At 50.0% G+C, this 55,315-nt stretch carries 43 protein-coding genes; 21 read left to right on the forward strand and 22 right to left on the reverse strand.

Annotation, left to right across the window (positions count from 1 at the left end):
• The 3 genes from CKO12_RS09310 to CKO12_RS09325 all read right to left on the reverse strand — a co-directional run.
• A partial coding sequence (locus CKO12_RS09310) for a helix-turn-helix domain-containing protein (protein WP_200154470.1) occupies positions 1-323 on the reverse strand: 323 nt, incomplete at its 3' end.
• A 529-nt stretch (positions 324-852) separates the two neighbouring features.
• A complete protein-coding gene (locus CKO12_RS09320; protein ID WP_200154472.1) occupies positions 853-1,164 on the reverse strand; it encodes a type II toxin-antitoxin system HicB family antitoxin in 312 nt (103 codons plus the stop codon).
• A gap of 62 nt (positions 1,165-1,226) precedes the next feature.
• On the reverse strand, positions 1,227-4,640 hold the full coding sequence (locus tag CKO12_RS09325; protein ID WP_200154473.1) for an Eco57I restriction-modification methylase domain-containing protein: 3,414 nt from the start codon (positions 4,638-4,640) through the stop codon (positions 1,227-1,229).
• 161 nt (positions 4,641-4,801) lie between these two features.
• Between CKO12_RS09325 and CKO12_RS09330 the strand changes: the two genes are divergently transcribed.
• The 3 genes from CKO12_RS09330 to CKO12_RS09340 are packed head-to-tail and all read left to right on the forward strand — an operon-like array spanning position 4,802 to position 9,938.
• Positions 4,802-5,299: a low molecular weight protein-tyrosine-phosphatase gene (locus CKO12_RS09330; protein ID WP_200154474.1), complete on the forward strand. Its 498-nt coding sequence runs from the start codon at positions 4,802-4,804 to the stop codon at positions 5,297-5,299.
• Positions 5,300-5,358: 59 nt separating this feature from the next.
• The gene (locus tag CKO12_RS09335) at positions 5,359-7,989 is read left to right on the forward strand and encodes an EAL domain-containing protein (protein WP_200154475.1); all 2,631 of its coding nucleotides are present in this window, start codon (positions 5,359-5,361) and stop codon (positions 7,987-7,989) included.
• Positions 7,986-9,938 (forward strand): PAS domain-containing hybrid sensor histidine kinase/response regulator, encoded by a 1,953-nt coding sequence (locus CKO12_RS09340; RefSeq protein WP_200154476.1) that lies wholly within the window; start codon positions 7,986-7,988, stop codon positions 9,936-9,938. The genes CKO12_RS09335 and CKO12_RS09340 overlap by 4 nt, the downstream gene beginning before the upstream one ends.
• An 18-nt stretch (positions 9,939-9,956) precedes the next feature.
• Here CKO12_RS09340 and CKO12_RS09345 read toward each other — a convergent pair whose 3' ends face one another.
• From CKO12_RS09345 to crtY, 10 genes are all read right to left on the reverse strand, one after another.
• Positions 9,957-10,832: an ATP-binding protein gene (locus tag CKO12_RS09345; RefSeq protein ID WP_200154477.1), complete on the reverse strand. Its 876-nt coding sequence runs from the start codon at positions 10,830-10,832 to the stop codon at positions 9,957-9,959.
• Complete coding sequence (locus tag CKO12_RS09350) at positions 10,829-11,719, reverse strand: ATP-binding protein (protein WP_200154478.1); 891 nt, start codon at positions 11,717-11,719, stop codon at positions 10,829-10,831. The genes CKO12_RS09345 and CKO12_RS09350 overlap by 4 nt, the downstream gene beginning before the upstream one ends.
• Positions 11,720-11,723: 4 nt before the next feature.
• Positions 11,724-12,047 (reverse strand): NifB/NifX family molybdenum-iron cluster-binding protein, encoded by a 324-nt coding sequence (locus CKO12_RS09355; RefSeq protein ID WP_200154479.1) that lies wholly within the window; start codon positions 12,045-12,047, stop codon positions 11,724-11,726.
• A 193-nt stretch (positions 12,048-12,240) separates the two neighbouring features.
• Entirely contained in the window at positions 12,241-12,621 is a 381-nt protein-coding gene (locus tag CKO12_RS09360) for a NifB/NifX family molybdenum-iron cluster-binding protein (protein WP_200154480.1), read from the reverse strand.
• 561 nt (positions 12,622-13,182) lie between these two features.
• Positions 13,183-15,231, reverse strand: coding sequence for a sodium-translocating pyrophosphatase (locus tag CKO12_RS09365; protein ID WP_200154481.1), 2,049 nt, complete (start codon positions 15,229-15,231; stop codon positions 13,183-13,185).
• Between the two features lie 192 nt (positions 15,232-15,423).
• Positions 15,424-15,738 carry a hypothetical protein gene (locus tag CKO12_RS09370; protein WP_200154482.1) on the reverse strand — a complete coding sequence of 105 codons (315 nt, stop codon included), beginning with the start codon at positions 15,736-15,738 and terminating at the stop codon, positions 15,424-15,426.
• A 173-nt stretch (positions 15,739-15,911) separates the two neighbouring features.
• Complete coding sequence (locus CKO12_RS09375) at positions 15,912-18,092, reverse strand: multiheme c-type cytochrome (RefSeq protein ID WP_200154483.1); 2,181 nt, start codon at positions 18,090-18,092, stop codon at positions 15,912-15,914.
• Positions 18,089-18,718, reverse strand: coding sequence for a cytochrome b/b6 domain-containing protein (locus tag CKO12_RS09380; protein WP_200154484.1), 630 nt, complete (start codon positions 18,716-18,718; stop codon positions 18,089-18,091). Before CKO12_RS09380 ends, CKO12_RS09375 begins: the two co-directional genes overlap by 4 nt.
• Positions 18,715-19,608, reverse strand: a complete 894-nt coding sequence (locus CKO12_RS09385) for a nitrate reductase (RefSeq protein ID WP_242466288.1) — start codon at positions 19,606-19,608, stop codon at positions 18,715-18,717. Before CKO12_RS09385 ends, CKO12_RS09380 begins: the two co-directional genes overlap by 4 nt.
• 112 nt (positions 19,609-19,720) lie before the next feature.
• Positions 19,721-20,887, reverse strand: coding sequence for a lycopene beta-cyclase CrtY (gene crtY, locus CKO12_RS09390; RefSeq protein ID WP_200154485.1), 1,167 nt, complete (start codon positions 20,885-20,887; stop codon positions 19,721-19,723).
• A 208-nt stretch (positions 20,888-21,095) separates the two neighbouring features.
• On the opposite strand from crtY, the gene CKO12_RS09395 reads away from it, so the two are divergent.
• From CKO12_RS09395 to mobA, 3 genes are all read left to right on the forward strand, one after another.
• Positions 21,096-22,982: an FAD-dependent oxidoreductase gene (locus tag CKO12_RS09395; RefSeq protein ID WP_200154486.1), complete on the forward strand. Its 1,887-nt coding sequence runs from the start codon at positions 21,096-21,098 to the stop codon at positions 22,980-22,982.
• A gap of 221 nt (positions 22,983-23,203) precedes the next feature.
• Positions 23,204-23,941 carry a carbonic anhydrase gene (locus CKO12_RS09400; RefSeq protein ID WP_200154487.1) on the forward strand — a complete coding sequence of 246 codons (738 nt, stop codon included), beginning with the start codon at positions 23,204-23,206 and terminating at the stop codon, positions 23,939-23,941.
• Position 23,942: 1 nt separating this feature from the next.
• Positions 23,943-24,581 carry a molybdenum cofactor guanylyltransferase MobA gene (gene mobA, locus CKO12_RS09405; RefSeq protein ID WP_242466289.1) on the forward strand — a complete coding sequence of 213 codons (639 nt, stop codon included), beginning with the start codon at positions 23,943-23,945 and terminating at the stop codon, positions 24,579-24,581.
• Between the two features lie 89 nt (positions 24,582-24,670).
• On the opposite strand, the gene CKO12_RS09410 is transcribed toward mobA, so the two are convergent.
• The 6 genes from CKO12_RS09410 to CKO12_RS09435 form a co-directional block, all read right to left on the reverse strand.
• Positions 24,671-25,363, reverse strand: coding sequence for a succinate dehydrogenase iron-sulfur subunit (locus CKO12_RS09410; protein ID WP_200154488.1), 693 nt, complete (start codon positions 25,361-25,363; stop codon positions 24,671-24,673).
• A 124-nt stretch (positions 25,364-25,487) separates the two neighbouring features.
• On the reverse strand, positions 25,488-26,069 hold the full coding sequence (locus CKO12_RS09415) for a superoxide dismutase (protein WP_200154489.1): 582 nt from the start codon (positions 26,067-26,069) through the stop codon (positions 25,488-25,490).
• Positions 26,070-26,375: 306 nt separating this feature from the next.
• Positions 26,376-27,068, reverse strand: coding sequence for a PIN domain-containing protein (locus CKO12_RS09420; protein WP_200154490.1), 693 nt, complete (start codon positions 27,066-27,068; stop codon positions 26,376-26,378).
• Positions 27,069-27,086: 18 nt separating this feature from the next.
• Positions 27,087-28,973 (reverse strand): DNA topoisomerase IV subunit B, encoded by a 1,887-nt coding sequence (parE, locus tag CKO12_RS09425; RefSeq protein WP_200154491.1) that lies wholly within the window; start codon positions 28,971-28,973, stop codon positions 27,087-27,089.
• Positions 28,970-29,806, reverse strand: a complete 837-nt coding sequence (gene aroE / locus CKO12_RS09430) for a shikimate dehydrogenase (RefSeq protein ID WP_200154492.1) — start codon at positions 29,804-29,806, stop codon at positions 28,970-28,972. The genes parE and aroE overlap by 4 nt, the downstream gene beginning before the upstream one ends.
• A gap of 9 nt (positions 29,807-29,815) precedes the next feature.
• Entirely contained in the window at positions 29,816-33,157 is a 3,342-nt protein-coding gene (locus CKO12_RS09435) for an EAL domain-containing protein (RefSeq protein WP_200154493.1), read from the reverse strand.
• A gap of 225 nt (positions 33,158-33,382) precedes the next feature.
• Between CKO12_RS09435 and CKO12_RS09440 the strand changes: the two genes are divergently transcribed.
• Together CKO12_RS09440 and hyfB are read left to right on the forward strand one after the other, a co-directional pair.
• Positions 33,383-34,144, forward strand: coding sequence for a spermidine synthase (locus CKO12_RS09440; RefSeq protein WP_200154494.1), 762 nt, complete (start codon positions 33,383-33,385; stop codon positions 34,142-34,144).
• Between the two features lie 214 nt (positions 34,145-34,358).
• Positions 34,359-36,368 (forward strand): hydrogenase 4 subunit B, encoded by a 2,010-nt coding sequence (gene hyfB, locus CKO12_RS09445; RefSeq protein WP_200154495.1) that lies wholly within the window; start codon positions 34,359-34,361, stop codon positions 36,366-36,368.
• Between the two features lie 88 nt (positions 36,369-36,456).
• On the opposite strand, the gene CKO12_RS09450 is transcribed toward hyfB, so the two are convergent.
• Positions 36,457-37,197, reverse strand: coding sequence for a lysophospholipid acyltransferase family protein (locus CKO12_RS09450; protein ID WP_200154496.1), 741 nt, complete (start codon positions 37,195-37,197; stop codon positions 36,457-36,459).
• A 10-nt stretch (positions 37,198-37,207) separates the two neighbouring features.
• Positions 37,208-37,777: a D-glycero-beta-D-manno-heptose 1,7-bisphosphate 7-phosphatase gene (gene gmhB / locus CKO12_RS09455; RefSeq protein WP_200154497.1), complete on the reverse strand. Its 570-nt coding sequence runs from the start codon at positions 37,775-37,777 to the stop codon at positions 37,208-37,210.
• A gap of 396 nt (positions 37,778-38,173) precedes the next feature.
• On the opposite strand from gmhB, the gene CKO12_RS09460 reads away from it, so the two are divergent.
• From CKO12_RS09460 to CKO12_RS09485, 6 genes are read left to right on the forward strand one after another with little or no spacing between them, the layout of a single operon-like run.
• Complete coding sequence (locus tag CKO12_RS09460) at positions 38,174-39,850, forward strand: Cas10/Cmr2 second palm domain-containing protein (RefSeq protein WP_200154498.1); 1,677 nt, start codon at positions 38,174-38,176, stop codon at positions 39,848-39,850.
• A complete protein-coding gene (locus CKO12_RS09465) occupies positions 39,843-40,466 on the forward strand; it encodes an RAMP superfamily CRISPR-associated protein (protein ID WP_200154499.1) in 624 nt (207 codons plus the stop codon). Before CKO12_RS09460 ends, CKO12_RS09465 begins: the two co-directional genes overlap by 8 nt.
• Complete coding sequence (locus CKO12_RS09470; RefSeq protein ID WP_200154500.1) at positions 40,454-41,986, forward strand: hypothetical protein; 1,533 nt, start codon at positions 40,454-40,456, stop codon at positions 41,984-41,986. Before CKO12_RS09465 ends, CKO12_RS09470 begins: the two co-directional genes overlap by 13 nt.
• Positions 41,986-43,512, forward strand: coding sequence for an RAMP superfamily CRISPR-associated protein (locus CKO12_RS09475; protein WP_207146323.1), 1,527 nt, complete (start codon positions 41,986-41,988; stop codon positions 43,510-43,512). The genes CKO12_RS09470 and CKO12_RS09475 overlap by 1 nt, the downstream gene beginning before the upstream one ends.
• Before the next feature lie 2 nt (positions 43,513-43,514).
• Positions 43,515-44,057: a hypothetical protein gene (locus CKO12_RS09480; RefSeq protein ID WP_200154502.1), complete on the forward strand. Its 543-nt coding sequence runs from the start codon at positions 43,515-43,517 to the stop codon at positions 44,055-44,057.
• Between the two features lie 5 nt (positions 44,058-44,062).
• Positions 44,063-46,360, forward strand: coding sequence for a TIGR03986 family type III CRISPR-associated RAMP protein (locus CKO12_RS09485; protein ID WP_200154503.1), 2,298 nt, complete (start codon positions 44,063-44,065; stop codon positions 46,358-46,360).
• Positions 46,361-46,436: 76 nt separating this feature from the next.
• Here the strand turns inward: CKO12_RS09485 and CKO12_RS15160 are convergent, their stop codons facing one another.
• Complete coding sequence (locus CKO12_RS15160; RefSeq protein ID WP_274599913.1) at positions 46,437-46,559, reverse strand: hypothetical protein; 123 nt, start codon at positions 46,557-46,559, stop codon at positions 46,437-46,439.
• On the opposite strand from CKO12_RS15160, the gene CKO12_RS09490 reads away from it, so the two are divergent.
• The 7 genes from CKO12_RS09490 (at position 46,558) to CKO12_RS09520 (ending at position 55,237) form a co-directional block, all read left to right on the forward strand.
• Positions 46,558-47,853, forward strand: a complete 1,296-nt coding sequence (locus CKO12_RS09490) for a hypothetical protein (protein WP_200154504.1) — start codon at positions 46,558-46,560, stop codon at positions 47,851-47,853. The genes CKO12_RS15160 and CKO12_RS09490 overlap by 2 nt on opposite strands.
• Positions 47,854-47,948: 95 nt before the next feature.
• Positions 47,949-48,275: a CRISPR-associated protein Csx16 gene (csx16, locus tag CKO12_RS09495; RefSeq protein ID WP_200154505.1), complete on the forward strand. Its 327-nt coding sequence runs from the start codon at positions 47,949-47,951 to the stop codon at positions 48,273-48,275.
• Positions 48,276-48,406: 131 nt separating this feature from the next.
• Complete coding sequence (locus tag CKO12_RS09500) at positions 48,407-48,709, forward strand: GTPase (RefSeq protein ID WP_200154506.1); 303 nt, start codon at positions 48,407-48,409, stop codon at positions 48,707-48,709.
• Positions 48,710-48,989: 280 nt separating this feature from the next.
• Complete coding sequence (locus CKO12_RS09505; protein WP_200154507.1) at positions 48,990-50,102, forward strand: hypothetical protein; 1,113 nt, start codon at positions 48,990-48,992, stop codon at positions 50,100-50,102.
• A gap of 5 nt (positions 50,103-50,107) precedes the next feature.
• On the forward strand, positions 50,108-51,283 hold the full coding sequence (locus CKO12_RS09510; RefSeq protein WP_200154508.1) for a hypothetical protein: 1,176 nt from the start codon (positions 50,108-50,110) through the stop codon (positions 51,281-51,283).
• A 1-nt stretch (position 51,284) separates the two neighbouring features.
• The gene (locus CKO12_RS09515; protein WP_200154509.1) at positions 51,285-53,048 is read left to right on the forward strand and encodes an Hsp70 family protein; all 1,764 of its coding nucleotides are present in this window, start codon (positions 51,285-51,287) and stop codon (positions 53,046-53,048) included.
• 704 nt (positions 53,049-53,752) lie between these two features.
• Positions 53,753-55,237, forward strand: coding sequence for a dynamin family protein (locus CKO12_RS09520; RefSeq protein ID WP_200154510.1), 1,485 nt, complete (start codon positions 53,753-53,755; stop codon positions 55,235-55,237).
• The last annotated feature ends 78 nt before the right edge of the window (positions 55,238-55,315 follow it).

The raw sequence follows: 55,315 nt of genomic DNA on the forward strand, positions 1-55,315 counted from the left end.
TTTAGGATAGGCATATGTGTTTTAACAGCATCGTGAGCGTGCCCCGCACTGAGATCAAAAAGGAATCCAATAACATCAAATGTAGGGTATGTTTTCAAATAAAAAAGAAGAAAAAATAACTGTTTTTTATGGGTATCAAGCGCACCACGAAAACCACCTTTTGGCAAACATTTAATTTCTTTATTTTTCAAGCGTTCTTCTTGTATAGCATGATAAGAAGCAATAAAAACTGGCACAAGCTCGTCGAACTTTTTTCGACTCATTCCAATCATCGCTTTTGTTGTACGATCGATGTTTAGGTTCTTGAATTTTTCAAAAATCATAGCTCACCTCAAAATAGCTTATGTAATTTATCGAGTGTAATACTACCTATAAAGCAAGGCTTTGCAATACTCGTTGGTGATGGCACTGTAAGTAGGAGGCGTTATCGACAATAATGCTTATAAAACAATCTGTTACAACGATGGGTACAAATCTAACGTTGTGCGCAACTCCACTGCAATCAATTCTTCCAATGGTTTCAAAGTGGTATGCAGATGATGTGGACAATGAGACGCATCGTCAGTGGTCTGGCGGTGACGCCATTTGCGCACAGTGGCTCGATTCAGATGATATTCCCGTGCGAGTTCACGCTCAGATTTGGTGGAGTGTTGCAATTCACGCCGGATCGCGGGAGTAGTGCGTGCATTTTTGTGTAAATTCAAGTTCATAGCATCAGTCCTCCTCTGTGTGCCTAGCTATGTGTGGATGTAGAGCGCGTTGGTGAATGTCCGTGATGACGACCTGCAAAGCCTCTCGTGCTAAAAACAGCGGGTAGCTGCGTCGCGGAATATAATCATACGGTTTCTGACATTACAGTAAATCATTGGGTAAACTGATATTGATTTCTTCCTGCTTTTCAAACCGCGAAACATCCACTGTTACTATTGCCCAAATCCATCCTGCAAAATCAGGATTTGCGAGATGTTCGGCAATTGGTTTCGACAATGGAATCTCGCCGCCGTCTTCAATAATACCTTCCAGATGTAAATCTATTGCTTCTAATACAAAATCCAATGCTTCATCAATCGTATCACCTGCCGAAAAGCAACCGGGCAAATCTGGCACAACGACTCCGAAAGCAGTTGTTGTCGTACTCGGTTCAATTGCAATCACGAATCTCATCGCTTTTTCCTCTGACTTATTCGGGCATGTTGTGATGATTGCTTTTTATAGTGTTCGACTATTTATTTCTCGCCTTCAATCAATTGTACCACCGGTAAATTCTGCACTGCAACCAACAGCTTGGCAATGGCACGATCGGCAGCAAAGATGCGTTCTGCATATTTAAGAATAGCGGCATTATCCATTGCCGCAAGTTGCGTGATCTGCGCCTTTTCACAGGCAGCAAAGATATGAATGTTGGCGTTATGCAAATCAGCAGCAAAATAGAGTTCATAAACGAGCGCGTTAATCAGTTGCTCAAAGCGTAACTCACCAGCATTCAAAATTGCAGTGACAAGTATTTCTAAAACTAACTTTTGCTGATCTAGCGCCGCCGGAATAGGAAACTGGCTGATATACATTGGTTTGAATTCAAAAAATCCGTTCGCTTTACTCGCACATCGTCGCTGACTCCACCACCATGACAGCCGAGAATTTAACACCGCCAGTAAATAACGCCAATCGCTTGCAACAATAATGCTGGTTTTATCATTGCTGTAAAAACCATTAAGATCGGCTGCATAATTCACGGTATTTGTAATTGCAGGCACGATGATTTTTGGTTGCGCAAATTCTTCCCAATATGCAGTACTGGTTTGCAGTTCAAACCATTCATAACGACCAGCCGCCCGGCCCGCCCAATCACCTTGCCAATTATCTGGTTTTGGCATTAACTGCGTCTTAAATTGTTCCAGATGTGCGGCAATTGCTGGATAGTGTTCTATTGGAAACGGTCGCCGCGTAAAAATCAGCCATAAATCCTGCGGCATCACTTGCCAGCGTTTTACATCGCGCCCGCGCAAAAACGGTTTAATCACTTCTGCCGAATTGGGATCAGCCGCAATCAAACGCACCCGCGTTGCGCCATCAATCACAAATGCCGCATTCAATCCGGTTTTAATACCATAATAAAAACGCCCGCGCACAGATTGACCGAGCGGCATTCCGGCTTGCTGGATTCGCGCCAATAATTGTCGTTGCAACGGCGGTTCTAATTGCCAGCCTTCCTCTTTCAATTCAGCTTGCGCGACCTCAAAACTCTCAGCCGCAAACACTGCCGGGAATGTTTCAATTGGCGCTTGCTGCGCCCAATTCAACACCCGTATTTGTTCATCGGCAGCGGGTTTTATCACTTCTGCCGGACGGCGCGTTGCAATCACGATGGTTGGATACGCGATGGCGGTAAACACCGCTTCATCACCAAAATCAAGCACTTGTTGCAAGCGCGTGTGTTGATTGAGCCACCGGCGCAATTTTGTTCCATATTTGGCGCGATACCATTTATTGGAAGTGATAAACGACAACACGCCATCTGGTTTTAATAACTTCACTGCGCGTTCAAAGAAATAAACATATAAATCCGCCGTGCCGGTAAAACAATCATAATTTTTCTGAAATGATTCTTTCAGATGTTTAATGGCTTCTTGGCGCACATACGGCGGATTGCCAATCACAATATCAAAGCCGCCGTTCATCTGGCGCAGCCATTGCGTGGCCGTTGCCAGCGGTATTAAACTATCGGCGGCGATCAGTTTCGTTTCTAAATTTGGCAGCGCAGTGATGCCAAAATTATCGGCTGTCAAATCAACCTGCTGGCTCACAAGCAACGCCATAAAAAAGCGCAGTTTGGTGATTTGCACTGCAATTGGTTGTAAATCAATCCCGTGAATGCAATGATTGATAAGATAGAGTTTACGGGTGTAATCCGTCCGCCACTGCGCGTTATTCGGATCAAGTTTGCGCAACACCTGCACCAATTTATTTAAGACACCCATTGGAAATGCGCCCGCACCGCAAGCGGGATCAAGAATCCGCAGCGCCGTAATTGCCGCAATGAGCGCCGCTGTGGTTTCCGCTGTAAAAGGATTGCGATCACTGCTATAAGCCAACAGCTCGCGCAATTGCTGTTTGAATGCAGTTTGATCATCAACTGCGACCGCTTGCGCAAAATAAAGCAGCAACGCTTCATCCACCATATAATCAACCACCTCACGCGGCGTATAAAAAGAACCGGATTGTTTCCGCGCTGTGGTTTGGGTTTCCGCATTATAACTGGCTAATAAGTTTTCAAACACCTTGCCGAGCATTTCTGGATCAAGCGCAACTTCTTCCTCCAGCGGCATATTTTCTTCCACCGTGAAGTGATAACGCGCAAAGATGTCAAATAAACCGTTCACGTTATAGCGTTTATTTTTAGTGCCGAGATCGGCATTCAAATCGACATCTGCCGCGCCGTTAAAAAATACGCGATTCGGAAAAATTGCTTGCAACGCAAAACCATTTTCTAAATCTGGTGTCGTCAATTCTGTATCCAAACACTCAAATAAATCGCCATTCAAATAAGGAATACGCGCAAATAAATCTAACGCCGCTGGTGCGTCGCAAAATAAGTGTTTATAACGATAACCGTTCATGCCGCTGCCGGTTGTCGCCCATTTGCGCAATGCGCCGCGCTCAATAGTTAAAGTCGCAAAAAAGAGATTTTGTAGAATTGCACAATAATAATTGCCAGCATCACCAGCAGCGGCGGGATCAGTTTTTAAGCGCGTTTTTAGCGCCGCCGGATCAAATAACTCCGCTGGAATTAACTTCTTTTCTTTAATAAACCACACAAAAATCAGGCGCGTTAATAACTGAATCACCGCAATTGCGTTGCGTTGCGCAACTTCGGCACCGCCGCCGCGTGGAAATCGCACTTGCTTGATTGTCCAAAAATACCACCACGATAATTCCGTATAAAAGCGTTGATTGAACTTTTGCAGTGATAGTGCGGCAATCCATGCCTCATAAAGAGCGCGGAAATGTGCCGGACGCTGTTTGCGTTCACCAATTAAGGCGCTAAACCTTAATGCTGATAAACTATCCAGATGAGCGCGATGTGGTGTTAGGCAGCAAATATCTTTAATTAAAGTGATGCGGCCATGAATCACATCACGCTTGGAATCGCGCCGATCAATCACCGCCAAAGATAGCAATTGACCATGACGAAAAAGGACAATTGCGGGCATCGGAAAGCGGCGATTGAGTTCCCGCGTGATAAATGCAAATTGCGTCCGCGACCACGTTTCCCCGCTTAAATCAACTGCTAAAAAAACAAAGGATTCACTTTCATTGGGCAAAAGCTGCTGCGCGTTATTAAACACGTTTGCTGATGTAGCCAACAGCGGAATCTCATCATCGGTTAATTGAAATAAAAACGCGCAGGATAACCACTGCGCGGCAGCCAGTTGCGCACGATTCAATGGCGGATACTCTGGACGCTGCCGTTCGATATGATTGAGAAATTCTTCGGCGCTATTGCCAAACTCAGCAGTTTTATTGCTAAAATAACCCAAGGTGTTGAATAATGCAGTTGCTGCGGTTTGCAGCGGTTGTTGCGTAAATGCCAATAGCGCACCATGAAGTGCTTGGCGATATTTAGGATGCGGTGTTGACATAAATACGATTTGATTTGTAGTTGCGTGCGTTTATAGCGAAAGATGTAAAACTCAAGCTGAGTTTAGATAGCGCGGTTTGCTTTTCAGATGATTAAATTCTGTCAGAAGGAATTGATTTGCGGCACAATAACCCAGCTTTCTTTTCACAACAGGTCGCTCCAATGACAAAACCAACTTTCCGCTTGAATGTGCTGTTTGTGTGCATGGGCAACATCTGCCGCTCGCCGACCGCTGAGGGCGTGTTTCGTAAATTGCTGGATGATGCTGATTTGGCGCACGTCGTCGGCGTCGATTCCGCCGGCACCCACGCTTATCATCTGGGCGAATCGCCGGATCATCGCGCTTGTGAAGCGGCAGCGCGGCATGGCGTCAATCTCAAGCCGTTGCGAGCGCGGCGGGTGAGCGCCGACGATTTCGCGCAATTCGACTATATTTTGGCGATGGATGAGGACAACTATCAGGCGCTGCGCGACCTGTGCCCGAGCGGTCACGAGACCAAGCTACAGTTATTCATGGATTTCGCTCCGACCAGCGGGATGCGCGAGGTGCCTGATCCGTATTACGGCGGCCCGCGTGGTTTTGAGCGAGTATTGGAATTGATTGAAACTGCCGCGCAGGGCTTGTTGGTTGAAATAACGCGCCAATTGCACCCACGTTGATTTGTGTTGCGGTTGCCAACCCGCTCGCCGCTATGCCCAACCCGTAAGGAAACCCTGTTATGTCCGCAACGCTGTTAATCGTTGACGATGTCCCTGAAAATCTTGCCATTTTAGGCGAACTACTGCGCGGGGTCGGTTACCGGGTGCGGGCAGCAAATTCTGGCGCAGTGGCGCTCAAATACGCTCTGCTGGAACCGCAGCCTGATTTGATTCTGTTGGATTTGATGATGCCGGAAATGGACGGGCGCGAAGTGCTCACCCGTCTCCGCGCTGATCCGCGCACCGCCGATATTCCCGTCATCTTTGTGACTGCGATGGACAGCGCCGAGGCAGAAACGCTGTGTTTGGAGCAGGGCGCGGCGGATTTCATCGCCAAACCGCTGATCGCTTCCATTGTGCTGGCGCGGGTGCATAACCAATTGGAATTGCAGCGGGTGCGCAATTGGTTGCTTGACCAAAACGCTTTTTTGGAAAGCGAAATCGCGCAGCGCGTCGCCGAGGTGCAGGAAGTGCAGGATGCCAGCGCCCGGGCGCAAGCCCACCTCACGCACCGCATGGAGATGATTTTGAACTCCACCGGCGAGGGCATTCAGGGCTTAGACCTGCATGGTGATATTGATTTTGTGAATCCAGCCGCTGCCGCGATGCTGGGGTATCAGCCCGAAGAGCTGATCGGGCAAAAGTTCCATGAGCGCGTGCATCACCCGCAGGATGTCCAGCAGATGTGCAATGGCGATGAGTGTCATCTCGCCGCTGCCGTGCGCACCGGCACCGTGTTGGAAAATTACGCCGATCATTTTTATCGCCGCGACGGCATCTGCATTCCGGTTGAATATTCCTGTATGCCGTTGTTTGAAAACGGAGTTTTACAGGGCGCAGTGATCGCGTGGCGCGATATTAGCGAGCGCAACAGTTATCTGGAGCAGATTGAGCGCCAATCGAATTTTGACGAGCTGACCGGCTTGCCCAATCGCAATCTGCTGTATGACCGGCTCACGCAGGCTTTGGAACGCAGCCGCGCTGACCACAGCGCCCTGACGGTGTTGACGCTGAGTTTGGATCGTTTCAAAAGCATTAACGCGCATTTGGGACGCGGCGCGGGCGATCAAGCGTTACGCGCCGTTGCCAATCGGTTAATCAGCTTGTTGGCGGTGACGGACACCTTGGCGCGAGTGGAAGGTGACGAGTTCATCTTGGTTGCCAAGAGCGATGAACGCGACGTGGTGGGACGTTATGCCCAGCCGATTCTGGAAACAGTACAGGTGCCGCTGTGGATTGATGCCCATGAAATCGTGCTGTCGGTCAGCATCGGCATCGCCACCTTTCCCCGCGATGGTGACAACCGCGAAACGCTGTTGCGCAACGCCACTGCGGCGATGACCAAAATCAAAGTGAGCGGCGGGCAAGGGTTCCGCTTTTATGCGCCGGAGATGAATGCGCTGGCGCTGGAACGCTTGGATTTAGAAGCTGAATTGCGCGACGCCATTAAACACAACGGCTTGGCGCTGCATTACCAGCCGCAAATTGATTTGCGCAACGGACAAATCATCGGCGCAGAAGCGCTGGCGCGGTGGCCGCATCCGCGTCGGGGCTGGATTTCGCCGGGAGAATTCATCCCGCTGGCGGAAGAATGCGGGCTGATTTGGGCGCTGGGCGAATGGGTGCTGCGTGAGGCGTGTCGGCAAAATCAGGCGTGGCAGGACGCCGGTTTGCCGCCAGTAACGGTCGCGGTGAATTTATCGGCGCTGCAATTTGTCGCCGGCGATGTGGTGGAAATGACCGCCATGATATTGCGCGAGACGCGGCTGGCACCGGAATACCTTGAGTTGGAACTGACTGAAAGCGCGGCGATGACCGATATGCAGACGTTTATTGAGGCGACCAAACGGCTCAAAGGCTTGTCGGTGTCGCTGTCAATTGATGATTTTGGCACTGGCTTTTCTTCGCTGAGTTATCTGCGCCAGTTTCAAATTGATCGTTTGAAAATTGACCAATCGTTCGTCCGCGACATCGTGCAAGACCCCAGCAGCGCCGCGATCATCACCGCGATTATCAATTTGGCGCACGGGCTGAATCTGGCCGCGATTGCGGAAGGCGTGGAAACCGAGGCGCAGTTGCAGTTTTTACGCGCTCACGATTGCGACGAAATGCAGGGCTATTATTTCAGCCGTCCGTTGGCAGCTTCTGATTTTGAAGTGTTATTGCGCAGCGAGCGGCTGCTGGTGTTCCCGAATGAGGCGCTCACGCCGCAGCGCACCTTGTTATTGGTGGACGATGATCCACATATCCGCTTCGTGCTGGAGCGGTTATTCACACACGAAGGTTATCGGGTGCTGCCGGCCACGAGCGGGGTGGGAGCATTGGAACTGCTGGCGCTGCACGAGGTGGATGTGGTGGTTTCAGACGGTGACATGCCGGAGATGGATGGCGCGGAATTGTTGCGCCGCATCAGCGCGATGTATCCGCACACGCTGCGGATTTTGCTATCCGGGGCGCTTGATCCGCAGTTCATCGCCCGTTCTGTTAATCAGGGTGACATTTTCAAATTTCTGCCCAAACCGTGGAAAACCGCTGAACTGCGGGAAGCGGTGCGGGAGGCATTTCGGATCATCGAAGCTCGCGCCGGGCGACCGTTGGCGAGCAGCGGTGGCAAATCAAGTTTCAATCCCGGCTATCAACAAGCGCCATGACCACCACTCCGCCCGCCACCTCTTGCGCCAGCAGCGACTGGCAAACCGCGCAGAAGATGGCGGCGCTGGCGGCAGTCATTCGCCACAGCGATTCAATCATCGTGGTGAAAGACTTAAATCTGCGCGTGATCGCTACCAATCCGGCGTATGCCAAGGCGGCTGGTTATGCCACCGAGATCGAGATGATCGGCAAAACCGACGCCGAGATTTTTGGTGTCGCCGCCGACAGCGAGCCGGTGCGCACCTACATGTTGGATGATTTACGCGCCCAACAATTGCCGCCCGGTGCTGCGATCATCCGCGAAGAACCGGTGCTCGCTGCCGATGGACGGACGCTGTATTACCTCACCAAAAAATATCCCATCTATGACGAAACCGGACACTTGATCGGCTCCGGCAATATCTCGGTAGACATCACCGCCCGCCGTCATGCTGAGGAACAGTTACGTGCCAGCAATCAGGCGTTGGCAACAGCGATGGCGGAGGCGCAGGAATTGGCGGCGCAGGCAGAAGCGGCCAATCGCGCCAAAAGTGCCTTTCTCGCCAATATGAGCCATGAAATTCGCACGCCGATGAACGCGATCATCGGGCTGGCGCAGTTGCTGCGGCGGGAATTGGCGGAGGGTCCACAGGCACGGCGGCTGACCAAAATTGAAACTGCCGCGCATCATCTGCTGGCGCTGATCAATGGCGTGTTGGATTTATCCAAAATTGAAGCGGGGCGAATGCAGTTAGAGGAAACCAACTTCGCGCTGGCAGATGTGCTGGATTCGGTGCGATCGCTGATTGACGTGGGAGCCAGCGCCAAGGGGCTGATTATCGCCATTGAATGCGCCGGGGTGCCAAATTGGCTGCGCGGCGATCCGACGCGCTTGCGGCAAGCGTTGCTCAATTACGCTGGCAATGCGCTGAAATTCGGCGAGCGCGGCACGATTCTGTTGTCGGCGACGTTGCTGGAAGAACGTGATGAACAATTGCTGGTGCGTTTTGCGGTGCGCGATAACGGAATTGGAATTGCGCCGGAGGTGATGCCCAAATTGTTCAATGCGTTTGCGCAGGCCGATGACAGCACCACCCGTCGGTTTGGCGGCACCGGTTTGGGCTTGGCGATCACGCGCCACTTGGCGCAGTTGATGGGCGGTGAGACTGGCGTGGAGAGTGTGCTGGGGCAAGGCAGCACGTTTTGGCTGACGGCGTGGCTCAAGCCCGGCACGGGCGTGATGCCGATGCGGGTGCCGCACGCCGCAACTGAGGTGGAGACGGAATTGCAGCAGCGCCAGCACGGTCGCCGGGTGTTGGTGGCAGAAGATGATCCGATCAACCGTGAGGTGGCAGTGGAGCTGTTGCGGCGGGTGGGGATTACGGTTGAAACGGTCAATGATGGATTGGCAGCGGTGGAGCGGGCGCATGAGACGCGCCCTGATTTATTGCTGATGGATATGCGGATGCCGCGTTTGGACGGTTTGACGGCGACGCGGCGGATTCGCAACTTGGAGGGCTGGCGCGAGCGTCCGATTGTGGCGTTGACGGCGAATGCGTTTGAAGAAGATCGGCTGGCGTGTTTGGCGGCGGGGATGAATGACTTTCTCACCAAACCCATTGATCCGAATCAGTTATATGCGACGCTGCTCAAATGGCTGCCGCTGGAGCCGGCGGTGACTCCGGCAGCGGGTGATGCGCCGCGACCGCCGCCAGCGCCTATTTTCAACACGGTGGCCGCTGCGCGACGGCGGACGGCGGCGGTTGATCCGGTGCGAATGGCGGCAGTGCTGGCGCGACTGCGGATGCTGTTGGAGGAGGGCGACATGGCGGCTAACGAGTTGATTCTTAAAGAATCGGCGCTATTACACGCTGCGCTCGGTGATGCCACTGGAACCTTGTTGCGGTTGATTGAGCGGTTTGATTATGCCGGGGCGCTGACGGTGTTGAGCACGCAGGCTGATAACTGACCACCACCCGCGCCATTGTTACGCTGCCGTGAGTCGCGCCAGCACGTTGTCCCATAACTGCCGCACGGCGACGGTGACGGCACCGCAATCCACCGCAATGATGCTGCGCCGGGCGACCAATGCTCGCGTGACGGCGGGATCAAAGGGAATTTCTCCAACGACTTCAATCTCATGCGCGGCGCACCAAGCGCGTAATTGGGCGCAATTGGCGCGGTTGAGATCGTATTTATTGATGCAGACCATTAACGGAATCCGAAAATGTGCGCACAGTGCGGCCACGCGCTGCATATCGTGAATGCCAGATAACGTCGGTTCCGTCACCACCAACACTTGATCGACGCCCGTGAGTGCCGCTGTGACCGGACAGCCGATGCCGGGCGGACCATCATTGATAAGCAAAGTCGCACCGGTTTGTTCTGCTAACCGCCGCGCTTCCCGCCGCACCAAAGTCACTAATTTGCCGCTGTTGTCTTCGCCAATACCCAGCCGCGCATGGACTAACGGGCCGTGCGGCGTATCAGAAATCAGCCACTCACCGCTGACGGTGTCTTCCATGACGATTGCTGACGTGGGGCACACCAGCGCACAGAGTCCGCAGTGTTCACACGCCAGTCCGTCCACCACAAAGGTGGTGCCGTGCTGACTGATGGCATCAAAGCGGCAATAGCTGGCGCAGTCGCCGCAGCCGGTACAGCGTTCTGGATCAATGCGCGGAGTACGCATGGCGCTGAAATCGTGGCGGGAGCGCAACACTGGCTCCAGCACCAAATGCAGATCGGCGGCATCCACATCGCAATCCGCCAGCACGCGATTGGTGGCGAGGGCAGCAAAGGCGGCGCTGACGGTGGTTTTGCCGGTGCCGCCTTTACCGCTGATGATGGTTAATTCTTTCATGGCCTGTTCTCAGCGGCTGCAATCTGCGCGTGAATGGCGTGAAAAAGCGCCTGAAATTGTGCCCGCGCTGCCGGTTGCGCAACCACCCACGGGATGCCATTGGAATAGGCTTCGGCGAGTTCGCGCTGGAAGGGAATGTCTAACAGGATCGGAATGTCGTGCTCGCGGCAATAATCCGTCACTCCGGCATCGCCCAGATCGCTGCGATTCAACACCACGCCGCAGGGCACTCCCAGCACTCGCGTCACGCCAACTGCCAGCTCTAAATCATTGAGACCAAAGGGCGTCGGCTCAGTGACGAGCAGGCAAAAATCCGCGCCGCGCACCGTTTCCACCATCGGACACGCAGTGCCGGGCGGCGCATCCAACAGCACGGTGAACGGCGGTTGCGCCTGTTGGCGCACCATTTTGATGACGGGCACGGCCGTACTTTCGCCGATATTCAGCAGTCCTTGCGCCACCGGTAGCTGTCCGCCGGTAGTGATAGCGGCAGTGCCGCTGCTGACGGTGCCGATGCTGCGCGTGGTTTCGCTGATAGCACCCGCCACCGGACAGACATAAGTACACACGCCGCAGCTATGACATAAATCTGGAAATACCAAGACACGGCGTGGCGTTACGGCTAACGCATTGAATTCACACGCATCAGCGCACAACCCGCAACGGGTACACACCGCATCATCAAGCTGCGGCAGCGCGACGCGCACATCGTGGTGGGTGTGAATGGCGGGGTGCAAAAAGAGATGCCCGTTGGGCGCTTCCACATCGCAATCCAAATACTGCACGTTGGGCACCGACAGCGCCAAATTGATAGCAACGGTGGTTTTGCCGGTACCACCTTTGCCGCTGGCGATAGCGATGGTGCGCGGTGATAGCGGCGCGGTCATGCGTTTAACCATTGATTTCAGAGATAAATTTTGCCACTGCCTCGCGCACGGTGCCGGTGGTATCGGTGACGATGCACACGTCGGTCTGCTCCAACACGGCGGCTGCTTTCGGACCGCAATGTCCGGTCAATAACGCGGTGGCACCTTGCGTCAAAACCCACTGCGCGGCTTGGGTACCCGCGCCGCCGCTGGCATCCTGAAACGGATTCGGAGTAGCGATCAACGTATTGGCGTCGGTATCGACCAGCGCAAAAAAGGCACAGCGCCCGAATTTAGGATCAACAGCGGCATCAAAATCAGAACCAGTTGAGGTGACAACGATATTCATAAGCAACGTCCGAGGGTGAATGAGTGTGTACGTTAGCAGTTGAAAAAGTGGGCAGTTGGCGCGTGACAATAAGTTGCAATTTGTTTAATCAGTGCGCAGTGAAAGTAATCACAGTATTGAATTGATTGAACTGATTGAACTGATTGAACTGACAACTTTTTTTAACCGCCAACGCGAATAAAACCGCTACTATTTAATGATGATGATCGTGCTCGTGATCATGCTGACATTCCGTGACCCCTGACAGTTGCCCGCCGAGATACGCCGCCAAAGCCGCCGCAACGGTCGGATAAGCGCCGCTGGCGACGGTCACGCCAAGCTGTTCAAACCATTCAATTGCCTTACCACCCATGCCGCCCGCCAACACCACGTCAGCTCCTAACGACTTGATATATTGAGGAATCTGCCCGGGCTGATGGTGTTCCGCATACGGATTAGCCTGCACCCGCGCTGCCGTGATCTGATGCGCGGCATCAACCTCAGCAATCACAAAATACGGGCAATGCCCAAAATGCAGCGCCATCTCACCATCTAAACCAAGGGCATCATTGGCAGTAATTACAATCGTGGTCATCTTGTGAATCCTAAATTAAGTTAAAAGTGGATGTATGACGCTGCGTTCGGCAGATACCAGTATCACACTGAATGCAGGCGATTAGAACGCAAAGATGCGTATCGTTTCATTGTGAAATATCAATGAAAGCTAATTTTTTTATGCCTTGCGGAATCGCATTTACGGTGTTACACAACACTTGCGATCTTTAATTATGGGCGTGCGACGTGTAACCGCACATTTTTTATTATTTAACGCAAGGCAAGAGGCTCGTGATGAACAGAAAACACGAAATGGGCGCAGGTGGTCACTGTATTTGTCCAAAATGCTCAACGCGCATTGAACATAGTAAGGGCGTACCCTGCCAAGAACAACGTTGCCCAAGCTGTGGCGCTAAATTATTACGCGAAGGCTCAGAACATCACGCGCTCTGGCAAGCAAAAAACCAGCATTAACGCTATTTCACACTGCTGACTCATGCGCACAGAGTGATTTGCAGCAACGTGCAACCAGTGTAAATTGCGCACAATAAAAAACGCCCTCTTTGATTTCTCAACGAGGGCGTTTTATGTTTAATCGCAATTACAACAGCGGCACCAATAACAAAGCGACGATGTTGATAATTTTAATTAACGGGTTAATTGCTGGACCAGCAGTGTCTTTATAGGGATCACCAATGGTGTCGCCAGTGACTGCTGCATGATGCGCATCAGAACCTTTGCCACCAAAATTCCCTTCTTCAACATACTTTTTAGCATTATCCCACGCGCCGCCGCCAGTACACATTGAAATTGCAACGAATAAACCGGTGACGATGGTACCAATTAACAAACCACCTAAAGCGCGGATTCCAGCGCCATCACCCATCAGGATATTCATTCCAAACGCAACGACTACCGGCACCAGAATTGGTAGCAATGAAGGCACCACCATTTCTTTAATTGCAGCGCGAGTCAATAAATCAACTGCGCGTGAATAATCCGGTTTCGCTGTGCCTTCCATAATGCCGGGAATTTCTGCGAATTGACGCCGCACTTCAACCACCACCGAGCTGGCAGCGCGTCCGACTGCTTCCATCGCCATTGCGCCGAATAAATACGGAATCATGCCGCCAATAAACAAGCCAATAATCACCGCCGGGTCTGACAGTGAAAACTCAATCATCTCGCGGTTGGTTGCCAGCAAATGCGTCTCTAAATTATGGGTATAATCCGCAAACAAGACTAATGCTGCTAATCCTGCCGAACCAATTGCATAGCCTTTAGTCACTGCTTTTGTCGTATTCCCAACTGCATCCAGTGCATCAGTAATATGACGCACTTCTTTAGGTAATCCCGACATTTCCGCAATACCACCAGCGTTATCAGTAATTGGGCCATACGCATCGAGCGCCACAATCATGCCTGCCATTGATAACATTGCCGTCGCTGCAATCGCAATGCCGTATAAATCAGCCGCGATATAAGACGCCCAAATTGCTATACACACCGCCAATACCGGCAGCGCCGTCGATTTCATTGATACTGCCAATCCTGCAATGACATTGGTAGCATGACCGGTTTGCGAGGCTTCGGCAACATAACGCACCGGCGCGTATTCAGTCGCAGTGTAATACTCGGTAATTAACACCAATGCCGCTGTCAGCGCCAATCCAATTAAGGTACAAAATAACATGGCAAAGAAATCATCCATAAACATGCCAGTGACAATTGCAAATGCAATTAAAGCCAAGCCACCAGCAACTGCCATGCCGCGATACAATGCGCCCATGATTTTGCCGCCTTCCGAGGTCTTTACAAACATGGTGCCTACAATAGAAGCAACAATTGATACCGCGCCGAGCACTAATGGATAGAGGATGTAATTCATCGCCAATCCGCCATCCGCGCCTTTGAACATCAGCCCGCCGAGCACCATCGTTGCCACAATCGTTACCGCGTAAGTTTCAAACAAATCCGCCGCCATACCCGCACAATCGCCGACGTTGTCGCCCACATTGTCCGCAATGACCGCCGGATTGCGCGGATCATCTTCGGGAATTCCGACCTCAACCTTGCCCACCAAATCCGCGCCCACATCCGCGCCTTTAGTGAAAATACCGCCGCCCAACCGCGCGAAAATTGAAATCAACGAGCCGCCAAATGCCAAGCCGACCAGCGCGTGCAGCGCCTCTTTATCTGCTCCCAAAAAGGCGAAATAACCGGCCACGCCGAGCAAACCCAGCCCCACCACTAACATTCCCGTCACCGCGCCGCCGCGAAATGCCACATCCAGCGCCGCTTCAATACTGATCGTTGCCGCCTGCGCCGTGCGCACATTGGAGCGCACCGACACATTCATCCCGATATAACCGGCGAGACCGGACAAAATTGCTCCCACCGCAAAACCGCCAGCCGTCGCCAATCCCAACGTCGGCCACAATACGAGAAATAAAGCTCCACCAACAATTGCAATTGTGGTGTATTGACGATTGAGATACGCCTGTGCGCCAGCTTGAATAGCTGCCGCAATTTCCTGCATTCGTTCCGAACCAGCAGATTGCATCGTGATCCAAACCACGACCGCCAAACCGTATAAAACAGCGAGACCGCCGGCACCGATTGCAAGCCAAAGTGCAACATCTGTTGACATAGAAAATCTCCATAACGAGTGTACGTTGAGATTAAGCGCGTGCGAATGAAATCGCCATCAAACTTTAACACAAAGTCAATCCTGCGCTATCTATTGCGCCCAATAACGTGCAAGAATAAAACACGCGGGCAAAAAAACGATGTTACTGATAAAAAATTGCCGCGCTTCCTTGCGCGTAAGATCAAGCAACTCCTAATGATGATAGTTTTCTGGCGAACCTTCGTGGGCAATCGGCGTTCCAAGTTCATCAAAACGGAACAGATTGAAAGCGCGATGACCGTTGTGATCGAGAATCCGTAATTTGTCAGATTCCGTAAAGCCATTGAGCACCTTTCTAAAATGCCCGCCATAACGTTCCTCAGCCAATGCCATTGGAATCTCGTATGCCGTAAACTTGGGAATTCCTTTATTCGCCAACCGTTCCAGCAAATCAGGATTCTCGAGCGCGTCATACGAAGTTAAAATGACAATTGGCCCACTGCCAGTCATCAACATTGCACATTTCATGCGTCACATCCTCACCAATAAAAAATAATGCTCAGTTCACAACACACCATTTTCCAATAACCAACATGGTATCTGCGGCAACGCGCAGGTTAGAGCACACCGGCGCATTGAATGTTACCACTAATTGCGCACAATTGAACATTCACAACTTCACACACTGACCAAAATTATTTTTATTGCCCATCAGTCTGCTCCGCCGGGTTTAGCAATGGCACAATGTCTTCAAGTCGCTCCAACTCTGCCACCCGCTCTGGCGAATAACCCAGTTGCGCGAAATTCATAATGCCATTCGGAGCATGACACGCAATACAAGCGTGACCTTGCCGCTGAATACCATGATTGACCATTAACGTGCCCATTTGCCGCATCCAATGCGTTTCCACGTTCACTAATTGGTTGTTCACCAGCGGATAAATCGTTTTCCAACCGTCCATAATGCCGAAATACGCCATAAATTCATCCATCATGTAATGCTTAAACGGTTCCTGATACATGCGTTGAATAATCGGATCAGCAATTGCCACCTTCACCGCCGCTGCACTATCGCCCGTTTCATAATACCGCGCATAATCAAAAGGCAAAATCATCGCTCCAAATGCCCCTTGATTTGACATATCTTCATACATCATCGCATTAAATAACTTAAACGGATAAATGCGGCTCTCGCCTTGATTCATCGCCGCACTCAAATTAGTGGCAATCATCACTTCCCGTTGCACCAATAACTCTGGAGTCAATTGTGATAATGGCTCCGTTGCCGCAGTCACATAAGCATCCACATCAATTTCAGGATACTGTTGTTTTAATTCCGTTGCTTTGGTGCGCACTGCGGCAATGATGTCTGGATCAGTAATCCGCGCTACTTGCTGCATCAAAGGATTGTAATTGAGCGTTTTATCGGGATGATTGCCGAGCGCATTGGCTAAAAAAGTGCCATTACCGTTAAACCACAAAAAGGTAAACCCTTTGCCCACTGCGCCAGAACGATAAATATCAGTCGGTTCAAAAATACCTTCTTTAGCATTCCAAGTAGGATGCACCCAATCGCGCAACACTACATTATGATCAGTTAATTCTTTAATATGGCACGTTTCACAAGCTAACCGCGCAATATGTCCATTCAATAAGGCTTTATCATGCGATTGATGATGCGGCGCTGACGTATGACAGCCTTCACAAGTGACTTCTTTATTGGGCAAATCGTTTGCCACTAAATCAACGCCTTTGCGCCCGCGTGGAATACGATGTCCTTCTGGAACATGGCAATCAGTACATTCCATTCCTGCTGCGGCATGAACATCATCTTGTGGACTGAATGGATTGCCACGTTTTGCGCCATGATGCAATAACCGTTGATTGATATAACCGAGTGATTGTGCTGCGACATTATGTTGATAGACATCGCCGCCCATATTGTGTTGATGACAACGTAAACAGGTATCAGCGCGAATCGTTCCAACCGTTAATGCTGCGCGTAAACTGCGATCCTGATTCCAACGCAATCCTTGCTTGTCCTGAATAATATAACGCTGATTCATATCGTATTCAGCGGCATGACAAATTAAACAATCAATCCCGTCTTTAGCTTCATTAGGAACGTCACCAATTGGCATCATTTTTTCTGTAGCGGGTTGATAATTGCCGCCGATATGACATTGACCGCAACCTTCACTGCGTAAAATTGTAGCGCCATGCTGCGCTTCTGGACGACTTGCAATTAATGCCGCCCACCCTGTCCAACTAAAACTGCCCGGAATACCGCAGGCGCGATTGATTTTTCCCACTGGAATTTTACGCGCCCCGCTATTCACTTGCCGCCCGTCATAGCCATAGGTTGAAAAGCCACCAGCTTCGGTTTGAAACTTAAAATGTACTGAATTCACCAGATCATTTAAGGTGTCAAGCGTCGCGTGTGTTCCGTCGCCATGTTGAATCCGTATAGTGGCATGACACTGTAAACAGGTCTTTGGCCCTTCATAGCGGCGAATACCAGCATCACGAAAATAGCGAATATGCGCCGGTTCACTATCTTTAATCACCGATGGCGTATTCATTAACAATTCAAGTTTTATTTGTCGCGCAAACGGGTCTTGAGCGGTTGCTACAATTGCCTCTGCCTGTTGTTGCCGCGCATCGCGGCTGAGTTCTTTTGCTAATAACTCGAAGGCTTCTGGTGTGAATTCTTGGCTGCTGGCATAGGTTAATGGTGCATTCGTTTTGCCTACATAAAACTCAAAAGCCAGCGGATAGAACACTTTATAAATCAAGGTGATCGCCAGCACAATGATCACGCCAATCGTAATTCGGCGCACCCTTGTGAATGCCCACCATTGTTTTATCAGCAGATGATTCATTTTGTTGTCTCCTGCTGATCATCACGGTGCCAACCGGTCAGCATTGCGCGTAAATTCGTGGTCACGGTATCGCCAGTGGTGATGATATACAGATGCACCAATACGAATAACACCAAACTATAGGCAACGGTTAAATGCAGCATTGCTACTACCCAAATACTACCCAAGCCAAATATGGTGTCTGGTAAATAAACTGCTAATAAAAACGCAGCACCGCTTATCACCAACAGTGGCACTAACACATACATCACCCCGAGATAACTGAGTTGTTGTAACGTGTTAAATTTCATCGCTTCGCTTGGATGAAATGGATGTGGCTCATTGCGAAAAATACCGACGGCATAATAACGACCTTGAGTGAATAACCGCCCTAAAAATCCCCGCCACTGTACGCGATAATGGCGATCATTATTGGTCATCACATTGCCAATGATAAATGCAACCCAGCTTATAATTAAAAGCAGCCCGGTGATATTATGCAGTGGACGCGCCGTAGCAAAATCTAATAACCAAGGATGTCCGGTAAAGTGTAAACTGCCGCCAGATACAATTAAGATCGCAAATAACAACGCATTCAACCAATGCCAGATGCGCACCCAACGCGGATAAAGATAACTGGCGCTCATTGTTGTTTCCTCAGCAGCCGTTGTTGTGCGCGATACCGCCCAATGCCATGCGCAAGCAATACGCATAAGGTTAACCCAATGATTACTAATGCTAACCGATCTAATACGGCGCTGCGGCTCATTCCTACCACATACGCTTCATTAAAAATCGCAGTATTCAGCCAGCCGTGACTTGCGACATCATTTGCTGCCCGATACCGATATAGACGATTTAATAACTGAGAGTTTTTTGAGTGACAACTGACGCAATCATGATTGCTGTCAGCGGCACTTAAAATGTGATGCGATACGGGTTGTTTAGAATCGGTAACGGGCGTATGACAATCAAGACAACGCACGGTTTCCCAATGCCGCTCTCGATTGGGTAACCACGCATGTTTTAGTCGCGCTTGTTCATGGCAAGTTAAGCATAACGCATTATCGTTGTGAATGATGGTGGCGAGTGAATCGCCGATTTGAGAAGCGTGAAAACGGTGCGGATCGTGACAAGAATGGCAATTGAAAGCTGCGGCTTCTACTGCATCAGAAGTGGCATGAATGCTTTTTGCATATTCTGCATCAATGGTAGTAAATTGATAATGACGTTTTGTAGCGTCATCTTGTTGTTCATGGCATTTCACACAGGATAACGAACGCTGCTGCGTTTCCGCACGATGGGGATAATGCGCGAAATCACCATCATGGCATTCTGTACACGCTAATTTGCCATGCACCGAATGACTCAGTGCAACTTGCTCAACAAATAAGTCAACGATTTTTCCGGTGCTGGGATGGCGATACGCCAGCGTTTTCATACCATGACAGCGCAAACAGGTCATATTTGTTGTCGCCGCTGCGGGTGGTTCTGCCAATAATGGCGCTGCCATTAACAGTAGAATTAAAAATAACATCCTATTCCAACCACGCTGTAGTCGAATAACCTGTTTGCATGTCATGTTGAGAACAACCATTTAATAAGCCGCCAAAATGATTGGCAAAAGAAAGCGTGTCGCTTTTAATGCCTTATTGCGGTGCCGTAGCGCGTTTAGAACGACCTTTAGGCGTCCAAGGCGCACCTACCCACATAATTTTCCACATATCCAATGCCGTGCTATCCATTGCAAAAAAACGATGTATCACGTCATCAGACACGAGATAAAAACGCTCCATTAACTTAGCGCGTTGCTTATCGTGGAATAAGCCAAACATCATCAAATTAAGAAATGCTAAAAAATGAGATTGAATGCGCATTTTTCTGACTAACTGCCGCCACGCTTTGCCATATACATCTTCAAGCGCAACAGTAGATAGATGCTCGGCCAAGCGCACTGCTGCTGCTAATGAATAACCAGTGCCGGGATTAAACCAACCTCCAGCATAACCGGCATGAAGCACACCTTCATTGCGCGGATGAAAGGTGCTTAATGCTGGCATTGGTAAAACGCCAACTTCACTGCGCAATACGCGCTCAACTGCTAATCCTAAGCGCCCCGCTTCCGCAATAATGTTGACTGAAATTGTGTCAACATCTAAAGTCGGGTTATTAGAAAAATAAGTGTCTTCAATTAGCACCCGATCAGGAGCAAAAGGTAATACATAATGAAAACGAAACCCATCATATTGCGGGCAGCGCGTATCCATTAACAATGGTGCATTCATCGTGATTGGTTGGCGTAATTGACATTCCAAACCCACAAATTTTTGATAGCCGCCACCGCGCCGTGACGCATTTTGATCTGGACCTCGCGCATCAATAATAAGTCGCCCCTGAAAAATGCGCCCGTCAGCTAATGTGACGCGCTGGGGATCGCAGCGCGTCACAGCGGCATGAGTCATAATCTGAATGTTTGTTTTATTTTCAACAGTTTGCGCGACAATTTGCGCCAAATGTTCGGAGCTTAAAGAGCGATACGCGCCCGCCACCCAACGACTGGATGCGGCAAAATTGAGTTGATAACCCGCCCAGCAATACTCGACCAAGGGTTCCATCCACTCCCAAGCCGAATCTGGCACATCGCGTGCTTGAAATGACCACAAATGGTTCCCGCCGAGCGTCGCTTCGCGCTCTAATAAGAGGATGCTGGCTGCGGGTTTACGCGCCGCTAATGCCAATAAAATCAATGCGTTTTGCAAGCCACCACCGACTAAAATATAGTCGGCAACGTCGATTGTTGGTGATGCTGTCGTCATTACGAAACTCCTTAAAATGGCACTAATCAACAAGTGTTGTGAGCACGCGGGTGGCGATTTTTTTGCAGAATAACACGGAGTTTGGCAGCGGTTTGGTGCCGCTCTGCAAATGCGGTTACACTAATCGCTCATTCGCGTCGAGATCGGAATAGAAATACGCAATTTTTTAACACCGCTCCGACATTTTTTCATTATTCAGAGTTGAATTATGCACCGTCGTCACTTTTTAGCTGGGCTGGGACTCGCTGCGGTTGGCAGCGCCCTTGGATTGTATGCGATCCAACCGCGTCGCACGATTTTATCTTTTGCCGCTGCGGATAATGATACGCGTCCATTAACGCCGTCAACACCAAAAAAAGTCGTGGTGATTGGAGGCGGTTTAGCGGGAATGGCGGCAAGCTATGAATTATTAAAACGGGGCTTTGCAGTGACCTTGGTTGAGCGTGCCAGCAATTTAGGTGGACGCCTGACCGGTTGGGATGTGGATGTGAATGGAGAAACAATGGCAACCGAGCATGGTTTTCATGGGTTTTTCAATCAGTATTACAATCTGCACGGTTTATTGGATGAACTTGGGGTGCGCGGCAATTTCAAGCCCGTGAAAGATTATCCCATTCTATTCAAGGATAAACCGACTGAGAGTTTTACGAATACGACGACGATTTTTCCTTTCAATTTGCTGGCAGTCATCAACCAATCAAAATCGGTGTCGATTTTAGATTTTAACGATCCGAGCAGTAAAGTGTACGAGTTGATGCGTTACAATCCCAAGGAGACTTTTGCGCGTTTTGATGATCTCGATTTTAAGAGCTTTTGCCGCACTGTGAATCAACCGATGGTTGATACGATTATTGAACCATTTGCGCATACTTCATTTAATCAGTTTCATCAGTACTCTACTGCGGAAGGGATTAAATTTTTCCATTTCTTTTTTCTCGGCAATCCGAATGGGATGGGATATGACCAGACGATTGATGATGCGATGACTTCATTGGTGACGCCATTGACGCAACGTTTAATTGCGCTCGGTGGCAAGGTAATGACGGGAGTTGAGGTGCAACGCATCATTGAAAATGAGGGCAAAATTATTCAGGTGGTGCTTAAACGTCCCGGTGAAGCGCAGATGCAAGAACATCGCGTTCCAGCGGCTGATGTGGGAATGAATTGGACGCCATTTTGGGGCAGCAGCAAGACCGATTTGTATTATGTGAAGCGTAATGAACAGGGAGAATTTCAAGCGGTATCAGGTCGTTGTACGCACATGGGTTGCCCGGTGGGATTGGATGCGACAACGGGTGGTTTTGCTTGTCCCTGTCATGGAGCCAAATATGATGCGCAAGGAGTGCCGACTACTGGTCCGACTAAAATGCCATTAAATCCTATGACAACAGCAGTACATGGAACGGAATTAACGCTCACTGCGGCAGTGAATACGACCGAATTAGATGCTGATTATGTGGTGATGGCGTGTGATGTGCCGGGAATAAAAGCAATTGTGGCGCAGTCTGCATTATCACAGCCCAATTTTGTTGCCAGTGTTGAGCAATTAGGCGTCGCTGATCCGTATATTGTGTGGCGCATGTGGTTGGATCGCGCTATTCAACCGTTGGACGTGCCGTTTTATACTACTAGCGGGTATCAGTTTACTGATTCCATTGCCATTTATTCGCAACTACAACCGCAATTTGTTGATTGGGCGCAGCGGCATCAGGGCGCGGTAATTGAGCTTCATGCGTATGCGGTGGAACCAGAAAATGTGCTGCCAGAAGCGGAGATTAAACGCATTATGCGCGAGGAGCTTGATCTTTTAATTCCTGAATTAAAAGGTGCGGCGATTGTGTATGATATTTACACCATGCAACAGAATTTCCCGCGCTGGGCACCCGGTGATCATGCGAATCGTCCGGGCGTTAAAACGCCAATTCCTAATCTGTTTTTAGCAGGTGATTTTTTGCGGCTGGATATTCCCGCGAATTTAATGGAAGCGGCAACGATGACCGGACGCATGGCGGCTAATGAAGTATTGGTTGCCGAGCAATTGCAGGAAAATCCTATCCCTGCAGTATCATTGGTGGGGCCGTTAGTGATTGGTTAATGGTGCAGCGCAGCACAATTGCGCACTGCTGAAACAAACGCCATCGCAATACGGTGGCGTTTTTTATTGGGCGGGTGCTATTCAAAACTATGGCGCAGTGCTACACTTTTTTGGCGTCGTGCCGGGTGCGGCAATGACGCGCTGATCTTTGAATAAAATGGGTTATGTAAGAAACAATCGCGCAGGCGATAATCAATCATTTTATGACGGGAAATATGGCAATGAAACGCAGCGTATTTTTTAGTTTATCTGTATTATTGGGAAGCAGTATTGCCACTGCTGGACATGAGGTGCATTGGGGTTATTCCGGTGCGGATGGCCCGGAACACTGGGGGGAATTGAACCCACAATTTACAGAGTGCAAGAACGGAAAATATCAGACGCCGATTGATTTAACGCAGATGGTCGATCAGCAATTACCACCGCTAGATTTTCATTATCGCCCCGGTGGTGATGATGAGATCAATAACGGTCATACGATTCAAATTCATTACGCCGCAGGAAGTTCAATCCGTTTAGATGGACGCGATTATGAACTCAAGCAATATCATTTCCACACGCCGAGTGAGAATCACATTGGCGGTAAAGAATTTCCAATGGAAGCGCATTTAGTTCATGCAGATCAAGATGGACATTTATTAGTGATTGCGGTGATGTTTCAGGAGGGTGAGGAAAACTTGGCATTGAAAGAGCCTTGGGCGGCGATGCCGACGCACGTTGATGAACACACGCCGCTGCCGTTGCAGGTTTCGGCGGAGGCGCTGCTGCCGCAAGACCATGATTATTATCGGTTTACTGGCTCATTGACGACGCCGCCCTGTACGGAAGGAGTGACGTGGATTGTGCTGAAGCAGCCGGTGACGGCGTCGGCGGGGCAAATTCACAAGTTTGCCGAGGTGATGGGGCATCCGAACAATCGCCCGATCCAGCCGCTGAATGCGCGGTTAATTGTTGAATAAGTTGTTAAAACAAGGAGTTATCGCTGCGCCCGCGCTGTCCACCTGCACCGGAGTGGTGCTGGCGGGCGGGCGGGCGCGGCGCATGAACGGACAAGATAAAGGCTTGATTTTATTGGCGGGACGCCCGTTGGCGGCGTGGGCGCTGGCGGCATTAGCGCCGCAGGTGTCGACGACGCTCATCAGTGCCAATCGCCATTTCGATCAATATGCGGCATTGGGAGCGCCGGTGGTGACGGACGCGGTGCCGGATTTTGCTGGGCCGTTGGCGGGTGTTCACAGTGCGCTGATGGCGGCTAAAACCGCGTGGTTGTTGACGGTGCCGGGCGATGCGCCGCAATCGCCGCCGGATTTGGGGCTGCGCTTGGCGACTGCGGTAGTGGCGGCGCAGGCGGAGGTGGCGGTGGCGACAGTCGGGGCGCAGCGCCAGCCGTTACATGCGTTGGTGCCGGTACATTTAGCGGCGGAACTGCACGCATATTTGGCGAGCGGCGAGCGGCGGGTCGATGCGTGGTATGCGCAGCGGCGGGTGGTGTGGGTGGATTTTAGTGGGCAAGCGGCGGCGTTTTTGAATCTCAACACGCCAGCAGAAGTGCTGGCGCTGGAACGGGATGGTTTTGGAAATCAAACGCGGTTATTTTAGTTGCTAAACAAACAGTTAGGCGCGGCTAAAAAATTTTGCGTGTCCCGCTTGAGTTCAATCAGAAATCACCGCCTCTTGAGGCGGTTTTTTTATAACCCCTTGTCTAACATCAACGTTTTAATCTGACCGATGGCGCGAGTGGGATTGAGCGCCTTCGGGCACACCTCAACGCAATTCATAATGCTGTGGCAGCGAAATACCTTATATGGACCGGCCAAGGCGTCGAGACGCGCTTCGGCAGCTTGATCGCGGCTGTCGGCGAGAAACCGCCACGCTTGCAATAAAGCGGCAGGGCCATGAAATTTCTCAGGATTCCACCAAAACGACGGGCAAGCGGTGGAGCAGCACCCGCACAAAATGCACTCGTATAACCCATCTAATTGATCGCGCTGCGCTGGAGTTTGTAAAATTTCTTGTTCCGGCAAAGGATCATGGCGAATTAAATACGGTTTAATCGCACGATATTGTTCATAAAACTGCGTTAAATCGACAACTAAATCACGAATAATTGGACGCCCCGGCAGCGGTCGCACCGTAATTGGCGTGGTTAATTCTGCAATTGGCGTAATACACGCTAATACGTTGCGCCCATTCACATTCACTGCATCAGAACCACACACGCCTTCGCCGCACGAATGGCGAAAACTAAAGGATTCATCTTGTTGTTTAATTGCTAATAACGCATCGCGCACCATCATACCGGGGTGCGGAGTGATACAATAAGAATGCAAGCGTGGCGTGGCGTCGCAGTCGGGATTATAACGATAGACGTTGATATTCATGTAGCCGCCTAATGTTGGCGCGTATTAAAGTGCGCGGCAGTGTACATTAAAAAACCCGCTCGCATCTTGCAATGCGACAGCGGGTGTTAATCACAAGCCTGCTGAATAGCGCGAGCAGTGGCGCTTAGTCGGCATAATTCGCAGCAACAAACTCCCAATTGATTTTTTCCCAAATCGTTTCCAGATATTTCGGGCGAGCGTTGCGATAGTCAACGTAATAAGCATGTTCCCACACATCGACCGTTAATAGCGCCGTTTTACCGGATGTCATGGGCGTACCGGCGTTGGCAGTATTGAAAATCTCCAGCGTGCCATCGCTATTCTTTACCAACCACGTCCAGCCAGAACCGAAATTCGTGGTTGCAGACTGCGTGAATTGCTTTTTGAAATCAGCGAATGAACCAAAGGTTGCAGTAATGGCATCTGCCAAGGCGCCAGTTGGAGCGCCGCCACCAGTTGGACTCAAGCAATTCCAATAAAACGTGTGATTCCAAACCTGCGCGGCGTTATTAAATAACCCGCCCGCCGCTTTCATAATGATGTCGGTCAAACTCAGGTCAGCGAATTCAGTGCCGGCAATTAAATTGTTCAGGTTGGTGACATAGGTTTGATGATGTTTGCCGTAGTGATAGTCGATGGTTTCAGCGGAAATAACCGGCGCAAGCGCATCTTTAGCGTAGGGTAAAGCAGGTAATTCGTGAGTCATAAATCGCAAGCTCCAAGTGAGGGAATGATGCAACGGTGTTGTAATACTACAGATAGGTGCATTTTTACCAGTTTCAACTGGTAGCAGTGACAGACATTGAGCGCCAATGCACGGTTTTTTCTATTGCCTCGTGCCGGATAGTGTACATTCACTGCGGCTACCCGATGATGGTGCCTAAAATATAGGAAATGGTAGCAATCAGCAATGTGGATGATGAGAAAGAAAACACAATGAATATCACAAGCAGTGCGATGATTCCAACTAAGGTTGCGGTGAGCTTATTCATGCAGCGATTCTCAGGATCGTTTAGAGAGAATAATGAATTGCCCCGGTGTTTTCTTTCACATAGCCACGTTTAATGAGTTCTGCATAAACTTGTTCTATTTTAGTTTGCGGGACGTTTTTTCCGCAAACCGATTGAATCGTGTTGAGTAATGTTGCTGGTTTAGCGGGTTTACCTTGCTTGCGTTTTATTAAATCGTTGCGTGCAATGTTCACTAACGCATCAATAGACGGTTGCGGTGCAGGCTGAGTTTGATTGCTGCCAGTCACTGCCTTAATTACAGTTTTAATTGCTGGCGGTATAGGTTTTTCAAGCGGCAACTGCGGTGCTGGTGGCGCAGCGGGCGGTTGAAAACAAGGCATTGTTTCAAGTGATACAGAACGCACTGCCGTGATCTTCTGTTTTTTTAAGTGATCTAACAGCGGATCAAAGCCAGTATCTTTGGAAATGATATGAAAAAATGCGTCAGGCTCTGCTGCTGCCAATGTGCCGAGAGTATAGGCAATGTGAAAATCAAGCGCATTATTGCCCACTGTTTCCAATACGATATATTCGGCGCGTTGTTTTAATGCCTGCATCGTGAGCACTAATTCAAGCGGCAGCTTGGTATTCTTTGGCCCTAAAAAAACGCGCACCTCAAACTGTTCGCCCGTTAGCAGCGCCACCGTTTTAATCGGCACGTTTTCATAATCAATCAAGACGTAGTTTTTGCGCACCGCTGCACCATCATCAGATTAAATCTCAGCTAAGTCGCCTTTTTCTTGTAGCCATTGGCGGCGATCCGCAGCGCGTTTTTTCGCCAGTAATAAATCCAGCATTTGCTCACTGTCATCGTCATCAGTAATCGTCAATTGCACCAAGCGCCGCGTGTCTGGATGAATAGTTGTTTCGCGCAATTGCGCCGGGTTCATTTCACCTAAACCCTTAAAACGTTGCAAATTGATTTTGCCTTTTATTTGTTCGGCGGCAATACGATCTAATAACCCGCGCTTTTCATCGTCATCAAGCGCATAAAAAACGCGTTGCCCCACGTCAATGCGGTACAGCGGCGGCATTGCGACGTAAACGTGACCTTCTGCCACTAAACGCCGAAAATGCCTTAAAAATAAAGCACATAACAGCGTCGCAATATGTGCGCCGTCAGAATCGGCATCCGCCAAAATGCAGATTTTGCCAAACCGCAGCCGGCTTAAATCGTCGCTGCCGGGGTCAACGCCAATGGCGACGGCGATGTCGTGTACTTCCTGCGACGCCAACACTTCGCTGGCGTCAATTTCCCAAGTATTCAATATCTTACCGCGCAGCGGCAGAATCGCTTGAAACTCCCGATCCCGCGCCTGTTTCGCCGAACCGCCCGCCGAATCGCCCTCCACTAAAAACAACTCGCCGCGTTCTGGATCGGTGGTGGTGCAATCCGCCAGCTTGCCGGGCAGCGCCGGGCCCGCAGTGATTTTTTTGCGGGTGACGATGCGCCCCGCTCGCAGTCGCAGTTGCGCCGCTGCGATGGCCAATTCCGCGATCTGTTCACCTTCGGCGACGTGCTGATTGAGCCATAAACTGAACGCATCTTTGACCACGCCGCTGACAAACGCCGCGCATTCCCGTGAGGACAGCCGTTCTTTGGTTTGACCGGAAAATTGCGGCTCGCGCAGCTTGACCGAAAGGATGTAGCTGACGCGGCTCCAAACATCTTCGGGCGCGAGTTTGACGCCCCGCGGCAGCAAGTTGCGGAATTCGCAAAACTCGCGCACCGCTTCAGTTAAACCGCTGCGCAAACCGTTGACGTGAGTGCCGCCCTGCACGGTCGGAATCAGATTGACGTAACTTTCCGCGACCGGCTCGCCGCCATCGGGCAGCCACACCAGCGCCCACTGCGCCGCTTCATTGCTGGCGCGGAAATCGCCCACGAACATCTCCGCTGGCAGCCGCGCCGCCCCGCCCAATTCTTGCTCGAGATAGTCGATCAAGCCGTCGCGGTAGCACCAATTGAAGGTTTCGCCGCTCGCCTCATCGCGGAATTGCACCTCCAGCCCCGGACAGAGCACGGCTTTGGCGCGGAGCAAATGCAGCAGCGGTTTGATGGCGAATTTCGGGGTATCGAAATAGCTCGGATCAGGCCAAAAGCGCAGACGGGTGCCGGTGTTATTGCGCCCGACGCTGCCGATCTGCGCCAGCGCCGAGGTTTTAGCGCCACCCGCAAAGCGCATCTGGTATTCCAGCCCGCCGCGCTTGACCCACACTTCTAGCCGCTGCGAGAGCGCGTTGACTACGGAAACGCCGACGCCGTGCAAACCGCCGGAGAATTGATAACTGTCGCCGCTGAATTTGCCGCCAGCGTGGAGTTTGGTGAGGATGACCTCGACGCCGGGCATCTGTTCGAGCGGGTGCAGATCGACCGGCATTCCGCGTCCGTCATCGCTGACTTCCAGCGAACCATCGCCGTACAGCGTGACGGCGATGCGGCGAGCGTGACCAGCCAGCGCCTCATCGACGCTGTTATCAATGACTTCTTGGGCGAGGTGATTAGGGCGAGTGGTGTCGGTGTACATGCCCGGGCGCTTGCGCACCGGGTCCAGTCCCATCAAGACCTCAATTGCGGCGGCGTTATAGGAACTGCTCATGCCGCCAACTGCGCGATCACCGGCGCGGTGTTGGGGCGCAGCCCGCGCCACAGCCAGAACGCTTCGGCAGCTTGTTCCACCAACATCCCCAAGCCGTTGAGCGATTGCGCCGCGCCCTGCGTCTGGCTCCAGCGTTGAAACGCGGTGGGGTGCTCGCCGTACAGCAAGTCATACGTCCAGCCGCCGGGCGCGATACAGCCAGCGGGCAACGCCGGCACTTCATCCGTCAAACCGGCAGAAGTCGCGTTAATGATGAGATCAAATTGCTGCCCGCCCAGCGCCGCCAAACCGCAGCCCGTCACCTGACACCTGACGCCTGACAATTGCCAACTATTCACCCGCTCCGCCAGCGCCTCCGCTTTTGTCGCCGTGCGATTCGCCACTGCCAACTGCGCGATCCCCGCCTCCAACAGCGGCATCATCACGCCGCGTGCCGCCCCGCCTGCGCCGAGCAGCAACACCCGCGCTCCGCCGAGCGGAAAAGCGTGATTGATGCTGAGATCGCGCACCAGCCCGATGCCGTCGGTGTTATCACCGTGCAGGCGACCGTCCGCCAAGCGCAGCAGCGTATTGACTGCGCCCGCCACCTCAGCGCGGGCGCTGCGTTCCGTCGCCAGCGCAAACGCCTCTTCTTTGAACGGCACCGTCACATTCAACCCCTTGCCGCCGTCAGCAAAAAACCGCTGCACATCGCCAGCAAAATCATCGAGATGTCCCAATAAACGACTGTATTCCAAAGTCTGGCGCAGTTGCAGCGCAAATTCCGCATGAATTTGCGGGGATTTGCTATGCGCAATCGGGTTGCCAATCACAGCGTAACGATCAAAATCCATTGCAGCTCATCAATTCAAAAGTGGACGTTGAATAACGCCGAATTGCGCAATCGCCTCGGCAGGTGGAATTGGTCGTGACCACAGATAACCCTGTCCCCAATCACAACCCAGTGTTTTTAATAACTCCAATTGGCGCGGCGTTTCAATGCCTTCTGCAATCACTTCTTTACCGATGGAGTGCGCCATCGCAATCATGCCGCCAACTAAATTCCGATCTCGCGGCGTTTCAATTCCGCGCACAAATTCCCGATCAATTTTCAAAATACTAATCGGCAATTCGCGCAAATATGCCATTGAACTAAAGCCAGTGCCAAAATCATCTAACGATAATTGAATACCGCCGTGATCCAACGCATTGAGTGACGCTTTTACGCTGGCGGTCATGCGCAATAACATGGATTCCGTGATTTCAATTTCAATTAAATCTGGTGGCACATCGGCAGCGTGTAAATCTTCAAATAAGCGCCGCACAAATGTCGTTTCTTCTAAATCCGCCGCCGAAATGTTAATGCCGAGCCGGAGGTCGGGTTGACCGCGTTCCAATTGATTGCGCAGCAGTCGCAGCGTGCTGCGCACCACCGCGCCGGTAACGCTGCGAATCAAGCCGTTGCGCTCCACCGCTGGAATAAAATCATTCGGCATCACGATGCTGCCATCTTCAGTGCGCCACCGCGCCAGCACTTCAAACCGACACTGCGGCACGGCAGCGCAGATCGCAATCTGCGGCTGGAGCAGGATTTCAATCGCATCCAACGGCGCACGTCCCAACACCACGCGATCAATTTCCAGCCGTTGATGCGCCTGCGATTCCAAGCTGGCATCAAACGGACGCGCACAATTGCGCCCATTTTCTTTGGCGCGATACAGCGCCAAATCCGCCTGTTTCAACAAATTGCCCGGTTCCGCATCGCCGTCACCCAGCGCCAGCCCCAACGAGCTGGTGATTGAAAACCGCTCTGCGCCCGCGATGATCGGCAACCGCAGTGCCACCACCAAGCGTTCCAATTCTGCCAACGGTTCCAGCGCGGAGGGCGGCAGCAGCAGGGCGAATTCATCGCCACCCAAGCGCGCCGTCAGCACCGGCGCTGGCAACGTCGCCGTAATGCGCTCCGCCACCGCGCACAATAAAACGTCGCCTTTATCGTGGCCGAGCGTGTCATTGATGGTTTTGAAGTGATCAATGTCGAGCAGTGCCACCGCAAATGCTTCACCGCTGCGCTGCGTGATTTGAATCATCTCATTAAGCGCCTCACGAAACTGCGCCCGATTGGGCAAACCAGTCAACGTATCGTGCAGCGCCCGATGCCGCATTTCCTCGCGGGATTGGCGCAATTGATCGCGCTGCCGCTCCAGCGACCGCGCCAGCCGCTCAAAATGGCTGGCGTTGGCGACGATGACGCGCTGAATCAGATTTTTGAGCGCCAGCCCGGTTGCCACCGCCACTGCTGACCACGGACGGGCGTGATGGGTGCGCTCTTCGCGCCAGACTTGAAACACGCGGCGCGGCCAGCCAAACGGTTGTTCTTCATCGGCGGCTGAGAATGGCAGCGATGCCGGGTCTGCGCCCCAGTTGACGGTGTATTTAATGCGCCGCCGCCCGAACATCAAAATGTCATCACGGCGCTCGTCTACAAAGACCGCCATCACACCAGCGAGCAGATGCGGATAATCCGCTGCTGGTTCAAATTCCGCTGACAAGCAATCGGTAGACCACACCGGCCCCGGACAGGTGCGCAGAAATCCGAGCAGCGCGTGTACCTGTTCGGGCGCGAGGTTGCAATCTTGTCCCAAAAATAGCGGCTGCCCGCGATGATAAATCTGCACCAAATCGGCGTTCACCAGCCCGCACAGCAACTGCTCTTTGCCGACGAAACTTTCTGGAAACGGCTGCTCAATGTCGATTTGATTGACGATGCTGTTGACCTCCGCCATGCCCAGCTCGCTGGCGTGGTTGCGGTCGCGTTCCTCAATCAGCGCCAGCCGCCCCGATAAACAGTTGGTGAATTCGATCAAGCGCCGGCGCGTGTAGGACGTGACCGGATGCGGGGCGCGATGATGAAAAATCACCAGCCCCCAGAGCCGATCTTCCGCCATGATCGACAGCGACATTGAGCCGTTCACATCAAAGCGTTTCAGATAGTTGCGGTGAATCGGCGACTGCGCCCGCAGATGCGCGATGCCGATGTCGATGGCGTTCGGTTCCAAGGTGCGACTGAGCAGCGGCACGTCGGAATGATCGCGGCTGGGGGCGTAACGCAGCGGGGTTTCGCAATACAGCGCCCGTGCTTGGCGCGGAATATCGGTGGCGGGATAACGCAGTCCCATGATGGATGGCCAGGTGTCGGTCATCATGCTTTCGGCGATGACGATGCCGTCGTCTTCCGGTTCAAAACGATAGATCACCACCCGTTCAAAGTTGGTGAGATAGCGAAAGGCGGAGACGGCAGCTTGGCTGACGGCGACGGGATCGGTGTGATGACGCAGCCGCTGCTGAAAACCCTCGACATCAAACCCGCGCAGCCGCGCATCCATTGCCATATCGCCCTGCGGTTCGAGTTCCAACAAGAGCCGTCCGCGCCAGCGGTGGAGGCGAATATCCAGCGTGAGGTTGTTGGCGGTGGCGGCAGCGCAGAAAAAGGAGGGACAAAATGCAGCGTCTTCGGCGGTGGCGGTCAAACAGCTTTCCAAATCTTCAGTCAGGCAGGTGATGACCTGACTGATCGGCACATCCAGAACGGCTTCTGGTTCTTGTCCCAAATACATCGCGCTGTTGGCGCTACAGGCAACGATGGTCAGGGTGAGCGGATTGAGCACCAGCAGGCAGCCGAAGGGTTGAATCAAGCCGCAGGTGGCGATAGGTTCTTGATCGCATTGAGAAAAATCAAATGAAGTCGCAGTCAGCTCCGCCACTGACGCGCAGAATTTGTTAGAAATCAGCTCATAAGCAACCGCTTCGTTGCGGGGCGGCAAATGGCGCAGCGGTTCAATCAAAATCCAAAATTCAGCCGAGCGCTGCGCGTTGCGCATCGTGATCCGCACCTGCACCGGGTGCATTTCAAAATCAAAGACGAATTCAAAAGTGGTGCTCAGGCTGCCGGTGAGCACGCCGTGCCGGAAGCGCCCGTAAAACTCTGGCACCACCGTGCAGGGCGCGACTTCAGCAAAGAAGTTGCGTCCAATCACGGCCATCGGTTCGCGGTTGGTGATTTTGGCTTGGGAACGGCTGTAAAACAGGATCACACCTTCGGCATTGACGCGGATGGCTCCGCACGGCAGTTGATCCAGTTGATCTTCAGAAAGCGCATCTAGCTGCTGGGGGTCGTGAATGTCGATGGCGGTGAGTGGATTCATGGGCGATCAAGTTGAGGAAATGTGACGTAATTTTATCGTAAGAAGCGATCTGTTGTTCCAAACAACTTGCAAAATTTAGGAGTGACGCAGTGTTCACCGATAACTGACAACTGACAACTCCATCAATCACTTGTATCCGCAACCGCGTCACTCCTAAAAACTGTCAACCGCGCAGACCGACTAGACTATCGTCACCACCAAACGCTAATAACGCTGGATAAAAAAATGACTAAGGATCGAATCACTGCAATTGTAATGACGCTGTTTGTTTGGGGCTTTGCCGGGGCGCTATTTGGAGCCATTTTTGCCGGGCTGTATCAGGTGTTGCTGGCGCTGGGATTGATGGGTTGGCAAGCGTTGCTGGTGACGACTGCGACGGCAGCGGTGACGACGTCGGCGTTTTATAGCGCGATGCCGGTGGCGCTGGTCGGCTCGATGGCGGGCGTATTGGCGGCAATTGGCTATTTGATCGTCGCCGGGCACGACATCCACTTGGTATTGATGATGACGGTGACGGGCGGCGCGGGCGTTATCGCGGGCGGGTTTTATGCGTGGATGATTGCGCGAGATAGCCAACCGCTGGCGCAGGCGTTGACCGGATTCACCGCCGGGGTGTTAGCGGGCTGCGTGCTGGCGCTCGGATTGGCGATCAGCGGTCAACACGTCAGTCTGTTTGTATTAGCAGCCAGCGTGGTCGCGCTGGTCGGCAGCCTGTTTCAACTGTCAGAACGCTGGCTGGTGACGCACAGCACGGCGTGGCTGCCAGCAGGATTATCCGCGCCCGTCGTCGCCGGACTGATTGCCGCCGTCGTCGGAGCCAGCATCGGCATCATGGACGGCGCGATGGCGCTCACCATCAGCAGCAAAGCGATGATCGGACAGGTCGTGCATGACATTCCGATTGGATTTATGGGCGGATTAAGTGGCGGCGCAATCACGGGATTGATATTGGAATTGCTTGGCTTTCGTTTGGAAGAGCATCGCTGAATTATCCGACATAATCGCTGGCAGGGCGCACTGCCAGCACTGAGCTGTCACTTTTTAAGTGTGATGATATTTAATTTTTATCATTATTTAGGAGTGACGCAGTTGCGATACAACCTATTGGTTGAGTTGTCAGTTATCGGTGACAACCATACTTTTTACTGACAACCGCCAACTGATCAACTCACATCAACCCTTGATTGCACTAAAATCATCCATGAACATTTTCCCCCTGTTATTGGCGCTCGTTGCAGTACTGCTGGCGCTCACTTCCGCTGCCGTATCGCTCTTTGCGAATCACTATCCACGCTTGCTGCGCCAACTTGCCACTCCATTATTAGGCATATCAGGCATTGCCGCTATCGCAGCGGGAGTGCTGACTTTAGTGTCTGGCGACAGCTTCACAATGATATTGCCATTGGGATTACCGTGGCTGCCTTGGCACCTGCGTCTTGATGCACTCGCCGCTTTATTTTTAGTGTTAATTGGATTAGTCACCACCGCCGTTGGGATTTATGCACCAGCGTATGTGCGTGATTTTGAACGCGGGCGCGACTCGCTCACTGCTTTAGGCGGATTTAGCGGTTTATTTTTAACCGGAATGCTGCTGGTTGTGTTAGCAGATGACGCCTTTTTGTTTATGGTGGCATGGGAACTGATGTCACTTGCCTCTTATTTTTTAGTGGCATTTCAACACGAAAATGCTGCAAATCGTCGCGCCGCTTTTTTATATCTCCTGATGGCACATATTGGCGGCTTATCCATTTTGCTGGGATTTGGCGTACTAGCTGCTTTTGGTCACAGCTTTGAATTCAGCGCCCTCCGCGCCGCCACCTTTACTGACGGCTGGGCAAATGTCGCCTTTGGCTTATTTTTTCTGGGTTTTGGCATGAAAGCCGGTTTAATTCCACTTCATGCGTGGCTACCCGAAGCACATCCCGCCGCTCCCTCACACATTTCCGCGTTAATGTCTGGCGTCATGCTCAAAATTGCGGTTTATGGATTTATTCGCGTGATATTTGATTTGATTGGACAACTGCATTGGCAATGGGGCGTCATTTTAATTGCAATCGGCAGTTTATCGGCGCTGCTGGGCGTCTTATTTGCGTTAATGCAAACGGACTTAAAACGCCTGTTAGCCTATTCATCAGTCGAAAATCTGGGCATTATTTTTATTGCGTTAGGGCTGGCATTGATTTTTATCAGCACCGATCACGCCGTCCTCGGTGCGTTAGCATTCATTGCCGCGCTGTATCACAGCCTCAATCACGCACTATTCAAAAGTTTGTTATTTCTCGGTGCGGGAGCAATTTTACACAGCGCCCACGAGCGCGATTTAGAACAAATGGGCGGGTTATTACGCCGAATGCCTTGGACTGGACTCTTCTTTTTAATTGGCGCTTTATCTATTTCGGCACTGCCGCCATTCAACGGTTTCGTATCAGAATGGCTAATTTTTCAAGCCGCATTACAAGCATGGCAACTTGAAAGCGGCGTATTGCGCAGCCTCATTCCCATTGCCTCCGCAGTATTGGCGCTCACCGGCGCATTAGTGGCGGCAACCTTCGTTAAAGTGTATGGCATCGCCTTTTTAGGACAGGCACGTTCGCGGCATGTGCGCCATGCCCGACAAGGGGCGCTGGGAATGCGAATTGGACAAGGAGTATTAGCAGGACTGTGCATTATTTTTGGCGTATTACCGACGCAAATCATTACATTTATTGCGCCAGTTTCTACGCAAATTTTGCACATTGAACTCCCACAAATTGGCGCACAAGGTTGGTTATGGCTCACGCCAATCTCAGCAGAAACTGCCAGTTATAGCGCCCCATTGACGCTCATGTTATTAGGGCTCATTGCGGGAGCGGCATTTTGGTGGTTTTTGCGCGGAGTGCCGCGCCGTATTCGTCGCCGTGATCCATGGGATTGCGGTTTTGCTCCGCCATCGCCGCGAATGCAATACAGCGCCACTGCATTTGCGCAACCAATGCGGCGCGTATTCGGGCTGCTATTTGATATTGATGAAACCCGCCCCACGCATTCCGACCTTGCGCCACGTTATCGCCTCAAATTAACTGATCGGGCGCTCGCATTATTTTATGTGCCCATTACGCACATGGTGGAAGCGGCGTCGCGGCGGGTGGTGCAATTGCAATCCGGCAATGTGCGGATGTATTTAGGCTGGACATTAGCAACGCTATTGGTATTGCTATGGATTATTTCTTAACACAAAACGCGCAATATCGTTGGCGTTATTAGAACAATGTTGGTTGGGTTGATGACCGCAACCCAACCACCACAAATCACGCTTTTAATTATTCACTATCAGCCGTGCCAGTGTGTTTTGGCAATGCTGCTACCGTCGCCTCAATCCAAGTTTCAACTTCCGCGTTAATTTCACCGGCGCTGCGTCCTTTTGTCTCGCGCAACGTTCCAATCACGAGATCAATGGTGCCCGGACGTTTTAATAAACTGCGCCGTCCCCAAAACTCTCCCGCATTATGCGCAATTGGCAATACGGGATACCCGCTGCGCTCTGCCAATACCGCTCCGCCCAACGCATACGGACGGCGCGTGCCGGGCGCAACCCGCGTCCCTTCTGGAAATACAATCACCCAACGTCCAGCCGCTAATCGTTGTTGTCCATCGCGGATAACTTGCGCTCCCGCCCGTCGTCCGGCTTGGCGATCAATCGCAATTGGTTGTAATTGGCGCATTGCCCAGCCAAAAAAAGGCACCCGCATCAATTCCTGTTTTAATACCCAGCTTTGTTGTGATGGCAATAAAGCGCGGATAGATACCGTTTCCCAAGTAGATTGATGTTTGGCTAAGACAATCACATTGGTTTGCGGGATGTTTTCCAGCCCGTGAATCCGATAATCCAAGTGACAAATCGTCCGCAGTGCCCACAAATTAAAGCGCCCCCAAGTATTCGCTAACCGCGAGGCAGCGGCTGATTGTCGATTTCTTCCTGCTGCAATCACAATCGCACAGGAAAACGCAAACGTTGATAGCCAGAATACGAGTTGATAGAAAAACGAACGCAGCCAAATCATAAATTACCTTTTAATGTTTTTGGCGCAGCAAGTGCGTTGCTGCGGCATATAAATCACGACTAATCATCACATCATGCAATGAATCACCAGCCGCTTTCAATTGCGTCACGGTGCGTTCACCTTTTCCCGTCAACACCAACCAAGGCGCAGCACCGACGCGCCGTGCGACCTGAATATCACTCACAGAATCGCCAATCAGCGGCACTCCAGTTAAATTGATTTGCATCTGGTACGCGATGCGTTCCAATAAACCCGGGTTAGGTTTTCGACAGTTGCATTGTTCCGGTGGTGCATGTGGACAAAACGCAATCATTTCAATTGCGCCGCCTTGCGCTGTGACCAATTCATTTAATAGGTGGTGCATCGCGTTTAATTCCGTTAGTGAAAACAATCCGCGCCCAATTCCTGATTGATTCGTAGCAACGGCGATGCGATAACCTGCTTGCGATAAACGCGCAATTGCATCAATACTGCCCGGCAGCGGTTTCCATTCCGCCACTGTTTTGATGTAGTCATCTGAATCTTCATTGATTACGCCATCCCGATCCAAAATCACGACTCGCGCACCGTTCACTGTCATTGCTTCATTCACCTTCAAAAGGCGGTGTTCTATTTGCGTCCGCACAACTTTTGGCTGGCAGCATTAAAAATGCACCCGTTGCGTACGTTATCTAGGTGCAGTGCAGCAAATTACCTGCGCCAAGCAACTGAGGTCGCTAGTCTCGCCGACGGCGAAAAGTGTAGAACTAAAATGACAATATCGCAATCAAAAATCGCAATGATTAACGAATAAAAAACTTGCTTTTTTATGACCTAGTGCACTTGCTTTTTTAGCAGATGCGGTGGATTATTTTATCCTGATTCGTCGTGCTGATGTTGCCAGTTAAAAATTGTCTGGCGCTGTACGTTATCCTCATTAGGCAGCATTCGGTTATCCCAACCGCACCACTACATCACTCTGAAAGGCGCTTTCAATATGACTCACTACGCCTGTTTGTTTGAAGCCAAATCTATTCAAGAATATATCCTGCGGTCTGGTCGCTTGCGCCATATTGTCGGCGCGTCAGAACTCATTGATTCACTCACCGGCGCCATGCTTGATAACGTCTTCCGAGAATTGAAGGTGAAAGAAGCAGTCAATGGTGAGGTGCGCTGTTCGCGCCGCGCCGGTGGCGCAATTTATCTTTTTACGGACGATCAAAACAAGCGCGATGCGTTTCGTGATTTGTGGGCATTGGTCGTGCGTCAATACGCGCCGGGCTTGTCATTTATTATGGCAAATGGTGAAGGTAAGAATGACTTTGAAGCCTATCAAGCTGCCAAGAAGCAATTAGAAACGATGCGTAATCGGCAACCACCTGCATTACCAGCCGGAACGCCCGTCACGCGCTATTCTTCGCGCACCGGTTTACCCGCCAGCTCGCGGCATTCCAAATTGGGTTTGCAAGACGCCGCCTCAGAACAATTCGGGCAAGATGTATTCTGGAAGCGCGGTTCATTAGTACAACGCTTTGCACCTGATTCAAAATCAACGGATTGGCCGCGAGAGCTTGAATACGATCCTGATGGTGAACTAGGTAGCGTTGAGTTTCCATTTCTCCCCGATAACCGCTATTTGGGTTTGCTTCATGCCGATGGCAATGGATTGGGGCAGGTGCTGATAAATCTGACTGCGTATATTAAACAGCATCCAGAAAATTTCATTGCCGTATTCCGTGATTTTTCTAACGCTATTCAAACAGCAACCACCGCTGCTGCCAATGCCGCAACTGTCGCAGTATTAACAAAAGCACGCACACCGCATATCAATAGTAATGATGGCGTTTATCCCGCTCGTCCAATCGTGTTGGGTGGCGATGATTTAACGCTGTTAATTCGTGCCGATCTCGCGCTGAAATTTACAGAAGAATTCTTAACTGCGTTTGAAGTTAAAACTGAAGAACAGTTGAAGGAATTGCGCAAGCGTTATCCACAAATCACAGCTTTGCCAGAAAAACTGACAGCGGGCGCTGGCATCGCATTTGTTAAATCGAGTCATCCTTTTTATATGACGATGGAATTAACCGAGGGGCTGGCAAAATTCGCCAAGAATTGCGCTAAGGATTGCGCTAAACAACACAAAACGAATGAACACCAACCGAATGAACGTATTCCACCAACTGTCGCTTTTTATCGCGTCACCACCGCCAGTCATGGCGATTACCGCGACGTGCGCGAGCAGGAGCTGACGTTTTGCGGCGATCCGCATCCCATCGTCACCAGTCTCGGCGCTTACGGCGTTGATCCGCAGCCATTCGGTTTGCCAGCGTTGGCGGATGTGCAGGCATTGGCTAAGGTTTTTGCAAAAGAAGATGTCGCTCGCGGCCCGGCGCGGCAACTGCTCACGCTCATCGGTCAGGACGTTGACGACGCTCGCCGCCGCTATGCCCGTTGGCGCGACGTGATGAAAAACCGCGCTCCGGCAACGTTAAACGACATTGACGACCTGCTGACCAAGCTGTGCGGCAAGCTGAAAGACGATTTGCCCGTGTCAGACGCCATCAATAAAGACAACGCGCACATCACGCCGCTGGCCGATCTCGCCACTTTGCTCACGCTCGGCAAAACACCCACTCCCCCTGCTGACCAATCTCAGGAGACCCGCAATGCGTGAGGCCACATTAACCGTTGCAATTCAAAGCTATTGGCATCCCGGCACCGGGCGCGGCAGCGGCTTTTATCTGGACGCCATGACTCACACCGGCGCAGACGGTTTGCCGCGTTTGCCGGGGCGCACTTTGAAAGGATTGATCCGCGATGCGCTGTGGCGGGCGGAATCGTGGGGCTGGGAGCAGGTGCCAAAGGATTCAACCAGAACGCTGTTCGGCGCGTTTTCCAAACAAGATCAATTTTCTGATGAAAATCACCGGAGTACGCCCGGTCAATTGCGGTTTAGCGACGCGCTGTTGGATGAAAACGTTGCCGATTATTTAGCCAACAGTGCTGCCGGTCGTGCGTTGGTGCCGGGGCTATTTCGTGAACATTTCAGCACCGCGATTGAGCATCACACCGGCGTTGCCAGCGGACGCAGCCTGCGCGGAATGCAGGTGGTGGTGCCGCTGACGCTGACTGCGACCATCGGCGTCGTGCCGGGGCAAAACCCAGCAGCGGATTGGTACGAGCGCATCGAAGCGGTGCTGCCGTTGGTGACGGCGGTGGGCGCATATCGCAGTCGCGGTTTTGGACGGGCACAACTGACTTTGGCACGGAGCACATCATGCGCGAACTGACTTTCAAACTGACGTTGTTGGAAGACGTCATTGTGAATCAACGACCTACCAATCAAGGCGGTCATAAAAGCCTCGACTATGTGCCCGGCACCTTGCTGCTCGGCGCGGTCGCAGCACGGCTGTATGCCAAGTTATCGCCTGAAGATGCGTGGCAAGTGTTCCATTCCGGGCAAGTGCAATTCGGCGATGCGCTGCCGCTGGTCGATGAACATCCGTGTTGGCCGCTGCCGCTGTGCTGGCATGACAAAAAATTGGAGTCCGCACTTCAAGATGGCTGCATTAACGGGGCGCGGGTGCAGAATTTTCAGCACGGCGCGTTTGCGGATGATGCCCAGCCCAAACAACTGCGCGATGGCTACGTCCGCGCTGATGGCCGCAAAGTCAACATCCAGAAATCGCTGCGCATGAAAACCGCGCTCGATCCCACCACCGGACGCGCTGATGACCGACGTCTGTTTGGTTATGAAAGCATCAACGCCGGGCAATCCTTCGTCGCTCGCATCCGCGCCAGCGATGAGGTAAGCGCGGAGTTGTGGGAGCAAGTGGGCGCAGTGCTGGCCGAGCATGGCGAGTTATTGCTCGGACGTTCGCGCTCGGCGGAATACGGGCGAGCAGACTTCTGGTCAGTGGGGCTGGCGCTGGAACCCGCCACTGCGCCAGCGCAGTCAAAGCAAGTCACGCTGTGGTGTTTATCGGATGTGGCGCTGCTGGATGAAAACGGGCAGCCGAGCTTGGAACCAACGCCCGCTGCGTTGGGTTTGACTCGCGGTGAAATCGACTGGACACGCAGCTTTTTGCGCTTTCGCCGTTACGCGATCTGGAACGCGCACCGCAACGGCTATGACCTAGAACGCCAAGTGATTCAACACGGTAGCGTGATCACGCTGCAATTGGACTCGCCGCTGACGGACGCCGAGCGCCAGCTCCTCGCCGCCGGAATTGGGTTGCATCGGGAAGCTGGTTTGGGCTGGGTCAGCGTTGACCCGAAGCTGTTGGCGACCGCGCAGCCGACTTTTGCGCCAGCTATTCCCGCTGCATCAGCCAGTTTGGAACCGTCAGAACCGCAAGATGCACCGCTGATCGCGTGGTTAAAAGCCGAACGTGGTGAAGACGACGTGCTGCGCGAAGCCGAGAAACGCACCCGCGCTGCTGGCAAGAACCTCAAAAAATGCTACGAACTGGCGCGAGCTTATGCCGGTGTTCCCGCGCATTTGCCGATTGGTCCGTCCAAAGCGCAGTGGGGCAGCGTGTATGAAAAGGCGCGAGCGGAAGACAGCGCGAACTTCGACTGGCTGAAGCGCGACCTGTTTGAAGGTACTAACCCGGTTTGTAAACCGGCGGGTGAAGGTTGGCAGGATGCGTTCCGTGATGATGCGGGAGTGCGCAATTTCTGCGCGTGGTTCAGTGACGCCATTGACACCTTGAAAACGGTGCAAACGGTGCGGCTGTTTGCGCGAGAAGCAATGCGCGTCGCCGACCGCGAGCGTGATCACAAAACGTCTGCGAATTTGGAGAATTGATGATGAATCAACCTGAGCCGAACCGACTTGACCGTTCTGTTTTATATCTCGCCCGCTTCACGCTGGAAACCAAGACTGCGCTGTCCATCGGCAGCGGCGGCGCTGACAACGTGTTTGATCATCCGATTGTGCGCGATGCCAATGGCTTACCACAGATTCCCGGTAGCTCGTTGGCGGGAGTGCTGCGGCATCTGTGGATAACTGATCACCCCGAAGCTGCCAATAAAACCGCTGACGATCAGCAGGAAAAAGCTGCTGATGGACTGTTTGGATTTCATCACCGCGATAAAGGCAGTGCCTCGCGGATCGAAGTCGCCGCGTGTGCGTTGCAAGATCAAGACGGCAAGCCGGTGGAAGGGCTGCTGCTCGGCAAGGAGCGCCAGCGGCTGCACGATCCGCTGTTGGCAGCGGCGCTCATCAGCCGCGCTGATCCCAATTTTCGGGATCGGGTGCGCCTGACGCATCGCGGCGTGGCTGCGCATACCGGCAAATTTGATCGCGGACTGCTGCCGGCTGGTTATCGCTTCAGCGGCGAGCTGCGGCTGTGGTCAACACAAAAAGATGATCCGAATTGGAATGCGCTGCTGGCGCTGCTGGCGGATACGCGGCTGCGGCTGGGTGGCGGCACTCGCGCTGGGTTGGGCGCGATGACGTTGAAAAAGCTGCATCAGGCGACGTTTGCTTTGAAAGATGCCAGCGACATCAAACGGTTTCAGAAGTTATCGCCTTCGCTCGGCGCGGTGAACGGTTTGGAGCAGATGAAAATCTCAACGCCGGCGCTGGCTGCCGGGGTGCAGCAGTTGTGTATCAAATTGAATCCCAAAGATTTTTGGCGAATTGGTCAGGGCGATGCGCCGCTTGGTCAGTATGAAAAAAATGAGCCGACGCTGCTGCCCAAACAGGAGCGGATCGTGACATGGCAGGAACAGGGCGCGGGCGTGCGCGGCAAATTCAGTGAACAACGGGTGCTGGTGCCGGGGTCGTCAATTAAAGGTGCGCTGGCGCATCGCACTGCGTTTCATTGGAACGTGCTCAATAAGCAATTTATTGATGATTTGAATGCAGATGAGATTCAGAAATGGGATAAATCCGAACACTGCGACGGAGTAATGGATTTATTTGGATTTGCCAAGAATTCTGAAACTGCTGAGGGGCGCGAGCGGGAACAAACTGGGCAAGCGGGGCGGATTATTATTGATGATGTTTACGTCAACATCAGTGCTGAGGATATGAATAAATATGTGAAGGAGATGGTACACAACAGCATTGATCGTTTTACCGGCGGCGTGCGCAATCGGATGTTGTTTACTGAAGAATTGATTTTTTACCGCTCGATTTCATTAAAAATAACGCTATTGCCGGGCGTTACAGAAGCAACTGCATATCAGGCTTTTGCACGAGCGTTGAGTGATTTATGCAGCGGCAGTTTAGCGATTGGCGGCGGCGTTACTAAAGGGCACGGTGCTTTTAGTGGCGAACCAGATCAAACGACACGAGATTGGTTAATTGCACAGGGAGCGAGTTAGCGATGAGCATTGAGAACACATTAGCGACTTATAATCGGATTCGCCAGATTTACAAATTGCCAGAAATGGCACTGACCGCAGTAACATTTGAGGTGAAGAATGATTTAACGCCGGAATTAGCATGGCAAGCATTGTGCGAATTTCAACCGTTGGAAGGCTGGTTTCAATTTCAATCTCATGCAGACGCATTTATCAACAACGCAGTGCCGCAACCAAAACAAGATTGGGGTCGTTTACTTGATGCTGAAGTGTTTGATAGTGAGAACAAGCGTTCACTCAGTTTGCGCACCTTATCATTCGGCACCATTCGTTTAACGATTGCTACTGCTGGAACCGGTGAAAAGGAATTTTTGGCGGATGATGTCAAACAACTGGCAACGAGAAGAACTAAACACGAATGGCTGTGTTATCGGCGTTATTGGCGTCACGATGAAGAATTAGGATTTATGCCGTTTTATGCTGCGTTTCAAGGTTTTTCAGTGTTAATCAAAGAAGATGCCGAGCAAGCGTCGCCCGCATCAGAATCAACCACTCAAGGAAATTAAACGCCATGCCTCCTCCAATTTCAATTGATGCTCCATATAATTTTGTGCCGCTGGCGGATTGGGTGCATTGCCCAGATTGGGCAGCGCAGGTGTCACACGATTTGCCATTCCGCGATGGCATTTGCGGTCATCTGGATTTAACCATCACTGCGCAGACGCCATTATTAGTTGGTGGTCGGCAACAGAAAGCATCAGAGACAGCACCAGGTCAGGTGCATCCATTCAAACTCCCCAATGGCAATTATGCCATTCCGGGCACTTCATTAAAGGGAATGATCCGCGCAATTATTGAGATCGCCAGCTTTTCACGCATGAATTTGGTGGATGATATTCGCTATGGTTTGCGCGATATTTCTGGAAAATATGTCAGTGCTGCTTACACAGCTCGTGTGCGTGATAGAGTTAAGACTGGATTTATGCGCATTGGTGAAAATGGATTGCCATTGATTACGCCATGCGACATGGTGCGATTATCGCATCACACATTAGAGGCATGGCTGGGTATTAAATCAGCTGTTTTTGCACCAGATCGTACAGTTTCTAAAAAGTATCAGGCTTGGGAAGATCGCTGCAGAGCTAAAAAAATCGATCCTGATGTAATTTCTTTTTCACCAAACGGTGTTGAAGCGGAGAATCTTGGTTCAGGAATCCATCAAGGGGTTCCAGTATTCACCGGACAGATCAGCGACAGCAGACAAAAAACTGGTAAAAAACGCGATTTCGTTTTTTACGATGAAGATGCGTCAAGAGTTTTTGTGCTAAAGCAGCAAGATTGGGCTGATTTTCTTTATGTGCATGGTGATGAAGCAACCAAAGATGCCAGTGATATGTCGTGGCCTGGATATTGGAAACAACGCTACTGGCGTGGTGAATCAGTACCTGTTTTTTATGTTCAAGATGCTGGTAAAACACGCATTGGTTTAGCATATATGCCGCGTTTAGCTGGTGATTTCAGTACGCACGAAATGATTGAACACACAGAGCCAGAACATCTCAACGGCAATGGACGTAGCAAGTGGGATTTTGCAGAAACATTGTTTGGAACTACTGCCGCCACTGATGCTGTGGGTGAAAAGTCAGCTGCTTGTTTAAAGGGTCGAATAACGTTTGGACTCGCAACTGCTAAAAACAGTGCTTTAACTGATGTTGTTGGTCCTACCATTTTGAATGGCCCAAAAGCGAGTTATTTTCCGAATTATGTGCGTCAACAGACCGATAAAACCTCGCATTTAACCAGCAATGGTTACGCTACCTGTGTAAAAACAGCTGAACATACTAAACCAGAGATTCGTGGCTGGAAACGTTATCCAGTGCGCGAAAATGAACAGATACAACAATTGACTGAAGAACAGCGCACCAGCAAAAAGAAGAATACGCACGTCATTCTTCACCCCCTTAAAACTAGAGTTCAGTTTACATCACGGGTTAATTTTCACAATCTCAAACCAGCAGAACTGGGTGCATTAGTTTGGGCATTGACTTGGGCTGGTGATAACAATTTGCGCCACAGTTTGGGTATGGGTAAATCATTCGGATTGGGTCAAGTCAGTATTGCGATTGATGGTTTTTCATTACGCTGCAATGATTCACAGCAAGTCGCGCTGACTTTAGAGGAATACCGCGACCAATTCATCTTTCACATGGAAGATGTGGCAGTTCAGAATCAAGCTGGTTATCGTTGGCGTGATTCAAAACAGATTACACAACTATTAGGAATGGCTGATCTTCAGAATGTTGATAAATTCAAGAATAGTTGCAAGTCTGAATTAAAGCACATGCTGCTTGAAACAAGAGGAGCGAACGGATTTCTTACTGCTAAACAAAGTGGTTTAGTGTTGCCTGAATACCCGTTGACACAGCATCCTGCCACTTTTTTAGAGCAACAACAAACGCTTGCTGAAGATTTAGCGCGACAACTAGAAGCGCAGATTGAACGTGATCGTTTAGAACAAGAACGAGCAGCGCAATTACAAGCGCAAGCAGACTTTGAAGCGTTATCAGAAGAGTGCAAGCTCATTCATCTGATTGGTGAACAACTGGTGCGTTATCGTCAATTGACTGAAGTTGCACAGCGGCAAGAACGGGAAACGGTTGTTGGTATGTTGAATAGACTTGCAGACCAACTGCTGCTTTCTGCGGATGGGATTTTGCGCAACGAAGGTGCCGATGCAATCACGGAAGGATTTGAGACGCTTGGTTGGAGTGATCCTGGCAAGAACGCAAAACAACGTGAAAAACAGATGAACAAACGTCGTGAAAAAATTGACAACGTACGACGAGGCAAACCGACAACTGATGATTGAAACATCCCGCGTTGGATTCGCTGACCAGTGAAACCATGCTGCGCGTGTGCAAACGCGCAGCGTTTTATCAGTAAAATCAAGCGTCTTCAATGTTGCGCCCTAATTCCAGAATTTTTTCTGCTGCCGGATTAAAAATTGCCGAACGGCTTGCGTTATACCGATAACAACCATTCAAAAACCACTCAGGAATTGACGCCATGACTCAACAAGCCACCGTATTCGTTGCCCTGTCCACCGGTCAAAACATCGCCAACGTTCTGCCAATTTTGGAACTTGCCCATCCTGAGCATGGCGATCAGGTGCTGTGGATTGAAAGCGCAACGGCAACAAAATCGAATTGGAGCAATGGTGCGCTGGATGTGTTAAAGCGACACGGCATAACGGCAATTACACCGTTAGAAGTGAGTGATGATCCAGCTTCATTACAACAGGAACTTGCTGCGCATGATCTTGTTAAAAATGGAACGCACATCATTAAATTGATTGCGAATGGCGGCACGAAATTACAGATGCTCGCCGCATCCAAGGCTTTGAATGGTCATCTTGATGAGTTGCTTTATAACTCAGATCGTCAATGCGTTATCGAGCATGATCGTTATGGTCAACCCGTGCAATCCGTTCCTTATCAAAATCATCACATCACTTTGGCGGATATGTTGGAATGCAACAACCGTGAAATAGTACCGGGAACAGAACGCTGTATTTGGTCAACAGCGCAAGTGCCAGAATTACCACGTTATGGCACTGATGTTGAATATACCCGTGAGTGTCATCAACGCATTGCAGAATGGATGGAAGCGCATCCACACGAACCTAAAAAAGCCTTTGCCTATGATAAGGCAGCGGAACTGGCACCAGAACAACACGATAAATTGATTGCCCAAGTAAAAAAGGCGTGTGCGCTTGCTTGCGGCTCTAAATTTGAGATTAGAAAAGACGATTTGAAGGACTTGTATAACTGCGTTTATAAATTAGACCGTGAGGCATGGAAGCTCGTTGGTGATGATGAGGCTCCTAACATCGGACGCAAATTGGAGGATGCCGTTGCAGCGCGGGTAGTTCATTGGCTGGAAAAGAATCCCGAACTCGCCAAAATTGTGCAATCGGCGTGGTGCAATGTGAAGGTGCGGCAGCGCGGCAGCAAAGAAGATGCGTTAGAGTTAGATACGGCGTTGTTGTTAAAAAATGGCATCTTGTTACATTTAGAATGTAAATCTTTCGATGCGCATATTAAAGACATGAACTCGCGTCTTGGTGAATTGCAACGCAGCTTTTCACAACTCGCAAGAATTGCGATCTGTGCGCCTTCTTATCCTGCTTTTGACCGTGATAGTTGGTATAAAAAATATGATGGAAATGTGGCACTGATGAAAAAATGGAAGCAGTTTAAGTTTGTTGAATTCACCTTGCCCGATCAACCCGGCGCTGAAGGCGTGACTTTTGAGCAGGCATTGGAAAACTGGCTTAAACCATATTTGCCAACGGTGAGTTAAAACAGTTCACGCTGGTTTAGGCTTATAAGCCAGCGTGAATACTTTTAAAATTACATAATGGATTAACGTTTATTCAACCGGAGCGTTGCTTTGCTATGACCACTTATTTTGTTACTAGTCACTCCGGCGCTCGCGCTTGGGCAACGCAAGAAGGTCTCAACGTTGACGCGGTCGTGATCCATCTTGATCCTGCCAGCATCGCGCCCGGCGACATCGTGATCGGCTCGCTGCCGGTCAATCTTGCCGCCGAGGTCTGCGCTCGCGGTGGGCGCTATCTCCATTTATCCATTGATTTACCAGCCGATTTGCGCGGACAGGAATTGACCGCTGAGGACATGCGCAATTGCGGAGCGCGGTTGGAGGAATTTCGCGTCGCCCGCGTGCCATTCAATAGAGAAGCAGCATCAAAACTCTGTGAATGAATTGCGATTTTGACAAGGTGAATTAAACAACCACTGAACCGTGTTAATTTTTACAGAAAATTGACACCAACAAACAAAAAAGTGATAACGTATTCACTAACAGTTCACAAGTAAACTATAGGAAAAAAGACATGAGTATTTTTGAGCCACACGTTGAGGAAATCTTTGAGAACTTTTTACCGAACACAAGAGATTCCCGCGAAACACTCGCTGCTGCGCTCCAGATGAAGGAACAAGCACTTAAGGTAATTGCTTGCGGGATGCTTAACGCGGGTAAGAGTTCATTACTCAATGCGTTGACCGATCAACTTGAGAACGAGGTTTTTGCAACTGGTCCAGTTCGGACTACCACCAAAAAAGCAGAGCTGTCACATCATCAGTTTATTTTTACTGACACGCCGGGGCTTGATGCAATAGAAGCGGATAATATATAAGCATAGTCGACAGTAAAGACTGCTGATGTATTGCTATTTGCACGGCATCTCCACTGATGAACGGCTAATTTATGAATTCCGTACTGTGCGCGCTTTCGACCGCGACTGGTTCGATGCTGCATACGCGATCGCTTTAAGTCGTGGCTTGGCGCAGCAGCCAATGAGCGTTAATCCATGAATCAAAACCATTTTTACACTCGCGTGATTGAACAACTTAGGCAGGGAGAACGATTGGCACAATTTATTCACCTACTAATTCGTCTCTATTAGGAACATAATAATGGGATTTTGGCATACTGGTTACATCGAATTTCACGAGCCACAAGGTCTGGATGATTTAGTTTTTTTGGAGCCAACTCGCTATCCCTGTAAACATTGCTCTGATAGTTTTTTGTCGCCTGAAGAATTGCGTAATCATTTGTTTGAAAAGCACCCGCAAAAGAGACCTATATTATTGATACGAGGACGTGAAGTTGGTACTAATCGAGAGCGCATCACCTGTAAACTAACACTTGATGAAATTAGTTTTCTTCATTGTGATTCTGCTTGGATCAATACAATGTCTGTAACCCCTAATCAAGTATGTGAACAGCTTTGTAATTTCAAAAACGATACTGTGATTGTAAAATTGGCAAACAAGACTATCGCAGCAGAATTTAACCTACACTTTGAAGTTGCTGATACAAAAGATTTAGATGGAGTTGACGAATGTTTTTTAAATATAGCTCGTCTGAAACAGTTTGATCGGGATGCTTTAGAGGCATTTAATACAGCGGCGCATGACTACCCAACGGCTGTAGGGTATGCAAACGGTATCTACGAATATTTTACTGCTGTTCGCATCAAAGAGCAAAATCCAACAGTATCATTGCCTTATGCTGAATACCGTGCAAAATTTAATTCAGCAATGGATGTTATCCAGCATTTCAACCGTCCATTGGCACGGACGATCTGTGGCTTAATTGCTTTTCATCTGAATAATTTCGATGCTCAAGTAATTCGACAGTTGGATAAAACTCGCATGAGAATTGCTGCCCAACGCTTTTCGCTGTGGATTAAAGGGAATGCAGGCAGTGCCTGTAATTTACTATCTGATCCGTTTGATGATCGCTTTGAAAAGCTATTGACTGATAATCAAACCGAGCATATACTGCGTTGGAGCATCTCTAGCAATGGAATACTCAGTGCAGAAATTTCTGAGATCGAACAGATGATGAAATTTAGCGGGTTGCCTGATTTAGATCGTACCAAACTACACGTCTTACTTGCCGAATATTATGCAAGTATCAATGAAATAAATGATGCTAAACGACATGCACGAGAACTGCGTGGTAATTCACAGTTGGGAAGTTGGGCAGAATGTCTGTTACATCGAGTAAACAGTGAGAAGTAAAAATCATGTCGGGTAATGATAAGGTTACTATCAAGGATAAAAAGACTGGAGTAATTACTGAGGGTAAGCCTGCACGGTCGCAAGGACGGCAATCCTGCAAAGGCAACCATAGTAATAATCTCAGTACGGCGGAAGTGACAATAACTGCTACTTCGGCCTCTCCTCCATCATCTAAAAAAACAACAAGTCAGAAATTGGAAAGCATTGTAGATTTTATTGATTTTGCTTACAAACGGAAAGGACAACGTATTGATTCTTCCAAACTGAAAAAGGATTTTGTAAAACTGGAGCCAAGTGAACCTAAGCGATTGTTAGAATTGGCTAGAGCAGATATTTTGCTGGCTGTACCAGTGCAACTATTATTCGTAGTGCGTGAAATAACCAATCAAACAATGAAGAATACTTTGCAAGATTTTATTCGTGATGTATTGCTGGCACATCCACTATTTAGTCCAATCGAACTGATTGATACAGTAAAGAATTTACCTGACGCTCTAATGCCAGCGGCGGCATTGAAACGAGTAGCCCAACCTGAAGCTGCTATCCTCGATGAAATCGTATTCAACGGTGAGAAGCTATCTAAGAAAGAATCTAGCGAACTATGCGCTAATGCTGTTAGTTGCCTAGCGTTATGGTTTGTAGAAAACCGCGCACTTTCAATACAACAAGTGACACAAGACCTATTCGATTCGTTTTGGGAGCCAAGCTGTAAAGAAGTGATCGATGACACAGAAATTTTACGTTGTTTGACTAGCATTAATTCGATGAATGCGGGGGTGATAGGTAGAATCTTCGCTCAATCTGTCAGCAAAAAAGCGCGTATTGCTGAGAGCGCGCTAAAAGAAAAAGATAGGTTACAACAATGCCACGCACAATTGCAGACTGAAAATGCTAATCTGAAAGCTATTATTTCTGAACGTGATATGCGTATTCAGGCGTTGGGAGATGAACTTGCTACTGAACAGCAACGTCACAGAGAAACTCGAATTCATCTGTACGAGGATATGAATATTTTACGGGGGCGTCTATTAAGACGATTAAAATCTGGAACAGAACTTCTTACTGATGGACTTCAAGCTTTGCGGCGTAACCCTCCAAAAATTGCTGTCATGGAAGATCATGCCGAACGTGCATTAGAAGAATTAAAAATAGAAATAGAACAACTAGGAATGGAGCAATAAAATGGCAGTTGTGGGATTTGATTTCGGAACAACAAACAGTTTGATTGCAGTCATTGTTGCTGATCGCGCCATCAACGCACTGGATGAAGAAGGGCTTCCTATTCCGTCTGTTGTTTGTTATGAAGGTGGTAAAACTATAGTTGGGAAAAAAGCAAAAGAGCGACGTAGTGAAGCTGGTTTAGGAATTAAGGGGAATGTCGTTTCCTCACCAAAGATGTTTCTCGGACAGGAAAGTATTTATGTTGAAGGCTTGCGTCTTAATCCGATAGATGTAGTTTCTGATGTTGTCAAGTATGTTATTAGCCAAGCTACCGCAAATCAATACCGTGAAATCGACACCATTACTCATGCAGTAGTGACTATTCCTGTGGATACTAATGGGCGTTGGCGAGTTGCTTTACGAGATGCTTTTCGTCGTGTAGGTATAGGTATTGTGCAATATATACATGAGCCACTCGCGGCACTGTACGGTTTTCTACGTTCTCAAACAGATGTAACTGCTGCATTACGACACTATAACCGTGAACTTTTATTGGTATTTGATTGGGGTGGAGGAACGCTTGATCTAACATTATGCCAACTCACTAACGGGATGTTAGTGCAAATACGCAATGACGGCACCAGTGAAGTTGGCGGTGATCATTTTGATGATTTGATCCGTAACGAAATTGTTCGACGTGTGCTTCAAGATCGAGGACTAGATGATACGGTAAAAATTCAGCCCGATGCGTGGATACGGCTACTCCATCGCTGTGAACGCGCTAAGATCGATCTTTCCACTCGTAAGAGTGTCGAAATTTACGTTCCCTGCTTTTTTCCCGACATGACGGATGAAGACCTACAGTTTCGCCTTACACAGGAAATACTCGAAGAAATAACTGATCCCTTGTTGACTAAAGGATTAAATCGAATTCGTAAAGTATTGAATGAGACAGACGTGGCACCAGCCCAGATTGCTCTTTGTTTGGCAACTGGTGGTATGGTTAATATGCCAGCAATTAAATCGCGTTTACATGAGTGGTTTGGCCCACAGCGGGTCGAAGTTTCTGAGCACACTAGCACACTAATTGCCGAGGGGGCTGCATGGATTGCACATGATGAGGTAAGGTTACAACTCGCTAAAAATGTAGAGTTACTGCTGGCAAGGAATTCATATTTACCAGTTATTAAGGCTGGCACTGCAATGCCGGGAGAAGGCGATATTCATTCGAGTAATTTTCATCTGTATTGTGTTGATCCGCGTGATGGTAATGCAAAATTCCAGCTTGTGTCGCCAGTGCGACCGGGTATTAACATCCTTAAAAACGATGTGCGTATTCCTCTCGAAAATCTGGTTGTTGAGGTTGACGCAAAGGCAAAGCTATTCCAAGAAAGGCTAGAATTGGATGTTAGTATTAATGATAATTTAATCCTAACTGCTCATGCCCGATCAATTAATAAGTGTGATTATGATAAAAAAGAAGTGCATGATCTGGAGTTCGGATTGACAGTTGCTGATAGTGATGGTGGCAACAAAACTGATGATACCCTCTTAAAAATATCATCACGCCAGCGTGGTGAACTTACTATCCGTTCTAATATTGCTAATAGGAAAGATAGTAAACTGGTGCCGGGAGAATTACTTGACGAATATGCACCTGAGTATTTTGACCGCCGTTTGAATCCTCCTGAATATCAAGATCGAGAACGTTTGTACTACAAACCCTGTTCGATATGTGGACGCGCATCGAATGATCCACTGTGTCAGTGTTCTTCTAAGCTGTAGTTGTTTATTTCAATCTTGGGTAATGGTCATATGATAGAATAAAATTAAAATATCGCTACATACTTAAATCGGCGTTAAAGGAATGGAAAAATTGCTACCACGGCAGGACAAACGACTGGCAAAGCAATTCCTTGGATTGGGCCAGCCATTACCATTATTAGTAGCATTTGAGATTATTATAAAGCACAGGAAGCAGAACAGGCACAAATTCGGCAGATAGAAGCACAGGTCCGCGCAATTCAAGACGCGGTTGAACAACAGGCAACTCGTTTAGAAAGAGAGTTTGAAGATGGTTATTTAGCAGCAATTAAACAAGCATTTGCGCCAATTGAAACGGCGTTTGTTGAACAATCCCGTGCTTTGGGTAAGCAATCACAAGCATTGACTTCGGATCGCGCTGCATTGGAATCAATCAAATATCGGCTGTCTTCTATTTAAGTTGTCATTAGCATTGCACGATGCCAATTCCTCCCGCTCCAATTCGCTATACCTGCCCCAATTGCGGTTGGTCAAAAACCGTAACGCCTAAAAGTGATGTGTTATTTGCGGGTGAGTTTTTTAGAGCTTGCCCGCGTTGTCACCACACGCCATTAGACACTCGTCAATTGTCAACATCATCCATCCAGCATTTAATCCAGCAGATCAAAAGCGTTTTACGCTAACCGATCAGCTTAACACCGCGTTTTATACACAAGAAGGTCACAATGGCTATCAAAAAGAATATAAAGTTTGATTTACCTATCGGTGGCATTCGTGCAAAAAACATGCAGGAAATAAGAGAGCATTTTACGCTTGAGATTTTAGAATATGCGCGTAATGGTACTTTAGTAAAATGGTTGCGATCGCGTAAGTTAGAAGATGAACTGACAGCAGTTCAAGCGTTATCAGAATTAGATGATGATGCGCTGTTTTTAGGGTTATGTACCGTGTTTTCCGTTTCACCACGACAAAACTTACTGACTGCCTTGGCTCAATTGCGTGGCGAGTTTAATGCAGCAAAGGTTGATATAAAACCTCGTGAGAAAACATTAGAGCGTGCGCTTAGTGAATTGGCACGCTCGGTATCAATTGCTTCAAATAATTCGGGATTAAAAGAGGATAACTTCCTCACTCAAGCGGTTATCAACACCAATATAAAAATAGCTGCCAGTTTAGCAAAATGGCGAGAAGATGTGAGTCGCCAGCAACGGAACACTGAATTTCGAGAGCAGTTTGGTGATTCACTACTGGTTTATGTCTATGGCAAGGTCAAGGCCGGAAAGAGTGCGATTGGGAATTATGTTGCCTACGGACATGGCGATCCAAACCGCTCAATTATTGATGCGGCTGAACCGACACCTGAATTTTTTTGTGAAGCAATCGCAGAAGATGCAAAAAAACCAGAAGCGGAATTAACAGCGGCTGAATTAGAAGAAAAACGTAAATTAGACGCACAACGTAATTTAGCCGAACAACGCAAGTTTGCTGTTGGCGCTTGTGAAACAACTTCATTTATTCAAGGGTTTAAACTGTCTGGTCTCACTTGGATTGATTCGCCGGGATTGCATTCCAGAACCGAACCAAAAGGTCAATTGGCACAGGATTATGTTGATGCTGCTGATTTGATTTTATATCCAATAAGTTCGAATCAACCCGGACGCGCTACCGATTTAGAGGAAATTGCTGATTTGCTGCAAAAAGGCAAGCGCGTTGAGGTGGTTATTACTCGCTGCGATGTTACTGAGGTAGATAAAAATGATGCTGGAGAACTTATTTATCAACTCGTAATGAAATCGGATAGCGATCGAGCTATGATGAGCAAATACACTTATGATCAAATTGTTCAGCTTGAAAAAAAACAGTGCAATGATCAATTAGAGGTGCTCACAGTTTCAGTCCGCTATGCTGAAGAACATGACAATAATGCTGATGAACTTGAAAAGAGCGGTATGAATGCGCTGTTTCGCAAGCTCACAGCATTAACGCAATCTGAAAGTGTGCGATTGAAAAAAGAAACGCCGCTCAATAATTTACGAGCGGTTGTCAATCATATTCTCACTGGTGATTTATCAGTTAAAGAACTGCGCGATGATCTTACTCTGCTGGAGACAGCTATTGAAAAGTCTAAACTTTTACGAAAAATCATTGCTTTTGAACAAATTAGGAGTTACGCAGTTGCGAACAAGCCATACAATGGTGCTGATAAATAAAATCGCACGGCACTGCGCACGATCTTATTTTTTGCTTCCATAATGCTTATTCCAGTTCGATAGAAGTAGCGTTCCAAA

The sequence above is a fragment of the Chromatium okenii genome, assembly GCF_016583745.1.
Taxonomy (GTDB): Bacteria; Pseudomonadota; Gammaproteobacteria; order Chromatiales; family Chromatiaceae; genus Chromatium; species Chromatium okenii.

Bases quoted from the DNA above. Each gene is read 5' to 3' on its own strand.
- CKO12_RS09465 (WP_200154499.1), top strand. From the start codon at position 39,843: ATGCGTGAGGCCACATTAACCGTTGCAATTCAAAGCTATTGGCATCCC.
- CKO12_RS09375 (WP_200154483.1), bottom strand. From the start codon at position 18,092: ATGAATCATCTGCTGATAAAACAATGGTGGGCATTCACAAGGGTGCGC.
- CKO12_RS09395 (WP_200154486.1), top strand. From the start codon at position 21,096: ATGCACCGTCGTCACTTTTTAGCTGGGCTGGGACTCGCTGCGGTTGGC.
- CKO12_RS09400 (WP_200154487.1), top strand. From the start codon at position 23,204: ATGAAACGCAGCGTATTTTTTAGTTTATCTGTATTATTGGGAAGCAGT.
- CKO12_RS09340 (WP_200154476.1), top strand. From the start codon at position 7,986: ATGACCACCACTCCGCCCGCCACCTCTTGCGCCAGCAGCGACTGGCAA.
- CKO12_RS09435 (WP_200154493.1), bottom strand. From the start codon at position 33,157: ATGAATCCACTCACCGCCATCGACATTCACGACCCCCAGCAGCTAGAT.
- CKO12_RS09460 (WP_200154498.1), top strand. From the start codon at position 38,174: ATGACTCACTACGCCTGTTTGTTTGAAGCCAAATCTATTCAAGAATAT.
- CKO12_RS09360 (WP_200154480.1), bottom strand. From the start codon at position 12,621: ATGACCACGATTGTAATTACTGCCAATGATGCCCTTGGTTTAGATGGT.
- CKO12_RS09330 (WP_200154474.1), top strand. From the start codon at position 4,802: ATGACAAAACCAACTTTCCGCTTGAATGTGCTGTTTGTGTGCATGGGC.
- CKO12_RS09345 (WP_200154477.1), bottom strand. From the start codon at position 10,832: ATGAAAGAATTAACCATCATCAGCGGTAAAGGCGGCACCGGCAAAACC.
- CKO12_RS09320 (WP_200154472.1), bottom strand. From the start codon at position 1,164: ATGAGATTCGTGATTGCAATTGAACCGAGTACGACAACAACTGCTTTC.
- CKO12_RS09325 (WP_200154473.1), bottom strand. From the start codon at position 4,640: ATGTCAACACCGCATCCTAAATATCGCCAAGCACTTCATGGTGCGCTA.
- CKO12_RS09370 (WP_200154482.1), bottom strand. From the start codon at position 15,738: ATGAAATGTGCAATGTTGATGACTGGCAGTGGGCCAATTGTCATTTTA.
- parE (WP_200154491.1), bottom strand. From the start codon at position 28,973: ATGAGCAGTTCCTATAACGCCGCCGCAATTGAGGTCTTGATGGGACTG.
- CKO12_RS09355 (WP_200154479.1), bottom strand. From the start codon at position 12,047: ATGAATATCGTTGTCACCTCAACTGGTTCTGATTTTGATGCCGCTGTT.
- CKO12_RS09490 (WP_200154504.1), top strand. From the start codon at position 46,558: ATGACTCAACAAGCCACCGTATTCGTTGCCCTGTCCACCGGTCAAAAC.
- CKO12_RS09470 (WP_200154500.1), top strand. From the start codon at position 40,454: ATGCGCGAACTGACTTTCAAACTGACGTTGTTGGAAGACGTCATTGTG.
- CKO12_RS09380 (WP_200154484.1), bottom strand. From the start codon at position 18,718: ATGAGCGCCAGTTATCTTTATCCGCGTTGGGTGCGCATCTGGCATTGG.
- aroE (WP_200154492.1), bottom strand. From the start codon at position 29,806: ATGGATTTTGATCGTTACGCTGTGATTGGCAACCCGATTGCGCATAGC.
- hyfB (WP_200154495.1), top strand. From the start codon at position 34,359: ATGAACATTTTCCCCCTGTTATTGGCGCTCGTTGCAGTACTGCTGGCG.
- CKO12_RS09385 (WP_242466288.1), bottom strand. From the start codon at position 19,608: ATGTTATTTTTAATTCTACTGTTAATGGCAGCGCCATTATTGGCAGAA.
- CKO12_RS09480 (WP_200154502.1), top strand. From the start codon at position 43,515: ATGAGCATTGAGAACACATTAGCGACTTATAATCGGATTCGCCAGATT.
- csx16 (WP_200154505.1), top strand. From the start codon at position 47,949: ATGACCACTTATTTTGTTACTAGTCACTCCGGCGCTCGCGCTTGGGCA.
- CKO12_RS09410 (WP_200154488.1), bottom strand. From the start codon at position 25,363: ATGAATATCAACGTCTATCGTTATAATCCCGACTGCGACGCCACGCCA.
- crtY (WP_200154485.1), bottom strand. From the start codon at position 20,887: ATGACGACAGCATCACCAACAATCGACGTTGCCGACTATATTTTAGTC.
- CKO12_RS09440 (WP_200154494.1), top strand. From the start codon at position 33,383: ATGACTAAGGATCGAATCACTGCAATTGTAATGACGCTGTTTGTTTGG.
- CKO12_RS15160 (WP_274599913.1), bottom strand. From the start codon at position 46,559: ATGGCGTCAATTCCTGAGTGGTTTTTGAATGGTTGTTATCGGTATAAC.
- CKO12_RS09450 (WP_200154496.1), bottom strand. From the start codon at position 37,197: ATGATTTGGCTGCGTTCGTTTTTCTATCAACTCGTATTCTGGCTATCA.
- CKO12_RS09335 (WP_200154475.1), top strand. From the start codon at position 5,359: ATGTCCGCAACGCTGTTAATCGTTGACGATGTCCCTGAAAATCTTGCC.
- gmhB (WP_200154497.1), bottom strand. From the start codon at position 37,777: ATGACAGTGAACGGTGCGCGAGTCGTGATTTTGGATCGGGATGGCGTA.
- CKO12_RS09485 (WP_200154503.1), top strand. From the start codon at position 44,063: ATGCCTCCTCCAATTTCAATTGATGCTCCATATAATTTTGTGCCGCTG.
- CKO12_RS09500 (WP_200154506.1), top strand. From the start codon at position 48,407: ATGAGTATTTTTGAGCCACACGTTGAGGAAATCTTTGAGAACTTTTTA.
- CKO12_RS09505 (WP_200154507.1), top strand. From the start codon at position 48,990: ATGGGATTTTGGCATACTGGTTACATCGAATTTCACGAGCCACAAGGT.
- CKO12_RS09415 (WP_200154489.1), bottom strand. From the start codon at position 26,069: ATGACTCACGAATTACCTGCTTTACCCTACGCTAAAGATGCGCTTGCG.
- CKO12_RS09510 (WP_200154508.1), top strand. From the start codon at position 50,108: ATGTCGGGTAATGATAAGGTTACTATCAAGGATAAAAAGACTGGAGTA.
- CKO12_RS09515 (WP_200154509.1), top strand. From the start codon at position 51,285: ATGGCAGTTGTGGGATTTGATTTCGGAACAACAAACAGTTTGATTGCA.
- CKO12_RS09475 (WP_207146323.1), top strand. From the start codon at position 41,986: ATGATGAATCAACCTGAGCCGAACCGACTTGACCGTTCTGTTTTATAT.
- CKO12_RS09520 (WP_200154510.1), top strand. From the start codon at position 53,753: ATGGCTATCAAAAAGAATATAAAGTTTGATTTACCTATCGGTGGCATT.
- CKO12_RS09365 (WP_200154481.1), bottom strand. From the start codon at position 15,231: ATGTCAACAGATGTTGCACTTTGGCTTGCAATCGGTGCCGGCGGTCTC.
- CKO12_RS09350 (WP_200154478.1), bottom strand. From the start codon at position 11,719: ATGACCGCGCCGCTATCACCGCGCACCATCGCTATCGCCAGCGGCAAA.